The 54921-nt window shown below is 62.5% G+C and carries 59 protein-coding genes, 3 tRNA genes and 1 pseudogene (1 of these 63 only partly in view); 36 read left to right on the top strand and 27 right to left on the bottom strand.

Annotation, left to right across the window (positions count from 1 at the left end; translation table 11 throughout):
• From ACESNB_RS09540 to ACESNB_RS09530, 3 genes are all read left to right on the top strand, one after another.
• Window positions 1–777, top strand: the 3' portion of a protein-coding gene (locus ACESNB_RS09540; protein ID WP_373006641.1) for an NAD(P)H-dependent flavin oxidoreductase. Its footprint begins 201 nt before the window's first position; only the last 777 of its 978 coding nucleotides appear in the window; its start codon lies off the left edge, out of view; the stop codon is at window positions 775–777.
• A gap of 15 nt (window positions 778–792) precedes the next feature.
• Window positions 793–1659, top strand: coding sequence for an enoyl-CoA hydratase-related protein (locus ACESNB_RS09535; protein ID WP_373006639.1), 867 nt, complete (start codon window positions 793–795; stop codon window positions 1657–1659).
• Window positions 1660–1739: 80 nt separating this feature from the next.
• Window positions 1740–2630: a dienelactone hydrolase family protein gene (locus ACESNB_RS09530; RefSeq protein WP_373006637.1), complete on the top strand. Its 891-nt coding sequence runs from the start codon at window positions 1740–1742 to the stop codon at window positions 2628–2630.
• 108 nt (window positions 2631–2738) lie between these two features.
• On the opposite strand, the gene ACESNB_RS09525 is transcribed toward ACESNB_RS09530, so the two are convergent.
• Both ACESNB_RS09525 and cpdR read right to left on the bottom strand, forming a co-directional pair.
• Window positions 2739–2813, bottom strand: a tRNA-Val gene (locus ACESNB_RS09525).
• A gap of 54 nt (window positions 2814–2867) precedes the next feature.
• Window positions 2868–3227, bottom strand: a complete 360-nt coding sequence (cpdR, locus tag ACESNB_RS09520; RefSeq protein WP_035617936.1) for a cell cycle two-component system response regulator CpdR — start codon at window positions 3225–3227, stop codon at window positions 2868–2870.
• Window positions 3228–3377: 150 nt separating this feature from the next.
• Here cpdR and ACESNB_RS09515 point away from each other — a divergent pair, with 150 nt between their 5' ends.
• From ACESNB_RS09515 to ACESNB_RS09505, 3 genes are all read left to right on the top strand, one after another.
• On the top strand, window positions 3378–4280 hold the full coding sequence (locus ACESNB_RS09515) for an N-formylglutamate amidohydrolase (RefSeq protein WP_373006634.1): 903 nt from the start codon (window positions 3378–3380) through the stop codon (window positions 4278–4280).
• 266 nt (window positions 4281–4546) lie between these two features.
• A complete protein-coding gene (locus ACESNB_RS09510) occupies window positions 4547–4942 on the top strand; it encodes a helix-turn-helix domain-containing protein (RefSeq protein WP_373006632.1) in 396 nt (131 codons plus the stop codon).
• 44 nt (window positions 4943–4986) lie between these two features.
• The gene (locus ACESNB_RS09505; protein ID WP_373006630.1) at window positions 4987–5850 is read left to right on the top strand and encodes an inositol monophosphatase family protein; all 864 of its coding nucleotides are present in this window, start codon (window positions 4987–4989) and stop codon (window positions 5848–5850) included.
• Between the two features lies 1 nt (window position 5851).
• On the opposite strand, the gene ACESNB_RS09500 is transcribed toward ACESNB_RS09505, so the two are convergent.
• Window positions 5852–6661, bottom strand: a complete 810-nt coding sequence (locus tag ACESNB_RS09500; RefSeq protein WP_373006628.1) for a LytTR family DNA-binding domain-containing protein — start codon at window positions 6659–6661, stop codon at window positions 5852–5854.
• A gap of 331 nt (window positions 6662–6992) precedes the next feature.
• Here ACESNB_RS09500 and ACESNB_RS09495 point away from each other — a divergent pair, with 331 nt between their 5' ends.
• The gene (locus ACESNB_RS09495; RefSeq protein ID WP_373006626.1) at window positions 6993–7964 is read left to right on the top strand and encodes an acyltransferase family protein; all 972 of its coding nucleotides are present in this window, start codon (window positions 6993–6995) and stop codon (window positions 7962–7964) included.
• Here the strand turns inward: ACESNB_RS09495 and ACESNB_RS09490 are convergent.
• On the bottom strand, window positions 7918–8907 hold the full coding sequence (locus tag ACESNB_RS09490) for a TraB/GumN family protein (RefSeq protein WP_373006624.1): 990 nt from the start codon (window positions 8905–8907) through the stop codon (window positions 7918–7920). The genes ACESNB_RS09495 and ACESNB_RS09490 overlap by 47 nt on opposite strands.
• A 122-nt stretch (window positions 8908–9029) precedes the next feature.
• Between ACESNB_RS09490 and ACESNB_RS09485 the strand changes: the two genes are divergently transcribed.
• From ACESNB_RS09485 to ACESNB_RS09475, 3 genes are all read left to right on the top strand, one after another.
• Window positions 9030–9106, top strand: a tRNA-Arg gene (locus ACESNB_RS09485).
• 70 nt (window positions 9107–9176) lie between these two features.
• Complete coding sequence (locus ACESNB_RS09480) at window positions 9177–9827, top strand: hypothetical protein (RefSeq protein WP_373006622.1); 651 nt, start codon at window positions 9177–9179, stop codon at window positions 9825–9827.
• 143 nt (window positions 9828–9970) lie between these two features.
• A complete protein-coding gene (locus tag ACESNB_RS09475) occupies window positions 9971–10492 on the top strand; it encodes a thioesterase family protein (RefSeq protein WP_373006620.1) in 522 nt (173 codons plus the stop codon).
• Here the strand turns inward: ACESNB_RS09475 and cdd are convergent.
• Window positions 10489–10893 (bottom strand): cytidine deaminase, encoded by a 405-nt coding sequence (cdd, locus tag ACESNB_RS09470; protein WP_373006618.1) that lies wholly within the window; start codon window positions 10891–10893, stop codon window positions 10489–10491. The genes ACESNB_RS09475 and cdd overlap by 4 nt on opposite strands.
• A 116-nt stretch (window positions 10894–11009) precedes the next feature.
• Here cdd and ACESNB_RS09465 point away from each other — a divergent pair, with 116 nt between their 5' ends.
• The 3 genes from ACESNB_RS09465 to ACESNB_RS09455 all read left to right on the top strand — a co-directional run bounded on the left by ACESNB_RS09465 (window position 11010) and on the right by ACESNB_RS09455 (window position 13656).
• Window positions 11010–11936, top strand: coding sequence for a nucleoside hydrolase (locus ACESNB_RS09465; protein ID WP_373006616.1), 927 nt, complete (start codon window positions 11010–11012; stop codon window positions 11934–11936).
• Entirely contained in the window at window positions 11933–12784 is an 852-nt protein-coding gene (locus ACESNB_RS09460) for a ribokinase (protein WP_373006614.1), read from the top strand. Before ACESNB_RS09465 ends, ACESNB_RS09460 begins: the two co-directional genes overlap by 4 nt.
• Window positions 12785–12861: 77 nt before the next feature.
• On the top strand, window positions 12862–13656 hold the full coding sequence (locus ACESNB_RS09455) for a S1/P1 nuclease (RefSeq protein WP_373006612.1): 795 nt from the start codon (window positions 12862–12864) through the stop codon (window positions 13654–13656).
• Between the two features lie 5 nt (window positions 13657–13661).
• Here the strand turns inward: ACESNB_RS09455 and rpoN are convergent, their stop codons facing one another.
• The 13 genes from rpoN to ACESNB_RS09390 form a co-directional block, all read right to left on the bottom strand.
• Window positions 13662–15161 carry an RNA polymerase factor sigma-54 gene (gene rpoN, locus ACESNB_RS09450; protein ID WP_373006610.1) on the bottom strand — a complete coding sequence of 500 codons (1500 nt, stop codon included), beginning with the start codon at window positions 15159–15161 and terminating at the stop codon, window positions 13662–13664.
• 22 nt (window positions 15162–15183) lie between these two features.
• Window positions 15184–15918 carry an LPS export ABC transporter ATP-binding protein gene (gene lptB, locus ACESNB_RS09445; protein WP_373006608.1) on the bottom strand — a complete coding sequence of 245 codons (735 nt, stop codon included), beginning with the start codon at window positions 15916–15918 and terminating at the stop codon, window positions 15184–15186.
• Window positions 15919–16015: 97 nt separating this feature from the next.
• Entirely contained in the window at window positions 16016–16534 is a 519-nt protein-coding gene (locus ACESNB_RS09440) for an LptA/OstA family protein (RefSeq protein WP_373006606.1), read from the bottom strand.
• Window positions 16521–17195: a hypothetical protein gene (locus ACESNB_RS09435; protein WP_373006604.1), complete on the bottom strand. Its 675-nt coding sequence runs from the start codon at window positions 17193–17195 to the stop codon at window positions 16521–16523. Before ACESNB_RS09435 ends, ACESNB_RS09440 begins: the two co-directional genes overlap by 14 nt.
• A 90-nt stretch (window positions 17196–17285) precedes the next feature.
• Window positions 17286–17900 (bottom strand): ribonuclease H-like domain-containing protein, encoded by a 615-nt coding sequence (locus ACESNB_RS09430; RefSeq protein WP_340692943.1) that lies wholly within the window; start codon window positions 17898–17900, stop codon window positions 17286–17288.
• A gap of 56 nt (window positions 17901–17956) precedes the next feature.
• Window positions 17957–19222, bottom strand: a complete 1266-nt coding sequence (locus tag ACESNB_RS09425) for an acetyl-CoA hydrolase/transferase family protein (protein ID WP_373006602.1) — start codon at window positions 19220–19222, stop codon at window positions 17957–17959.
• Window positions 19219–20004 carry an enoyl-CoA hydratase-related protein gene (locus ACESNB_RS09420; RefSeq protein WP_373006600.1) on the bottom strand — a complete coding sequence of 262 codons (786 nt, stop codon included), beginning with the start codon at window positions 20002–20004 and terminating at the stop codon, window positions 19219–19221. The genes ACESNB_RS09425 and ACESNB_RS09420 overlap by 4 nt, the downstream gene beginning before the upstream one ends.
• Before the next feature lie 83 nt (window positions 20005–20087).
• On the bottom strand, window positions 20088–20564 hold the full coding sequence (locus tag ACESNB_RS09415; protein WP_373006599.1) for a YaiI/YqxD family protein: 477 nt from the start codon (window positions 20562–20564) through the stop codon (window positions 20088–20090).
• Complete coding sequence (locus ACESNB_RS09410; RefSeq protein WP_373006597.1) at window positions 20561–21637, bottom strand: SO2930 family diheme c-type cytochrome; 1077 nt, start codon at window positions 21635–21637, stop codon at window positions 20561–20563. Before ACESNB_RS09410 ends, ACESNB_RS09415 begins: the two co-directional genes overlap by 4 nt.
• A gap of 12 nt (window positions 21638–21649) precedes the next feature.
• Complete coding sequence (locus tag ACESNB_RS09405) at window positions 21650–22897, bottom strand: parallel beta-helix domain-containing protein (RefSeq protein WP_373006595.1); 1248 nt, start codon at window positions 22895–22897, stop codon at window positions 21650–21652.
• A gap of 80 nt (window positions 22898–22977) precedes the next feature.
• Window positions 22978–23220 carry a DUF1150 family protein gene (locus ACESNB_RS09400; protein ID WP_373006593.1) on the bottom strand — a complete coding sequence of 81 codons (243 nt, stop codon included), beginning with the start codon at window positions 23218–23220 and terminating at the stop codon, window positions 22978–22980.
• Window positions 23221–23553: 333 nt separating this feature from the next.
• A tRNA-Ala gene (locus tag ACESNB_RS09395) sits at window positions 23554–23629 on the bottom strand.
• Between the two features lie 48 nt (window positions 23630–23677).
• Window positions 23678–24190 (bottom strand): FYDLN acid domain-containing protein, encoded by a 513-nt coding sequence (locus ACESNB_RS09390; RefSeq protein ID WP_373006591.1) that lies wholly within the window; start codon window positions 24188–24190, stop codon window positions 23678–23680.
• Window positions 24191–24304: 114 nt separating this feature from the next.
• On the opposite strand from ACESNB_RS09390, the gene aroA reads away from it, so the two are divergent.
• The 6 genes and pseudogenes from aroA to mscL all read left to right on the top strand — a co-directional run bounded on the left by aroA (window position 24305) and on the right by mscL (window position 30570).
• Entirely contained in the window at window positions 24305–25627 is a 1323-nt protein-coding gene (aroA, locus tag ACESNB_RS09385) for a 3-phosphoshikimate 1-carboxyvinyltransferase (protein ID WP_373006589.1), read from the top strand.
• Window positions 25628–25679: 52 nt separating this feature from the next.
• Window positions 25680–26762, top strand: coding sequence for an NADH:flavin oxidoreductase (locus ACESNB_RS09380; RefSeq protein WP_373006587.1), 1083 nt, complete (start codon window positions 25680–25682; stop codon window positions 26760–26762).
• Window positions 26763–26865: 103 nt separating this feature from the next.
• Entirely contained in the window at window positions 26866–27504 is a 639-nt protein-coding gene (cmk, locus tag ACESNB_RS09375) for a (d)CMP kinase (protein ID WP_373006585.1), read from the top strand.
• Between the two features lie 135 nt (window positions 27505–27639).
• Window positions 27640–29319, top strand: a pseudogene (gene rpsA, locus ACESNB_RS09370) (30S ribosomal protein S1); the annotation flags it as partial.
• A 378-nt stretch (window positions 29320–29697) separates the two neighbouring features.
• Window positions 29698–30048 (top strand): integration host factor subunit beta, encoded by a 351-nt coding sequence (locus ACESNB_RS09365; protein WP_373006583.1) that lies wholly within the window; start codon window positions 29698–29700, stop codon window positions 30046–30048.
• 111 nt (window positions 30049–30159) lie between these two features.
• Window positions 30160–30570 (top strand): large conductance mechanosensitive channel protein MscL, encoded by a 411-nt coding sequence (gene mscL, locus ACESNB_RS09360; RefSeq protein ID WP_373006581.1) that lies wholly within the window; start codon window positions 30160–30162, stop codon window positions 30568–30570.
• A gap of 115 nt (window positions 30571–30685) precedes the next feature.
• Here the strand turns inward: mscL and ACESNB_RS09355 are convergent, their stop codons facing one another.
• Genes ACESNB_RS09355 through ACESNB_RS09340 form a run of 4 tightly spaced genes read right to left on the bottom strand, consistent with a single transcriptional unit; the run spans window position 30686 to window position 34014 of the window.
• Window positions 30686–31387: a DUF3299 domain-containing protein gene (locus ACESNB_RS09355; RefSeq protein WP_373006579.1), complete on the bottom strand. Its 702-nt coding sequence runs from the start codon at window positions 31385–31387 to the stop codon at window positions 30686–30688.
• A 59-nt stretch (window positions 31388–31446) separates the two neighbouring features.
• Window positions 31447–32715, bottom strand: coding sequence for an ABC transporter permease (locus ACESNB_RS09350; RefSeq protein ID WP_373006577.1), 1269 nt, complete (start codon window positions 32713–32715; stop codon window positions 31447–31449).
• Window positions 32712–33407, bottom strand: coding sequence for an ABC transporter ATP-binding protein (locus ACESNB_RS09345; protein WP_373006575.1), 696 nt, complete (start codon window positions 33405–33407; stop codon window positions 32712–32714). Before ACESNB_RS09345 ends, ACESNB_RS09350 begins: the two co-directional genes overlap by 4 nt.
• 16 nt (window positions 33408–33423) lie before the next feature.
• Window positions 33424–34014, bottom strand: a complete 591-nt coding sequence (locus tag ACESNB_RS09340) for a DUF2796 domain-containing protein (protein WP_373006573.1) — start codon at window positions 34012–34014, stop codon at window positions 33424–33426.
• Between the two features lie 197 nt (window positions 34015–34211).
• Here ACESNB_RS09340 and ACESNB_RS09335 point away from each other — a divergent pair, with 197 nt between their 5' ends.
• The 3 genes from ACESNB_RS09335 to ACESNB_RS09325 are packed head-to-tail and all read left to right on the top strand — an operon-like array spanning window position 34212 to window position 36726.
• The gene (locus ACESNB_RS09335) at window positions 34212–34994 is read left to right on the top strand and encodes a ZIP family metal transporter (RefSeq protein ID WP_373006571.1); all 783 of its coding nucleotides are present in this window, start codon (window positions 34212–34214) and stop codon (window positions 34992–34994) included.
• Complete coding sequence (locus tag ACESNB_RS09330; protein WP_373006569.1) at window positions 34991–35809, top strand: HupE/UreJ family protein; 819 nt, start codon at window positions 34991–34993, stop codon at window positions 35807–35809. The genes ACESNB_RS09335 and ACESNB_RS09330 overlap by 4 nt, the downstream gene beginning before the upstream one ends.
• A gap of 35 nt (window positions 35810–35844) precedes the next feature.
• Entirely contained in the window at window positions 35845–36726 is an 882-nt protein-coding gene (locus tag ACESNB_RS09325) for a hypothetical protein (protein WP_373006567.1), read from the top strand.
• On the opposite strand, the gene ACESNB_RS09320 is transcribed toward ACESNB_RS09325, so the two are convergent.
• The gene (locus tag ACESNB_RS09320; RefSeq protein WP_373006565.1) at window positions 36723–37184 is read right to left on the bottom strand and encodes an Lrp/AsnC family transcriptional regulator; all 462 of its coding nucleotides are present in this window, start codon (window positions 37182–37184) and stop codon (window positions 36723–36725) included. The genes ACESNB_RS09325 and ACESNB_RS09320 overlap by 4 nt on opposite strands.
• 163 nt (window positions 37185–37347) lie before the next feature.
• On the opposite strand from ACESNB_RS09320, the gene ACESNB_RS09315 reads away from it, so the two are divergent.
• The gene (locus tag ACESNB_RS09315) at window positions 37348–38373 is read left to right on the top strand and encodes a PLP-dependent cysteine synthase family protein (RefSeq protein WP_373006689.1); all 1026 of its coding nucleotides are present in this window, start codon (window positions 37348–37350) and stop codon (window positions 38371–38373) included.
• Here ACESNB_RS09315 and ACESNB_RS09310 read toward each other — a convergent pair.
• Window positions 38370–39665 (bottom strand): polyhydroxyalkanoate depolymerase, encoded by a 1296-nt coding sequence (locus tag ACESNB_RS09310; protein ID WP_373006563.1) that lies wholly within the window; start codon window positions 39663–39665, stop codon window positions 38370–38372. The two genes, ACESNB_RS09315 and ACESNB_RS09310, sit on opposite strands and share 4 nt — an antisense overlap.
• Window positions 39666–39854: 189 nt before the next feature.
• Here ACESNB_RS09310 and ACESNB_RS09305 point away from each other — a divergent pair, with 189 nt between their 5' ends.
• Complete coding sequence (locus ACESNB_RS09305; protein ID WP_373006561.1) at window positions 39855–40238, top strand: hypothetical protein; 384 nt, start codon at window positions 39855–39857, stop codon at window positions 40236–40238.
• Here the strand turns inward: ACESNB_RS09305 and ACESNB_RS09300 are convergent.
• Window positions 40235–40657, bottom strand: coding sequence for a hypothetical protein (locus ACESNB_RS09300; RefSeq protein WP_340694001.1), 423 nt, complete (start codon window positions 40655–40657; stop codon window positions 40235–40237). The two genes, ACESNB_RS09305 and ACESNB_RS09300, sit on opposite strands and share 4 nt — an antisense overlap.
• 78 nt (window positions 40658–40735) lie before the next feature.
• Here ACESNB_RS09300 and nrtS point away from each other — a divergent pair, with 78 nt between their 5' ends.
• Complete coding sequence (gene nrtS / locus ACESNB_RS09295) at window positions 40736–40918, top strand: nitrate/nitrite transporter NrtS (RefSeq protein WP_373006559.1); 183 nt, start codon at window positions 40736–40738, stop codon at window positions 40916–40918.
• Window positions 40919–40922: 4 nt separating this feature from the next.
• On the opposite strand, the gene ACESNB_RS09290 is transcribed toward nrtS, so the two are convergent.
• Window positions 40923–41594 (bottom strand): DNA-3-methyladenine glycosylase I, encoded by a 672-nt coding sequence (locus tag ACESNB_RS09290; protein WP_373006557.1) that lies wholly within the window; start codon window positions 41592–41594, stop codon window positions 40923–40925.
• An 11-nt stretch (window positions 41595–41605) separates the two neighbouring features.
• Window positions 41606–42739 (bottom strand): iron-containing alcohol dehydrogenase, encoded by a 1134-nt coding sequence (locus ACESNB_RS09285; RefSeq protein ID WP_373006555.1) that lies wholly within the window; start codon window positions 42737–42739, stop codon window positions 41606–41608.
• 15 nt (window positions 42740–42754) lie between these two features.
• On the opposite strand from ACESNB_RS09285, the gene ACESNB_RS09280 reads away from it, so the two are divergent.
• The 11 genes from ACESNB_RS09280 (at window position 42755) to ACESNB_RS09230 (ending at window position 54785) form a co-directional block, all read left to right on the top strand.
• The gene (locus ACESNB_RS09280) at window positions 42755–42925 is read left to right on the top strand and encodes a hypothetical protein (protein ID WP_373006553.1); all 171 of its coding nucleotides are present in this window, start codon (window positions 42755–42757) and stop codon (window positions 42923–42925) included.
• A gap of 113 nt (window positions 42926–43038) precedes the next feature.
• Window positions 43039–43719: an OmpW family protein gene (locus ACESNB_RS09275; RefSeq protein ID WP_373006551.1), complete on the top strand. Its 681-nt coding sequence runs from the start codon at window positions 43039–43041 to the stop codon at window positions 43717–43719.
• 128 nt (window positions 43720–43847) lie between these two features.
• Window positions 43848–45683 carry a dipeptide ABC transporter ATP-binding protein gene (locus ACESNB_RS09270; protein ID WP_373006549.1) on the top strand — a complete coding sequence of 612 codons (1836 nt, stop codon included), beginning with the start codon at window positions 43848–43850 and terminating at the stop codon, window positions 45681–45683.
• A 146-nt stretch (window positions 45684–45829) separates the two neighbouring features.
• Complete coding sequence (locus ACESNB_RS09265) at window positions 45830–46855, top strand: sensor histidine kinase (protein ID WP_373006547.1); 1026 nt, start codon at window positions 45830–45832, stop codon at window positions 46853–46855.
• On the top strand, window positions 46852–47220 hold the full coding sequence (locus ACESNB_RS09260) for a response regulator (RefSeq protein WP_373006545.1): 369 nt from the start codon (window positions 46852–46854) through the stop codon (window positions 47218–47220). Before ACESNB_RS09265 ends, ACESNB_RS09260 begins: the two co-directional genes overlap by 4 nt.
• Before the next feature lie 168 nt (window positions 47221–47388).
• Window positions 47389–48591, top strand: a complete 1203-nt coding sequence (locus ACESNB_RS09255) for a threonine ammonia-lyase (RefSeq protein ID WP_373006687.1) — start codon at window positions 47389–47391, stop codon at window positions 48589–48591.
• Window positions 48592–48663: 72 nt separating this feature from the next.
• Window positions 48664–49548, top strand: a complete 885-nt coding sequence (locus ACESNB_RS09250) for an FKBP-type peptidyl-prolyl cis-trans isomerase (protein ID WP_373006543.1) — start codon at window positions 48664–48666, stop codon at window positions 49546–49548.
• A gap of 24 nt (window positions 49549–49572) precedes the next feature.
• Window positions 49573–50361, top strand: coding sequence for a 3'(2'),5'-bisphosphate nucleotidase CysQ (gene cysQ, locus ACESNB_RS09245; protein WP_373006541.1), 789 nt, complete (start codon window positions 49573–49575; stop codon window positions 50359–50361).
• A 59-nt stretch (window positions 50362–50420) separates the two neighbouring features.
• Entirely contained in the window at window positions 50421–51761 is a 1341-nt protein-coding gene (gene glmM, locus ACESNB_RS09240) for a phosphoglucosamine mutase (RefSeq protein WP_373006539.1), read from the top strand.
• 195 nt (window positions 51762–51956) lie between these two features.
• Complete coding sequence (locus tag ACESNB_RS09235; RefSeq protein WP_373006537.1) at window positions 51957–53816, top strand: AMP-binding protein; 1860 nt, start codon at window positions 51957–51959, stop codon at window positions 53814–53816.
• A gap of 69 nt (window positions 53817–53885) precedes the next feature.
• Window positions 53886–54785, top strand: coding sequence for a hypothetical protein (locus tag ACESNB_RS09230; RefSeq protein ID WP_373006535.1), 900 nt, complete (start codon window positions 53886–53888; stop codon window positions 54783–54785).
• The last annotated feature ends 136 nt before the right edge of the window (window positions 54786–54921 follow it).

Below are 54921 nucleotides of genomic sequence, written 5' to 3'. Positions count from 1 at the left end.
CCGTTCGGCGTGAACCTCACCATCCTGCCGGCCATCACGCCGCCGCCATATGCCGAATACCGTCAGGCCATCATCGAAGGCGGCATCAAGATTGTCGAAACGGCCGGGTACAAACCGCAGGAGCATATCGACCATTTCAAGCAGCACGGCATCAAGGTGATCCACAAGTGCACGGCTGTGCGCCACGCTCTCTCGGCCGAGCGGATGGGCGCCGATGCCATCTCCATCGACGGCTTCGAGTGTGCCGGCCATCCGGGTGAGGACGACATTCCGGGCCTGATCCTGATCCCGGCCGCCGCCAACAAAGTGAAGATCCCGATGCTGGCCTCGGGCGGATTCGCGGACGGACGCGGCTTGGCGGCCGCGCTGGCGCTCGGTGCGGACGGCGTCAATATGGGCACGCGCTTCTGTGTCACCAAGGAAGCGCCGATCCATGAGAGCTTCAAGCGCCAGATGGTCGAGAATGACGAGCGCATGACTAATCTCATCTTCCGTACGCTGCACAACACGGCGCGGGTGATGAAGAATGCCGTGAGTGACGAGGTCGTCGAGATCGAACGCAAAGGCGGTGCCAAGTTCGAGGATGTCGTCCACCTTGTCGCGGGCGCGCGTGGGCGCAAAGCCATGGCCGAGGGCGATGCGGATGGCGGCATCTGGTCGGCCGGCATGGTGCAGGGCCTGATCGACGACATCCCCACCGTCAAGGAACTGGTCGACCGGATTATCGCCGAAGCCAGCGAAATCATCGATTCCCGCCTGGCCGCCATGACCCGCTGAGGGACGACACTGACCATGAACTATGAGCAGATAAGGTTCGAGCGGGACGGCCCGGCGGCGATCATCACGCTGGACCGTCCGGACAGTTACAATGCCTATACCGCTCAGATGGGCCAGGAACTGGCTGCTGCAATCCGGCGCTGCGACGGTGATGACAGTGTCCGGGCCGTCATTCTTACTGGCGCAGGCCGGCACTTCTGTGTCGGCGCCGACATGTCGGCCGGTGCCGCCAGCTTCGATACGTCTGAGGGCGGCGCCGGCGCCAAGAATTTCGGCGGCACCAACGGCGGCAAACGCGATGGGGCGGGCTTCGTCGGCGCGCTCTACAATTCCCTAAAACCGACAATCGCCGCCTTCAACGGCGCCGCCGTCGGCGTCGGGATAACATTGGCCCTGCCGACCGACATCAAGATCGCGGCTTCGACGGCTAAGTTCGGCTTCGTGTTCACGCAGCGCGGCCTGCCACCTGAAGCAGGCAGCGCGTGGTTCCTGCCCCAGATCGTGGGGCTGCCGCAGGCGCTCAAATGGTGCCTGACGGGGCGCGTGTTCGACGCGGCCGAAGCGCTGGAAGGCGGCCTTGTCAGCGAAGTTGTTGCGCCGGATGAGGTACTACCCGCGGCCCTGAAACTCGCCCACGAGATTGCCCGCAACACCGCACCTGTTTCCGTCGCCCTGACCCGCCAACTGCTCTGGCGGTATGGCCCCGACAGCGCTCCGTTCGATCTTCTGACAAAAGACGGCGCTTTTGCCCTCGCATTGGGGGCGTCCGATGACGTGAAGGAAGGCGTCGGCGCCTTTCTCGAAAAGCGCGCACCGGCTTTCCCGGGAAAAGTATCCCGTGACATGCCGAAAGGCTTCCCCTGGTGGGATGGCGATAGCTGAAACACAATTTCCGGCGCGGGGTTTCCCGGCCACGCATGCAGCCTATCATTGCCGGAGACGCCGACGACAGGAAAAGCCCCATGATCCGACTGCCGAACGACCCGCCCCTGCCGCAAGGCGTACACGACCTATATGATGCCTATTGCCATGGTGCGATGTCGCGGCGTGACTTCTTCGCGGGCCTCGGCAAATATACCGTCGGCGGCATGAGTGTCGCCATGCTCGCAGCCTGCGTCATGCCCGACTACGAGACCAATCTGCAGACACGTCCTGACGATCCGAGCCTCAACATCGAAACCCTGCTCTACGAGTCACCCGATGGCGCAGGCGAGATGGCGGGCGATCTTGTCCGGCTGAAAAAGGGGCCGGCCAAACGCCCCGGCGTGATTGTCGTGCACGAGAACCGGGGCCTCAATCCGTATATCAAGGACGTTGCCCGCCGCACGGGGCTGGCAGGCTATATCGCGCTGGCGCCTGACACGCTTTATCCTTTGGGCGGATATCCCGGTAACGACGATGATGGCCGCGCCCTGCAGGCGCAGCGTGAACGTGATGACATGCTGCAGGATTTTATGGCCGCTGCCGAGACCCTCCGCGATCATCCGGACTGCAATGGCAAGGTCGCCTGCGTTGGTTTCTGCTTTGGCGGCAGCATCACCAACCTGATGGCCGTGAACCAGCCCTGGCTGTCGGGTGCCGTGCCGTTCTATGGCGGCTGGCCGACGGAACAGGACGCCGCGACGCTGGAAGTGCCGCTGCAGATCCATCTGGCCGGGCTCGATACCCGCGTGAACGCGGGCTGGCCCGCCTATGAAGCGGCCCTCAAGGCCAATGGCGCCGACTATGAGGCCTTCATCTATGAAGGCGTGAACCACGGCTTCCACAACGACACGACCCCGCGCTTCGACGCGGCCGCCGCACAGTTGGCTTGGGGCCGGACGCTGGACTTCTTCGCGGCGAAGCTAGATTGAAAAGACTGTGTTTTAAGTGATGCACTGCCCGCACTTGCGCTGGCGGGCATCCATGTCCTTAAATCGATCCTCGACCGATTTCTGGCGCTTTGCGCCATCGGTCATGGATGGTGGGCGGTACAAGGTTCGAACTTGTGACCCCTACGATGTCAACGTAGTGCTCTACCACTGAGCTAACCGCCCGATCCATCGGGAAGCGGCGGTAATGGCCAATCCAGCCCGCCGCGTCAAGATGGTTTAGGCCGCCATCACCTTGTCGACTTCGTCAACGATCTCGCGCAGGTGGAATGGCTTGGACAGGACTTTGGCGCCCGCAGGCGTCGGCGCGCCGGACGAGAGCGCCACGGCGGCAAAACCTGTAATGAAAACAATCTTCATCGCCGGGTCGAGTTCGGCGCCGCGACGGGCCAGTTCGATCCCGTCGAGCCCTGGCATGACAATGTCGGTCAGGAGAAGGTCGAACACTTCGCGCTCAAGCGCATGAAGGGCCGTTTCGCCGTCCGCATAGTCCTGGATCTCATGGCCAGCCCGGCGCAGCGCGGCAGCCAGGAACGTGCGCATTGAGTCGTCGTCTTCTGCGAGAAGGATCTTGGTCATGCTCGCCCCCTTGGATGCCAGTGTTTGATTTAAGACATAAACAACGGAGCGGGTAAATCATGCGTGAATGGCGAAGAGATTCCCCGTGTCTTTTTTGCTTCAGCCCTGAAAAAGCTTGACCTTCAGGCGAACTGGCAAACCATGGGCCCGATGAGCGGCCTACTTCCCCTGACAAAATCTGCCGCGACGGAGCCTGCAGCGCCCGTCGCGTATGATACGCCCTACACGCTGGACGGGCCTGCCGGCCCCGCCGCGCCGGTCCTGTTTGCCTCGCCGCATTCCGGCAATGAATACCCGGAACACATGCAATCGGCGCTTTGCGTGCCGCTGATCGACCTGCGCCGCACCGAAGATGCCTTCGTCGAAGAACTGTTTGCCGACGCCCCGGCCTTGGGCGCCACACTGATGGCGGCCCGTTATGGACGGTCGGTCGCAGACCTCAACCGCGACCCGCGTGAACTTGATGCCTCCATGTTCAGCGATGGCCTACCCCGCGTGAGCGGCCTGCCCACAGCCCGCGTCGAGGCCGGCCTGGGTGCCCTGCCCCGTGTCGCAGCCCGCGGCGAGGCGATTTATGCGCGAAGGCTGACGCGCGCCGAAGGCGAAGAACGCCTCCGTCTGGTGCATGACGCCTATCATGACCGGCTCGGCCTCGAACTGGGCGCGCTGCGCGACACGCATGGCGCAGTGCTGTTGATTGACTGCCATTCGATGCCGTCGGTCCAGCCGGGGCGACGCCAACTGGCCGATATCGTGCTGGGCGACCGGTTCGGATCGAGTTGCGATCCGCGGTTGACCGGCCGGGTGGAACGCGCCTTCCGCGCTCAGGGCCTCAGCGTTGCCCGCAATGCGCCCTATGCGGGCGGCTACACGACCCGCCGCTACGGACGGCCCAAGCGCAATGTCCACGCCCTTCAGATCGAGATCAATCGCGGACTTTACATGGACGAGCATGCGATCACTCGCTCGGACCGATTTGCTGAAATTAGAGCTGTCATTGCAGATGTGACGGCGCAAATTCTCGATATTGCGCGGCTCGTCAGCGGATCCTGACCCCTTTTCCAAAAAAAAGGGCCGCACCCGTAGGTGCGGCCAAAGTCAAAGGGAGGAAACGCCAGAGGCGTCTGCACCGAAGTGCAAGAACAGGATTATGCTGCGGTGCACAAATAGGCAAGCGCAGGAATGTCGCACCTGTGCAATTAACCTACTCTGCCCGCATTTTAGGCACAGAAATGCCCTCCGGCACACCATTTGCGTAGGACTTGCTCGAATTTCCTGTTTTGGGACTGGAACCGTCCCGTCGTAGTTTGGAGTAAGAAATGGCTGACGATACAGATCTGCACGTGGGCAAACGCCTTCGCCGCCGCCGCCGGCTGCTCGGCATGACCCAGCAGGACCTGGCTGGCCAGGTCGGCGTCCGGTTCCAGCAAATCCAGAAATATGAATGTGGCGCAAACCGCATCACATCCTCGCGTCTGTATGAGCTGTCGCGGGCACTGACCGTATCGGTCCAGTATTTCTTCGACGGTATCCCCGCCGCAGATGCGCCTGACGCCGCCAATGACGCCGGGCACATGGAAGGCGACATCCTCTCGCAGAAAGAGACACTGGAGCTTGTTCGCGCCTATTACCGGCTTGGCGAGCGTCCGCGCAAACGCCTGCTGGAACTGGCCAAGGCCCTCGAAGGCGACCAGTCGAGCCACGGCGCCGCTTGACGCCCGGCCCAAGGCAGGGCTAGCCCTGCCGGATGCCAGACCGAATGTCCCTCGAAGATGAACTCGCCCTCGCCGGGCGGCTCGCAGATGCCGCCTGGATAGCGATCCGGCCGCATTTTCGTGCCCTGAAAGACGTGGACAACAAGGCGGCAACCCCGTCTTCGAACCCGTCCCCAGCCCGTCCGGCACCCACCGCGAGACCGGCCATTCCCGCACGGGCCGAATTCGATCCCGTAACCGAGGGCGACCGCGCCGCCGAACGGGCGATCCGCGCCATTCTGGCCGCCGAACGCCCGCACCATGGCGTGACGGGCGAAGAGTATCCTGAAACCCCATCGTCCAGCGGTTATCGCTGGCTGATCGATCCGATCGACGGCACCCGCGCCTTCGTCGCCGGCCTGCCGGTCTGGACGACGCTGATTTCGCTGGTTGGCCCGGACGACGTGCCCCTGATCGGAATCATCGACCAGCCGGTGCTTGGCGAACGCTATGTCGGCTGGCCGGGCGGCGCAGAATTGCAACGCGGCGGCACGCGCACGCCGATCCGTGTCTCCGACTGCCACGACCTGCGCCGGGCAACCATCGCCACAACCGATCCCTTCATCCTGAATCCAGCTGAACAGGGCGCCTGGGCGCACTTGCGCGCGACGGCTCGGATCAGCCGCTATGGCCTGGATGCCTATGCCTATGCGCGCCTGGCCGCCGGCACGATCGATCTTGTCGCTGAAACCGACCTCAAAGCCTGGGACGTTGCCGCCCTGATTCCGGTTGTGCGCGGTGCCGGCGGTCTCGCCACTGACTGGCGCGGCAACGCGCCCAAACTCGGCGGCCAGATCGTCTGCGCCTCAAGCGAGGGCGTGATGGATCAGGCCCTGCTCGCATTAAAGCGTTCGGCCACGCTGGCCTGATTCAGGTCGAGGGCTTAGGCACAGACCCCAATGCGTCCCGATAACGACGACTGCCAATAACGACCCGCCCGTCATCCAGCGTGATTTCGACGTCGCCTGATGCTTTTGGCTTGAAGGCGCCGATACGCGCCCGGTTGACGAGGCGTGAGCGGTGTACCCGGGCAAAGCCATGGGATTTCAGCCGCATCGCCCAGGTGGCCAGCGTGCCAAGCACCATATGGACCCGGTCCTTCGTGTGGAACTGGACGTAATTGCCAGCCGCCTCGACCGCGAGAATGTCGCCCGGCGGCAGGAAGATTGCCGTTGCGCCCTCCCGGATCTCGATCCGGTCTCCCACAGGTTTAGCCCGCCGCGCCATGATCAACGGATACAGCCAGTATGTCGCCGCAAGCACGCCGTAGCTGATCACGTCCTTGCGCCACTCATAGACCAGAGGCAGCAATATCCCGTCGCCAAAAAAGCGATATTCTCCCCCGAGCAACGTGAAACAGATCACCCGGATGATCACCATGCCTGCAACATGGACCAGCGACACCGGCACGGTCGGGGCCAGGTGGCCGAGAATGGACCGGGGCAAATTGCCGGAATTCGGCAGCAGCCGCTGGACCGCCAGTCCGATGAACGGCGCCAAGGCCAGCCAGAGCAGATAGCTCGACCCTTCCAGGATCAGTGGCTCGACGAAGGATACCGGATCCCCGTCACGCTTTGCCTCCAATATGATCGACGTGATGTTCACCAGTCCGTTGATCAGGCCGAGGATGGCGATGGTTACCCAGGGACCAGTCAAAAACCGCGCGCCACCGCTCGTCACCACACCGTCTCCACTCGTCCCGGCCTGTCGCCGCTCGTGTCGCAACGATAGCGCGCTGCGAGGGTTCGCGAACAGAAGGGCTGAAAACAAGGAGACGGCCCACCATGACCCAACGCCGCTAGGATCTCGACTGGCTCCGCATCGGCGCCTTTGCCCTGCTCATCCTCTGCCATGTCGGCATGTATTACGTGACATGGGACTGGCACGTGAAATCGAGCCATGCCAGCGCGTTGATCGAGCCACTCATGTTTCTGTCGAACCCGTGGCGGTTGACGCTCCTGTTCCTGATATCGGGGGCTGCAACCCGGTTCATGGCCGACAAGATGAGCACATGGCAGCTCAGCAAGGCGCGTATGGGCCGCCCCTCCTGCTCGCCATGTTCGTGATCGTGCCGCCACAGAGCTATTACGAGATCCTCGAAGTCATTCAGTCTTACGGCGTTTCCCCGAGCCCCTGGCTCGACAATTTCTACATGAAATACGTCACAGCCTCCAGCAACTGGTGCGATACCGACGGATACCTCTCAACACCCACGCACAATCACATGTGGTTCGTCGCCTTCCTGATTATCTATTCGATCGCGCTGTTGCCGCTGCTGCCGCTATTGCGCCGCGCGCCGAAAGCCCTGTCCGTGTTGATCAAGGGTCCCGGCCTGTTCCTCACGCCCTGGTTTTTCCTGTTCATCACGCGGGTAACCCTCTTCCCGGTTTTTGGGGAAAACCACGATTTCCGCTACGACGGCGATCTCCACACGCTCTATTTCGGGACCTTCCTGTTCGGTTTCGCTATCGCCAAGCATCGGCCCTTCTTCGACGCCTGTGTACGCTGGCGCTGGGTGGCGCTCGGCGCGATGTTCGTCGCCTGGGGCGCCCTGATGACCTATTACAATGCCTGGTCAGACGGCGGCACGCCGCCGGAATCGATGCGCAACACGTTCCGCGGCGTGCGCGAGTTGCAGGCGTGGGCAGCCATCGTCGCCCTGATCGGGTTCGCCCACCGCAATCTGCGCCTGAGCGACGGGCCCGTTCGGCGGGTGCTGACCGAGGCGATCTTCCCGGTTTACCTGATACATCAGACAATTATCGTGGTCGCCGCGCACTATCTCGGTCAGGCGGGCCAGCCGGTCGCCCTCGAGGCCACGCTGCTCATCGCCATCACGGTCTCAGGCTGCTGGCTGTTCTACGATATCGGGCGCCGGATACCATTCCTGCGGATATGGATCGGCCTGCCATCGCGCTCGAAAGTACCGGCCCGGCCTACGGACCCGTCACCTCGAAGCCATCAGCCCGAAGCATCGCTATGACACTGTCATCGCCGGCCAGGTGGCCCGCGCCAACGGCGATGAGACGCGTCCCGGGCGTCTCGAGCATGGCAGCAATTTTCGGCGCCCAGGTTTCGTTGCGCTCTTTCAGGAGGGCATCATAGACCTCGTCGGAGCCCATCATGTCGGGGTTTGCGAGCAACAGGCCGAGCCCTGTGACGTCGCCATCGGCCCATTCATCGACGAGCGCGTCCAGCATCGCCGCGCCCTCGTCGATGGATTCCGCCGAACTGATCAGGAAATCGACCTGGACATCATTCGGCAGGCCCGCGAGCCGGCCAAGCTGGTCGTCCACGGTTTCCAGATAGGCAAATGATTTCCCGGCCAATGCCCCTTCGGCGATGAGCACCTGCTCGACACCCGAATTCGGGTCAAACCCGTCTTTCGTCATCTGCATGACGGACAGGTTCACGGCTGCAAACCAGGGCCGCATGTTCTGCACGGCGCCAAGCGGCAGGCCGACATAGTCGAGCGCGGCCTGAAGCTCGATCGTCTCGGCATCGCTGAGCAGGTTGGTCAGCTGGCCGCCGTTCTGGAACAGGCCTTTCTCGCGGACGAATTTCATCATCTCGGCGCCTGCCTCGGAACTGGAGACGTCTGCTTCGAACACGAGTGTATCAGCCGCATTCATGGCCGCATCGATCTCGTCGCTGCGCCAATCGAGTTCCGGGCGCAATAAGTGGACCGTGCCCATGATGTAAAGCGTGGTATCTGAATCGCTGAGCACCCAGACGGCTGGCTCGCCCAAGCCGCGTGATGCCTTGGCCGCCGCCAGTGCCGCCTCGGCTGCGGCGTCCTGTTCAGCCTTGGCCGCCTTTGCCTGCGCCGCAATCGCGGCCGGATCGGGTGCCTGTTCCCTGCAGGCCACGGGGCCGGCCAGTGCAAACGCGAAAATCAGGGAAACAGCCAGGCCGCGTGTGCGCATCGGGAACATCCTTTTGTCGTGAGGGACCTAGCTAGCGCAAATTCCCGCAGGCGCAAGCAACACAGGACGGCTTTGACCCGTTGCGCCCCTGCCCGGCTTGGCTTAAAGACGGCTCCTCTTGCGCACCCATAGCTCAGCTGGATAGAGCGCTGCCCTCCGAAGGCAGAGGTCACAGGTTCAAATCCTGTTGGGTGCACCATTGTATTTCCCGCGATGAGTTGCACAGCAGCGTCGCATTGGCTCTAGTGTCTGAAAAGGATGACTCAGCCATGATCAAGTCCATCTCCCTTTCCATTCTGGCCATCGGCCTGACGACAGCCGTTTCCGCGCAAGGCGCTTCCAGCATCGACGACAGCAAGCTGGTCTACAGCGTGACGCTTGGCGACATGCAGGCCATCGTGGCCTCGCTGGACCATACGGTCAGGACAAGCGACGCTGATGGCGTTGTCCTCTTTGCTCGGGATGAAGACGGCCAGTCATATGTCATGGCTGGGACAGCATGCAGCGATGCTGGCGCATGCCAGGGTATAAACATGTTCATGTCGTATGACATGACTGACACGATCAACCTCGAATCCCTGAATACGGCTAGTCTCTCCTATGCGGCCGTGAGTGTCTGGCAAAGCGGCCAATCCGTTGGCGTATCCCGGTATGTCATTCTCGATGGCGGCATGACGATCGCGAACATCAAGGTGAATATCGACACGCTCACGGCGCTTGGCGGAAAGGTCATCATGATGGCCGATAAGTCGCATGACGATTTTGGCGACGATAGCGGCGAATACGCCAATGATGGCACGTGCGACGATGTCCGCTTCACCGGCGAAGGCCGCTCGATCCTGTTGACCGACAGCCACATCCGCAAGGATGCGAGCGATTGCAGCGCCGCCTACGAGGCCGGAACGATCACCGTCAAATAGACCCGCGTCGCACCTGCCGACCGCCTGCCCCCTCATAGGCGCGCAAGCGGCTCAACATGTTTTATTAGTCTGTGGCTGGCACGCTGGAATACGGCCCGGACTTTGCAATTGGCCGACAGGAGCAGCAGGACGAACAATTAATCATGAACCTCTTTTTCCGGTTCCTCAGGATTTTCCTTCCGGCTTACTTTTCGGGTGAGCGCACGGCGCCGCTTGACGTTCATGTCATCAAATCGGCTGTCTGGATCGGCGATCATGACCCGATGGGGCACATGACCAATTCCCGCTACGCCTCGTTCACAGACCTTGGCATGCTGAACTACATTGCCCGTACCGGTTTCCTGAAAGTCTTCCGCAAGCATGGCTGGACGCCGATCATCCAGAGCGAGGCGATCAGCTTCCACCGCATGATGCGCTTCCCCCAGAAGTTCGAACTGCACACACGGCCCGTCGGCTGGGAGGGCAGCTATATCCTGTTCGAACACACATTCCTGTCGAAAGGCCGCACCGTGGCCGAGAGCCGGATGGTGGCCCGCCTTGTCGGCCGCAAGAAAGAACGCGTGACCATCGACATGGTGTTCGAAGGTTATGGCCTGCACATGGACAGCCCGGAAATTTCCCCGGCTTTCCGCGCCCTGCTGGACGATTTGAAAACGCGCCCCTAGAGGCGGAAACTGTTGGGTAACAGCTCTTCCACACGCATGTTTTCAATCGTGTCGCCCGTATCGGAAGCGCAATAGACAATTGTGTCCGGGCCCGCGAGCTCGGCGATGCGCTGTCGGCACCCCCCGCACGGCGTGATCAGGCGCTCACCGCCGGCCACAATCACGATCGTACGGGCTTTCTTGCCACCGGACGCCACCATGGCGCCTAGCGCCACGGCCTCGGCGCAGGTGCCAAGCGGATAGGCCGCATTCTCCATGTTGCACCCAACCGAGACGGTGCCGCGTTCATCCAGAACGGCGGCCCCGACCTGAAATTTCGAATACGGCGCGTGTGCGTTCAGACGGGCCTTTCGGGCCACCGCGACAAGGGCCGGGACATTGATTTCTGGCACGTCAGTCATAAAAATCCCCACGCTCTCCGAGCGTTGAACGCAGCTCGCCGCCTGATCTCACTTGCCCGGGCGGGCCTGATGGTTAGCATGCACCGCAATACACCGACAAGGGATGCCAGCGCCGCATGACGACAACGCCGATCATCATAGACTGCGATCCGGGCGTTGATGACGCCGTCATGCTGATGATGGCACTGGCAAGCCCGGCGCTGGACGTACGCGCCATCACCACCGTGGCCGGCAATGTGCCCCTGCACCTGACCAGCCGCAACGCGCGCATGATGTGCCAGATCATGGACCGGGCGGACGTGCCTGTCTTTGCCGGGTGTCCGCGTCCAGTCCTGCGCGAACCGGTGACGGCCGAGCATTTCCACGGTGACAGCGGCATTGCCGGGCTCGACCCGTTCGAGCCGGACGTGCCGCTCGCGGCCGGTCATGCCGTCACACACCTGATCGACACGCTGGTATCGGCCAGTCCCGCTGAATACACGGTCGTCGTCACCGGGCCGCTGACCAATATCGCGGCGGCCATTGTCATGGCGCCTGACATTGCCCGCGGCATTGACCGGCTGGTGATCATGGGCGGCGCTGACCGAGAGGGCGGCAACATTACCCCGTTTGCCGAGTTCAACATCTTCGCCGATCCGCATGCCGGCGCTGTCGTGTTCGATAGCGGCATTCCGGCCACCATTCTCAATCTCGACGTGACCCACCAGGTACGCGCCGAGCCCGAACGCCTGGCCTCCCTGCGTGCCCTGCCCGGCCCGCGTGCCGCAATCATGGTGCAACTGCTGGAGGCGGCCAATGTGCTGGAAGCGCGCTGGAAGGAAGGGCGCATGACACCGATGCATGATCCCGCCACCATCGCTTACCTGCTGGCGCCGCACCTGTTCGAAGCCCGCAAGGCGACCGTCAGCGTCGACACCGAGGCCGGTACGCACTTTGGCCAGACCCGTCTATCCGCCCTCGAAGACGGCCCGCACACATGGGTCAAAAAGGCCGATCCGGATGGCTTCTTCGCGCTGATCGAAGACTTGGTGGGCAGCATATGATTACCGTCACCGGCTCCATCAATCTCGACATTGTCGCCACCGGCCCCGCCCTACCCCGACCCGGCGAAACCGTTACCAATGCGCGCCTCGCCCGCCACCCGGGCGGCAAGGGCGCCAACCAGGCGCTGGCGGCGCGCCGCCTCGGAGCCGACGTCCGCCTGATCGGCGCCGTCGGAGCGGACGACATGGCCGAAGAGGCGCTGAAACTGCTGCAGGCTGGCGGCGTCGACCTGTCTGGCGTGCAGCATATCAATGGCGAGACGACCGGTGTTGCCCTGATTGCCGTCTCCGCCGATGGCGAGAACCAGATCGTGGTGTGCCCGGGCGCCAATGCGGCCCTTCGTCCGGCAGACGTTGCAGGCCATACGATCACCCACATGATGGGCGTGCTGGAAGTCAGCGCCGACACGCTGCTCGCCGCCGCAGACGCCGCCACCGGCTTTGTCAGCCTGAACCTTGCCCCGGCCATGGCCGTGCCGGGCGCCCTCCTGGCGCGCGCCACCCTGCTCAGCGTCAACGAGACCGAGGCGGCCTTCTATGGCGACAAGCTGCACGCAACGGGCGCACTGGTTGCCATCTCGCTCGGCGAAACCGGCGCTGCGCTCTATCGCAATGGCGAGGAAATTGCGCGCGAAGCCCCGCCAAAGGTCCAGGTCGTGGACACCGTCGGCGCTGGCGACACATTTACCGCCGCGCTGACCGTCGCCCTGATCGAGGGCATGTCCGAACGGGATGCGCTCCGCTTCGCGGTCACCGCAGGCGCGCTCGCCTGCACCCGGCCCGGCGCCCAGCCCAGCCTGACGCAGCGCGCAGACGTCGACAGGCTGATGCGCGCAACCTGGCCATAAACCCAGCCCGCAGCATTGACCGCATGATGCCGATGGCTTTGATATAGGCCAGTCCTTCCCATCCTGGAGATTGCCCTATGAACCGCCTGATTGCGTCCCTGATCCTTGCAATTGCCGTCGCTTCTCCCGCCCATGCTTGGGGCAAGACCGGCCACCGCGTGGTCGGCGCCGTGGCGCAGACCTATCTCAGCCAGACAGCAGACAGCGCCGTGAAGGATATACTCGGACCGGAAGGCATCGCCGAAGCATCCGATTGGCCCGACCACATGCGCTCCAACCCGGATAACTTCTGGCGCTCGCAAGCCAATCCTTGGCATTATGTGACGATTCCGAAGGACACGCCCTATTCGCAGGTGACCCCGCCACCGGAAGGCGATGCGATCACGGCGCTGGCAAAATTCCGCGCCATCGCGATCGATCCATCAGCGCCTCTGGAGGATCGCCAGATCGCCCTGCGCTTCATCGTCCATCTCGTCGGCGACCTGCACCAGCCGCTGCATGCCGGCAATGGCACCGACCGGGGCGGTAACCAGTTCATCTGCACCTTCTTCGAAGACATGACGAACCTGCACGAGGTCTGGGACGAGTTGCTGATCAACTACCAGGAATTGTCCTATACGGAATGGACCGAATGGTTGGTGCAGAAGATCACGCCCGACCAGCTCGCCGAATGGGCCAAGGCCCGACCCGCAGACTGGGCCGATGAGAGCGCCGCCATCCGCGACACGATCTATCCGGACACGCAGATCCTGTCTTGGGATTATGCCTACCAGACGCGGCCCATCCTGCGGCAGCGCCTGTCACAGGGTGGCGTGCGCCTTGCGGCCTATCTCAACGAAATGTTCGAAACGGCAGCACCCGCCGCCGAATGAGCCGGTCAGGCGCTGGCGCGGTTGATCCGGCGGCGCTGGACGCTGGACGGGATATTCAGGCTCTCGCGATATTTCGCCACCGTGCGACGGGCGATCTCGATGCCATAGCCGGTCAGAATCTCGACGATTTGGTCGTCGGAGAGCACATCGTCCTCGGTCTCGCCGTCGATCAGCACCTTGATCCGGTGACGCACGGCTTCGGCTGAATGGGCCTCGCCGCCGCCGGTTGCCGGGATCGACGCTGAGAAGAAGTATTTCAGTTCGAACAGGCCGCGCGGCGTCGACATGTACTTGTTCGAGGTCACGCGGCTGACCGTGGATTCATGCATCTCGATGGCATCGGCCACCTGTTTCAGGTTAAGGGGCCGCAGATGCGCGACACCATGCGCGAAGAACGCGTCCTGCTGGCGCACGATTTCGCTGCCAACTTTCAGGATCGTGCGGGCGCGCTGGTCCAGCGACTTGATCAGCCATGTTGCGTTCGAAGCACACTCGGAGATGAATTCCTTCTCCTTGTCGCGCATCGGCAGCGCCGTGACTTCGGCATAATAGGCCTTGTCCATCAGGACGCGCGGCAGCGTCTCGGAATTCAGCTCGACCGCAAACATGCCGTTCGGCAGCTCACGCACGAAGACATCCGGCGTCACCGCGATCGTCGTATCGCTCGAAAACCCACTGCCCGGCTTGGGCGACAACTGGCGCAGTTCGCCGAGCATCTCCTGCAGGTCGGCCTTGTCGACACCGCACACATCGGCGAGCGCCTTCAGGTCATGCTTGGCGACCATGTCGAGATTGGCCAGCATGGCTTCTATGGCAGGGTCGAAGCGCCCGCGCTCCTTCAGCTGCAGCGTCAGGCATTCGGGAATCGAGCGGGCCATCACGCCGGTCGGCTCGAAGCCCTGGCAGACTTCCAGCACGGCGGCGACATTGGCGACGTCCGCGCCCAGCGCCTTGGCGACGTCCTCGAGCGGTGCACGCAGGTAGCCGGCCTCGTCGGTCTCGTCGATCAACCGGGCGCCGATCAGGCGGTCGGCCGCTGACAGGCCGGCAATATTCAACTGATTGTGCAGGTGTTCCTGCAGGGTGGCATCCGTCGAAAGGTTCGCGGCAAAATCGTATTCTTCACTGTTGAAGCTGCCGCCCGAAGTGGCGCTCGACCAGTCGGTCTGCGCCGACGGGCCCGAGCCGCCAGCTGGCAGCGCCGCGTCCGACCCCGTGCCGGGTTCAAACACGTCTTCGCCCGGAGCATCAAGCTGGTCGCGTGCGGTGCCCATGCCGGAATTGTCATCGAGCGAAAGCTGCTCGCGTCGCGTCGGCGCTTCGCCCTGTTCGTTGGCGTCGCCGGCATTGTCGTCAGCCTTGTTGAGCAGCGGATTGCGCTCGATCTCGGCCTCCACGAACTCTGCGAGTTCCTGGTTCGAGAGCTGCAACAGCTTGATCGCCTGCTGCAACTGCGGCGTCATTACCAGGGACTGGCCCTGGCGCATGTCGAGTGACTGTTTCATTCCTAAGCCCGCGCCCTTCAGATCAAGCGGCGAACTGTTCACCCAGATAGACCCTGCGCACATCTTCGTTCTTCAGCACATCTTCCGGTGTGCCGTCAAAGAGGACGTCGCCATCATACATGACATAGGCCCGGTCCACGATCTGTAGCGTCTCTCGCACCTGGTGGTCCGTAATCAGGACGCCCAGGCCACGTTGCTTCAGGTAGCGGACAAGTTCGGAAATGTCGGAAATGGCGAGCGGGTCGATACCGGTGAACGGTTCGTCCAGTAGCATGAAGCTCGGACGTGATGCGAGTGCGCGTGCAATCTCCACCCGGCGACGTTCACCTCCCGAAAGGGACGTGGCCGCCTGGCCGCGAAGATGTTCCACATGCAGTTCGCTCAACAGGCTGTCGACCTGTGCCATGCGGGCAGACCGGTCTTTTTCGACCAGTTCTGCCACCGCCATGACATTTTCTTCCACTGTCATCCCTCGGAAAATAGAGGCTTCCTGGGGAAGGTAGCCCACGCCTAGGCGTGCGCGCTGGTACATGGGCAGGCGGGTCACATCTTCCCCATCGATCGAAATCGATCCGGAATCGACGCCGATCAGGCCCATGATCATGTAAAAGCAGGTCGTCTTGCCGGCCCCGTTGGGTCCAAGCAGGCCAACAACTTCTCCGCGTTGCAGAGACAGAGAAACGTCGCGCACCACCTGTCGTTTGCCAAAAGATTTGGCAATATTCTTAACGACAAGGCCTTCGGCCACTTCGGTCATCTCGTGAATTCGTCCCTGATCACGGGCAGTTTCGTCGCCCCGTTCTTGGCATAGCCTGACATACTTAAGATCGGCTTCACGCCATTGCTTGAATTTTTCAGTTTCCGGCCGTGTCCTTGTCGGACTCGATCACCATGCGTGTCCGTCCGGTACCGCCATCCAGCGTCGTCCGGCGCTTGCCGACTTCCAGTTTCAATATCTGGCCTTCAGCCACGTCACGCTCGCGCATCAGCGCCACATTGCCCGTCATTGTGATCGTATCGACGGCGGCGTCATAAACGCCCCGGTCGCCCTTGGCCTTCATTTCCGGCGTGACGTAGAAGACATTGCCTTCGGCAATCATTGTCTGAATCTGGCCAAAACCAGAGCCGACCCCAGCCGTCCCCTCTCCCGTCTTGCCACTGAAAATAATCGTCACCGTGTCCGCGCGCAACCGGGCCGTGCCCTGCTGGATGTCGACATTGCCGATCAGCAACACCTTGCGCTCGCGCTCGAGACTCTCGGTCCGCTCGGAATCGATGTAGATTGGCCCGCCTTCGGACGAGATCTGCGCCATCGCCGGAGCCGCGATGGCCGAGACCGCCAGGGCCGCGCCAAGAAACTTAAGGATTGCCATCTGCATCACCTTCATCGGTTGCCGGCACATCAGGCTCGGCCGGATAAATCACTGTTTTTACATTACCCTGAAAGACGACGCGGTTGCCACCTTCAAGAATCTCATAGGAGTCCGAGCGAATATCGCCAAGCGGTCCCTTGCCTTCGAGCGGCGAAAGCCCCTCGACCCAGTCCTGCCCGACATGCACGCGCGCCGCTGTCGTCTTGAACGAATAGCCCGACGCATCCGTGATTTCGACATCGTCATACAGCTCCAGGATACCCGCATCACGGTCATACATGCCTGACGGTGCGCGCACTTCGGTTCCCGCAGCATCCCGCAGAATCGGCCCGACCAGGTCGACGGCATTGGCGGTCAGTTCCTTGCGGCGGGCCGCATCCGCCGTGATCGTGAAGCTCTGGCCGGTGGAATCGCGTCCGGCAAAGCGCGGGTTGAGCATGGTGACGACTTCATCGCCTGAAATCTGCATCGGTACGGCGTCCCGGGAGAACGCGCTCTTGATGATGTATCCGAAGAACAGGCCGATCGAGACGGCAGCGCAGGCCATGAACAGGACGCGAAGTCCCCGCACCAGGCTCGACCGCCGGCGCGCCTCTTCTAGCGTCAGTTGCCGCCGTGGCGCCCAGAGCGACGCCGGGTCGTGATGCTTGACTGCGTCCATGAAAGCGCCTGAGGCCGGTTACAACGTATTCTGGGCCGTGTTTACCGTTGATAAAGGGGAAACAAAAGCGTCCAGAACATGACGGTTGCGTCAGGAATGTGCGAAAATATCCTGTTCGCCCCAGCCCGCGAGGTCGAGTGCGGCACGGGTCGGCAGGAAGTTGAAGCAGGCCTGCGCCATTTCGAGCCGTCCCTCACGGATCAGCATGGCTTCGAGGCCGGCCTTGATGACATGCAGGTGGAACACGTCGGACGCGGCGTATTGCAATTGCGCATCGCTCAAGTCCTTCGCGCCCCAATCGGAACTCTGCTGCGCCTTGGAGAGGTCGACCCCTGCGATTTCCCGGGCAACATCCTTCAGGCCATGCCTGTCGGTATAGGTTCGCGCCAGTTTGGACGCGATCTTGGTGCACCAGATCGGCGCGCAATCCACGCCCAGCCAGCGCTTGATCATGGCCACATCGAACCGGGCAAAATGGAACAGCTTGATGACCTTGGGATCGGTCAGCAGCGCCTTCAGGTTCGGACAATTGAAATCGCGGCCAAGCTGGACGAGATGCGCCGTGCCGTCACCGGACGACAATTGCACCAGAGTCAGGTGGTCGCGTAGCGGGTTCAGGCCCATGGCCTCGGTATCGATGGCCACGATCGGGCCGAAATCGATGTTCTTGGGCAGGTCGCCCTTATGCAATGTGATTCCGTTCATGCGCCGGACTTAGCATGAGAGGCGTAAACGGCAAATGATCCGTTCAGGCGCGCCCTCTAGACCGCGCGGCGCATCTCTGCCCACGCAGCCATCAGGGCATTCCGGTGCGCCGGGTCGGCAATCGAGATCAGGTATTCGGCACGCCTGTCGATATGGGCGCCGCGCAGGTCGATCGCGCCATGCTCCGTCACCACCCAGGAAATATCCGAACGCGGCAGGCTCACCGCCTCCGGGCCAAGACGTGGCACGATGCGGCTGACCGTTCCCTTCGCCGCTGTCGACGGCAGCGCAATAATCGGCATCCCGCCCTTCGAGGCAGCTGCCCCGCGCAGGAAATTCGCAAGGCCGCCAGTGCCGGACACCTGCCGCCCCTTCATGAATTCCGCATTGGCCTGCCCGAACAGGTCCACTTCCAGCACCGAATTGATTGCCACAAAGCGCTTGATCCCGGCCAGCACATCGATGCCATGGGTCACGTCGACAGCGCGAAAGCGAAAGCGATGGTCGCGCGCCACCCGTTCGTACAGCGCCTGCGTGCCCATCGCCACGCCGGTCAGGATCGCACCGGCCTCATCCACCACACGTCCGGCATCAATCAGGCCCAGTACCGGATCTGTCACCAGCCCCGAATGGATCCGCAGGTTTGCCGGACCGCCCGCCTCGGACAGCGCCTTCAGCGCCGCTTGTTGCACATTGCCGATGCCGAATTGCAGGCAGGCCGCGTCCGTGCCCACCAGCCCGGCAATCGTCTCGCCGATCTGCGCGAAGGTCGGTGGCAGCGCCGATTCCGTCAGTTCCACCAGCGGCGTGTCATCTTCGGCAACGACCGCAAACCGCGATAGCGGCACACGCGGCGTATCCGCCGGGGCCGGCATGTTGCGGTTGACGATGGCCATGGCGGGAATGTCCGTCCGGGCCAGCACCGCACCGGAGAAATCCGCCGATACGCCAAGGCTCACCCGGCCATCCGCTTCCGCGGGCGAAACCATGACCACCGCCAGGTCGATCTGCCTGCTGACCATGTCGCGATAGCTGTCGCTATAGTGCATCGGGCGCAGACGTATCTTCCCGGCATCGAACGCCGCGCGCATGTCGCCATACAGGAACGGCATCTCGGCGCGGGCGGTTTCATGCAGGCTGGTCCAGTCGGTCCGGTTCAGCCCCGGCACCGGTACGCCGACAAAGGTCAGGTCGCGGGCAAGTTCCGGTTCAGCGCGCAACGCGTCGGCCAGCGCTACAGGCTCGCCGCTGCAGCCCGCGATATAGATCCGGGCCGGACCGGGCTTCAGCGCCCGCAATTGCGCGAAAGCCTTCGCGATCATTTGAACGTGAATTTTGCGGGGCGTTTTTCCAGGAAGGACGAATAGCCCTCGACGAAATCCTCGCTGGAGAAGCCCGCGATGAACAGGGCTGCCGCTTCGGGTGAAGTCTCCTCCCACCCGGCTTCCACCCCGGCCACCATCTGCTTGATCGCCCGCACCGACCATTGCGAATTCGCCGCCACCGCTTCGCCAAGCTCACGCGCGCCGGCGAGCGCCGCGCCTGCCGCAACAACGCGGTTGAGCAAGCCGAGGGCGTTTGCTTCCGCCACGTCAAAGATGCGCGCGGTGAACAGGATGTCTTTCGCCCGAGACGCGCCGATGGCCGTCACCAACCGCCGCGTATCGCCCGCCGGATAAACTATGCCTAGCCTGGCCGGCGTGATGCCGAAGCGCGCGCCCTCGCCTGCCACGCGCAGGTCGGCGGCCATGGCGAGGCTCATGCCTCCGCCGACGCAGGCACCATCAATCGCCGCGATCACCGGCTTTGGGCAATGCTCGATCGCATTCAGCGCCGCTGCAATGATTTCGCCGGATTGCGCCGCTGTTTCCGGTGTCGAATAGATGGTCGAGAATTCCGAAATGTCGGCGCCCGCCGCGAAAGCTCCGGCATCGCCGCCATGCAGGATCACCACTTTCACGGCATCTGCCGCAACAACCTGCTGGATCAGCTCCGGTATGGCCGCCCACATATCGACCGACAGCGCATTGCGCTTGCCCGGCTTGTTGAGAATGATCTCGCTGAACGGCGCATTGATCTCAAGACGTATGGACGACTGGCTCAATTGGGTTCCCCGGCATGGGCGCCAAGGCGGCGCGGGCTGGCCTTCTCATGGCAAGAACACTCCGACGGCGCAAGGGATAGAGCCTAGGCGGCCTTCTTCAAGGCAACCAGTGCCTCGTCCAGCGCCGACAGGAAGCGCGACCGATCCGCCTTGGTGAACGGCGCCGGGCCACCGGCGCGCGGGGCCCCGGCCTCGCTGATGCCGACACGCAGGTCCGCCAGGATGGCGCGCGTCGCCACAGCCGCCCCGATGGAATCATCGGTAAACGGCTTGCCCGTCGGGCCGATCACGCGCGCGCCTGCCTTGAGGCAGCGGTCCGCCAGCAGGATGTCCGCTGTGATCACGACGCTCTTGGCGTGCGCCCGCTCTGCAATCCAGTCATCGGCAGCGTCGAACCCGTCCGTCACGATCTGGCGCGAAATCATCGCATGTTCGGGGATGCGGATATAGGAGTTCGATACAAGCACCGCCGGCACGCCGTGCCTCACAGTCACGCGATAAATCTCGTCCTTCACCGGACAGGCATCGCCATCGATGAATATCTGTAGCTCTTCGCTCATGGTTGCTCTTTAGCAGGCGCAGGTAAGGCGTCCATGCCCGCAATCCATGTGCGCACCAGCGCGACGCCGTCATCATCGATCACGCTACGCCCAAGCTCCGGCATCGCCACGCCAGCTTCGGACGACTCCATCCGGTGGGCCAGGATCGAACGGTCGGGGTCACCGGGGGCAATCACATAGATAATGCCGCCAGACCCGCGCCCCGCCGCCGTCGGATGTTTGCCGAGACCGAGCTTGACGGCAGATGTCTCCCCTGCCCCGAGCCAGAGACCGGAATTCGACGCAGACCCGGTCGCCTTGTGGCAATGGGCACAATTGATGTCGAGATAGGCCCGCGCACGGGCTGCAACCGGCAGGCTGATATCGAATATGGCGGTCGCCGCCGGCACGTCGTCCGGCACGCCTTCAAGCACACCCCGCGCCTGCCAGTCGGTGATCTGGTTCACGCCAGCAGGGCCGTCATGGTTCAGGTTGCGCGCCTTCGGCCCGATCGGCAGCACGGTATCGCCATCCTGATGGCAGGTCTTGCACTGGTTCTTGTTCGGAATGGCATAGTCGATCGAAAGCGGCGCGCCCAATGGCCCCACGACCGATATCGCCTGCCGACCACCCGCAGGCGCATAGACAGCCTCCGTGCCTTGCGCATTCCAGGCATAGGGAAACGCCGCCCAGCCATCGGCCTTGTGGATCAGCAACCGCGTCTCGACCTTGTATTCACGCACGCCCGGCGCCCGCAGGTCCGGCGCAAACGCAAATGTCTTGATCAGCGCGCTGCCGACCGGGAAGTCCATCACGCTATCAGCCGAATACGCCGCCGACTTGCCCTTCGGCACGTAGACGAAGCGGTGCTTGATCGCATGGTCCGAGAACAGCGGATTGATCAGGTCATAGGGCACGACGCCCGCTGCCGGACTATCCGCTGCCGCATCGCTGAAGAACCCATAGTCCGCCAGGTACGGTGCCGGCGCGTCAGCCAGTAGCAGGGCCGCGTCCGGCCCACCGGCCTCACCGCTCCGCGCGCTGCAACCCGCCAGCAGGAGAAGGGCTGAAACAAGGCCGGCCAGTCGCATCATCGCGTCAGCGTCCTATTCAGCATCCTGCGGCAGGATCACAGCCGCCGGCTCAGTCACGGGGGTGCCCTGCGGACGGTCGATGCTGGGCGCAAGCGTCTCTGGATTGATCGGATACGCGCCGATGCCGAGATTGACGAAACCGATCTCGGGCGCCTCATCGATAACGAGATTCACCGCCTGCGAATCGGCGCCCGGCCAGCGCGTCACACCATCTGCCACAATCGCCGGCAGCGTGCCGCCAAGCGCCTCTGCCAGGGGCGCCAACATGCCTTGCGGATCGGTGCCACCGCCCGACCAGCGATTGTTCCGCACCACGATATCGCGCGGCAACGGATTGTACCGCTCGTCCGTGAACGGCTCGGTATAGGCCGTCAGCAGGACGTGCGCCGAACGATTGTCGGCAAAATCATTGTCGAACACGTGCACATCGCGATTGGCCAGGATGATCACGCCCGTACCCGACGGCACGCCCGCCACGATATTGCCCGCCGGCGCGAAGTTGCGCGTGTTATTGTGGACGATCTGATTGTTGAATATCCGCGTCGAATGCCCGCCAATGACCGGCAGGTCAGGCAGGTCGAACACGAGGATACCGCCCGTATTGTCGCGGGCAATATTGCCGTAGACATCCGCATTGTTCGAGTTCTCGATCTCGATGCCTGCCACATTGAACTCGGCCAGCGAATTGCGCACGATAATGTTTTCCGACTGGCCGACATAGATGCCGGCATCCGACGCCCCGCGTACGGTCACGTTCTCGACCAGCACGTCGCGCGATTCCACGGGATAGACGCCATAGGCGCCATTGCCTTCGTCAGGCTCGCCCGACCAGTCTACCGTGATATCGCGATAGATGATGCCATCAGCACCCTTGGACTTGATCCCGTCGCCCTTGGTGTCGCGAATGCCGAAAGCCATCAGGGTCACATTGTCCGACGTCACCAGCAGGCCTTCGCCCGCGCCGGTCTGCCCGGCAAAATCGAGAATGGTCTTGTCCTGCCCGGCGCCCAGAAGTGTCACGCCGTCGACATCGAGCGACAGGCCCGTGGTCAGGTTGAACACGCCTTCGGGCAGGCGGATCGTATCGCCCGGCTGGGCGTCGATGAGCGCTGTCTGGAGATTGGTGGCAAAGTCGCCTTCCGCAGACACGACGGCAGGCAGCGCGGGCGCTTCGGCCTTGGTCTCGGGCGCGGGTTTCGGGCTACACGCGGCCAGCGCCAGCAAGGCAACCGCCGCGGTCCAGGTTCCCTGATATTTCATTGCCGCGTCCTCCCCGGTTTATTCGGTGACACAAGTGTCAACTTCAAACCGGGGAAAAGCAAGGGGTGGTTAAGCCGGTGTCAGTGTACGCTGAGCGGCTTCAGGTCATTTGCAAGCGCAGCAGCAAAGGCGGCTTCGCGGCCTTCGACAACCGCGAGGCGAACGCCGTCGGCTGACAGGACCACAAACAGCTCATCCGGATCATTGATCTGGTTGGTTTCACTTGCGGGCAGAAGGGTCTGCAATTCGTCCGCATCCAGGTGGCGGATGTAGACAAAGGCGTCGCTTTCAAACGGGTTCGTTTTCAGTTCAGTCGTCATCATTCCAATCCTTTCCGTCACAAGACAGATACCGAACGCCAAGAGCCGGTGACTATGCCTTCAAGGGGCGGACCCTTCGTTCAGGTTCAAGATGGGGGAGCAATATGGCCGCTTCAAGCGCCGGGATGTGGCGGAAGTGAGATAATGTTCACAAATAAGTGACGGCCCGCCAACGCATTGCGCCGTTAACACGCCGATCGTTCGATTGCAGAAACAGCCCGGAGACCGGGCCATGTGAGGTGCTAATCGCAGATACAAAACCTGCGAAAGCAGCCCTGAGCCCCGTTCATGTGAGGCGCAAAGCGCCGATACGGAAAGCGTTATACAAGAGAAGAATGGTGGAGCCAGACGGAATCGAACCGACGACCTCTTGCATGCCATGCAAGCGCTCTCCCAACTGAGCTATGGCCCCATTCTGCGAAGGGCGAGAAGTAGACGCGCCGGGCGCGCCTTTCAAGCCCTAATCTTCATCCTCGTCGAGCACGAGCGGATCATCGTCATCATCGTCGTCATCGACGCTGAAGGCATCGTCATCATCATCGGCGAGAACGGCATCATCGTCGTCGTCGTCATCGTCGACGCCTTCCTCGGTGAAGCCGGCCGGCACCTTGGAGCCGGTCGTCTCTTCCTCGTCGTCCTCGGACGCGCCTTCGAGGATCACTTCGGCTTCTTCGCCGCCGAGTTCCTTGGCATCTTCTTCGTCGTCGACCTCGTCTTCGTCGTCGTCATCGCCGCCCTTGCCCTTTACGGCAATGTCCTCGTCCTCGTCGTCATCGTCGTCATCGTCGTCAGACTTGATGGCCGCACGGGCAGCTTTTGCCTTCACCTTCGTGATCGTGGTCTTGATGACCTCGTCTTCAGGATCGAATTCGTTACCGCATTTGGGGCAAACAGCGGGGCGTTTGTGGAGGTCGTAAAAGCGGGCTTCGCAGTCTGGGCAGACTTGCTTGGTTCCGAGTTTGTCTTTCGACACGGGGCGGCTCCCTCCGAAGTTTCAATGATTTTGGTCTGGGCGGGCGCTTGCCATGAACGCCGCGCGCTGTCAAAGCCCGAATTCATGTAAGAACAGTGCAATCGGAATCTTCCCATGGTCTGGACCAGCCGCCCCGTCAGCCGCCTGCAAGGCATTATCCGCGCCCCGGGAGACAAATCCTGCAGCCACCGCGCCCTCATCATGGGCGGGATCGCCAGCGGCACCAGCCATTTCTCGGGCCTGCTGGAAGGTGACGATGTCCTGCGCACCGGCGCCGCGATGGCGGCGCTCGGCGCAGAAGTCACGCAGACCGGGCCCGGCCTCTGGCAGGTCACCGGCACCGGGGAGCGCGGGCTCACCTCACCCGCCGCCCCGCTCGACTTCGGCAATTCCGGCACCGGATCGCGCCTGATGATGGGCCTGATGGCCGGTTATGAACTCAGCGCCGAGCTCTGCGGCGACGCCAGCCTCAGCGCCCGGCCGATGAACCGCATCCTCGCCCCGCTGCGCCTGATGGGCCTGACCGATACCGCCAAGCCCGACGGCCGCCTCCCCTTCCGCCTGACCAGCACGCGCGCCCTCAAGGCCATCACCTATGCGCCGCCGCAGGCCTCCGCGCAGGTCAAGTCCGCCATCCTGCTGGCCGGCCTCAACGCCCAGGGCACGACCATTATCGAAGAGGCCAAGCCGACGCGCGACCATACCGAACGCATGCTGCGCGGTTTCGGCGTCGAAATTGGCGTCACGCGTGGCGCCGGGCAGGCCCGCACCATTTCGCTGGTCGGCGGGCAGCGCCTGTCGGCCATCGAGGCTGCCATTCCGGGCGACCCGTCTTCCGCCGCCTTCCTGATCGCGGCTGGCCTGATCTCACCGGACGGCAATGTCATGGTCGAAGGCGTGATGTCCAACCCGACCCGGTCCGGCTTCTTCGACTTGGCTGAACTGATGGGCGCGCGCCTCGGCGCAGAAGACACCGACGACGCTGCTGGCGAACGCCTCATCGACATCCAGTCCGGCAGCGCCGCCCTGATCGGGCGGTCTGTACCCGAACGGCTGGTGCCAGCCATGATCGACGAATTCCCGATCCTCGCCGTGCTTGCCGCCTTCGCCACCGGAACGACAATCGTCACCGGCGCCGAGGAACTGCGCGTCAAGGAAACCGACCGGGTGAAGGCCGTGGTCGACATGCTGCGCGCCAACGGTGTTGAGGCCGAAGAGCGCGAGGACGGATTCGCGGTTCAGGGCTACGGCGGCCCGCCCCCCGGCGGCGGACTGGTCGAAACCCGCCACGATCACCGCATCGCCATGAGCGCCCTCGTCATGGGCACCGCCTCGCAAAAGCCCGTCAGCGTCGATGACGTGTCCATGATCGCGACAAGCTATCCGGATTTCCTCGGGCACATGGCCGCGCTTGGCGCGGATATTTCGGACAGCTGAGCTTCCCTTGCGGCAAACTTGACGGCGACAGTGGCGACGCGATTGTCGGGGAATGACATCGCTTCATTCTCCTCTCCCGCTCGCCCATGGCCCGGCCATGAAAAACCGCTTCATGCTGGCGCCGCTCACGAATTTGCAGAGCCACGCGGACGGCACGCTCAGTGACGACGAATTCCGATGGCTCACAATGCGGGCCGAAGGCGGCTTCGGCCTGACCATGACCTGCGCAGCCCATGTCCAGGCTGTCGGCCAGGGCTTCCCTGGCCAACTCGGAATCTTCGATGACAAGCACTTGCCCGGGATTGCCCGCCTCGCCGAGGCGATCAACAAGACCGGCAGCCATTCCGTCGTCCAGCTACACCATGCCGGCATGCGCTCGCCGAAAGAGCTGATTGGCGAAACGCCACATTGCCCTTCCGACAACACGGAATTCGGCGCGCGCGCAATGTCCGGCGACGAAGTCAGGCGCGCGTTCGATGCCTTCGTCGCTGGCGCGAAGCGCGCCGAGACGGCAGGCTTCCATGGCGTAGAGCTGCATGGAGCGCATGGCTACCTGATCGGCCAGTTCCTCAGCGCGGAAGTGAACCAGCGTGACGACGAATATGGCGGGCCTTATGAGAACCGCGTGAAACTCCTGAAGGAGATAATCGACGCGGTGCGCGCCGAATGCGGCAAGGACTTCTCGCTCGGCGTGCGACTTTCACCGGAGCGGTTCGGGATGGACCTGATGGAGATCCGCCGTCTCGCCGGAGAACTCATGGTGTCCGGCAAGCTCGACTATCTCGACATGTCACTGTGGGACGCGTTCAAATTGCCGATGGACGAAGCTCACCAGTCGCGCAGCCTGCTCGGCTGGTTCATCGACCTGCCGCGCGGGGACTGCCGCCTCGGTGCAGCAGGCAAGCTGACGACAGGCCCCGCCTGCCAGAAAGCGCTGGACGATGGGCTGGACTTTGTGGTCATCGGCCGCAGCGCAATCCTCCATCATGATTTCCCTGAAAAACTCGAAGCCGATCCGAATTTCATGCCCAGCGCCCTGCCCGTGCCAGAGGCACATCTTCGTCAGGAAGGGCTTGGCGATGCCTTCGTCAGTTACATGAAGACGTGGAAGGGCTTCGTGCAGGAATCAGCCTGAGCCGGACCACCACCCCCGAATACCTATCCCCCACCCTCCAAGGGCCCCACCCGGCGTCGCACCTGCTTGACAATATGGGGGCCTTCGCTCACTTCCCGCGTCCATGATCATCGCCATCGACGGAACAACGGCCTCAGGTAAAGGCACGATCGCGAAACGCCTCGCGGCGCGCTACGGTCTGTCGCATTTGGACACCGGGCGCCTCTACCGGGCCACGGCCGTTGCCGCGATCAAACAGGGTGTCGCGCTCGATGATGCCGCCAGCCTCGTCCGCATCGCCGCCGGCCTCGAACTGGCCAGCTTCAGTGAAGCGGACTTGCGCACAGGCGAAGCCGGCAAGGCGGCCAGCAAGGTCGCCGTCATCCCCGAAGTCCGCCAGGCCCTGTTCGACCTGCAACGCGCCTTTGCCATCCAGCCCCGGGGCGCCCTGCTCGACGGGCGCGATATCGGAACGGTGATCGCGCCGGACGCCGATGTGAAACTCTGGGTCGACGCGAATGTCGAACAGCGCGGCTACCGGCGCTGGAGGGAATATCTCGGCTACGGTCAGGACATTACGCTTAAAGAGGTCGTCAAACAGCTGCGCATCCGCGATGAACGCGACCAGTCGCGCAAGGATGCCCCGGCCATAATCGCAACAGATGCGGTCTTGATAGATACGACTGATCTGACTATAGACGTCGCAGTGGAGAAGGCGATTGCAGCCGTTGAGGCCGTTCTTGCTCGTGGAAAGACCGTCTGAAGGGCCCCAAAAGGGCTCAAATCCAAACAGATGGTGCCGCTCTGAAGATGACAGACCACTCTAACGGGTCGTTCCGACGCGGGCTGCAATGGTGCACGCCCGCCTTGAACCGTTCGCCCCGTACCCGGAGACACAATGACTGAAAAAATGAACCCATCAACCGACGATTTCGCGGCAATGTTCGAGTCGTCCGCTGCCGCGGGCGCAATGCAGGAAGGCCAGGTTATCCCGGCCACCGTCATTCGCATCGAGAATGAAAACGTTCTCGTCGATATCGGCCTCAAGACCGAAGGCCGTATCCCGACAAAAGAATTCGCACTCGAAGATGAGCAGCCCAAGCCCGGCGACATCATCGACGTGTATCTCGACCGGATCGAGAACGCCCTCGGCGACGCCGTCCTCTCGCGCGACAAGGCTCGCCGCGAAGAGCGCTGGATCAAGCTCGAGCGCAGCTTTGCCAAGGAAGAGCCCGTCAAAGGCGCTATTTCCGGACGCGTCAAAGGCGGCTTCACGGTCGACCTCGGCGGCGTCAACGCCTTCCTTCCCGGCAGCCAGGTGGACATCCGCCCGGTCCGCGACGTGGGTCCGCTCATGGGCGAGATCCAGCCGTTCGCCATCCTCAAGCTCGACCGCACCCGTGGCAACATTGTTGTCTCGCGCCGCGCCATCCTTGAAGAGAGTCGCGCCGAACAGCGTGCCGAGATCGTCTCGGACATGAAAGAAGGCGACGTCCGCAAAGGTATCGTCAAGAACATCACCGATTACGGTGCGTTCGTGGACCTCGGCGGCATCGATGGCTTGCTGCACGTCACCGACATGAGCTGGAAGCGTATCAACCACCCGTCGCAGGTTGTTGAAGTCGGCCAGGAAGTCGAAGTGCAGATCGTCAAGATCAACCCGGACACCCAGCGTATCTCGCTCGGCATGAAGCAACTCGGTTCCGACCCATGGGACGGCATCGACTCGCGTTATCCGGTCGGCGCACGCCTCAAGGGCCAGGTCACCAACATCACAGACTACGGCGCGTTCGTGGAACTGGAAGATGGTGTCGAAGGCCTGATCCACGTCTCCGAAATGAGCTGGACCAAGAAGAACGTCCATCCCGGCAAGATCCTGTCCACGACACAGGAAGTTGACGTGGAAGTTCTGGATGTCGACAGCGACAAGCGTCGCATCTCGCTCGGCCTCAAGCAGACCATGGACAATCCATGGAACGCATTCGTCGCCGACCACCCGGTCGGTTCCGAAATCGAGGGCGAAGTCCGTGGCATCACCGAGTTCGGCCTTTTCGTGGGCCTCGGCCCCGACCTCGACGGCATGGTGCACATCAATGACATCGCTTGGGACAAGTCCGGCGAGCAGGCCATTGAAGGCTTCAACAAGGGCGACATGGTCAAGGCCAGAGTGCTCGACGTCGATATCGACAAAGAGCGTATCTCGCTCGGCATCAAGCAGCTCAGCGGCGACCCGATTTCTGCCCCTGCAGACGGCGGTACCGGCGTGAAGCGTGGCTCGATCGTCACCTGCACCGTCACCGAGATCACCTCGGGCGGTATCGAGGTCGAGTTCGGCTCCCCGGCGATGAAATCCTTCATCCGCCGCTCCGACCTCAGCCGCGACCGGGCCGACCAGCGCCCCGAACGGTTTGCTGTTGGCGACAAGGTCGACGCCAAGATCCTCACCATCGATCGCGGCTCGCGCCGTGTGACACTGTCGATCAAGGCGCTCGAGATTGCCGAAGAAGCAGATGCCGTCGCACAATACGGTTCGGCTGATGCCGGCGCCTCGCTCGGCGACATCCTCGGTGCAGCCCTCGCCTCCTCGACGGCCGGCAAGGCTGAATCCAGGGCCGATCCAAAGGCAGAGCCCAAGGCGAAGAAAGCGGCGTCTGCTCCGGCAGGCGACGCAGCATCGCTCGACGAGCGTGGCCGTCTGGCCGCGCCACAGGGCGAGGCCGATGACCTGAAGCAGATCAAGGGTGTCGGTCCGGCATTCGAGAAAAAGCTTCACGAAGCCGGTATCTTCCACTTCTGGCAGGTTGCCGCTCTTAATGAGGCTCAGATCACTGAGCTTGAAGAAGAGCTCAGCTTCCAGGGCCGGATGGAACGTGACGACTGGAAGGGCCAGGCCGAAGCGTTCATGAACGAGGCCTGATCCGGAGCGGGCAACCGCTTCCTAAATTCGACGAAATGTTTGCGGCGGGGGCCTAGCGTTCCCGCCGCAAATGCGTTTAATAACAACCACATGCTAAAGTCCGAACTCATTGCGAAACTCGCTTCGGAATACAGTCACCTCCGCCAGGAGGACCTCGAGCGTGTGGTCAATGTGATTCTCGACGAGATCGGCGATGCCCTCGCACGCGGCGACCGGGTCGAACTGCGCGGCTTCGGCGCCTTCTCCGTTCGTAAGCGTGACGCCCGCAAGGGCCGCAATCCGCGGACCGGCGAACCGGTCAAGGTGCCGGCAAAGGCCGTCCCCTTCTTCAAGGCCGGCAAGGAATTGCGCGCCCGCGTCAATGGCGGCGAAGATCCCGAAGCCCGATAGGCTGACCTCCGGCAGGCTCCCCCGCCCGTTGAACCAGCTTGACCCTCTATTCGAATAGTAGGAATTATTTCCACTGGCGAGTGGGATAACCAACCTTAGGAGGGGTATACAATGTTCAAGGAATTCAAAGAATTTGCCATGAAGGGCAATCTCATCGACATGGCCGTCGCCTTTGTCATGGGCGGCGCTTTCGCAACTGTCGTAAGCGCGTTCATTGAGGGCGTTTTCCTGCCGATCCTCGCGCCGATCATGGGCGGCATCGATCTGGCAGCACTGACCTACACGATTTCACCTGAAGTCCTCGACGCCGCTGGCGAAGTCGTTCAGCCCGCTGCGATCGTCGATATCGGCGCATTCCTCAGCGCGCTGATCTCGTTCATCATCGTCGCGTTGGTGATGCTCATGATCATCAAGGGCATGAATTCGATGAGGAAAAAGGAAGAGGCAGCACCGGCAGAGCCGCCGCGCCAGGAAGTCCTCCTCGAGGAAATCCGCAACCTGCTTGCAAAGGGCGCCAAATAGGCCGCCGCAACGAGGTTCGTAAAGCGTTAGGACTTTTTCCTTAAAGCTTAAGATCAGTAGAGTACCAAGTAGAGTATGAGAGGGGCAGCCGATTGGCTGCCCTTCTTTTTTTGCCTCAATACTCGTACTTCGTAATGTTGGTCATTTCGATCGTATAGGCCGCGTCGGCGAGATCCGAATTCTGCGTCTGCGTTAGCATCGTGCCTTCGATCCAGACGGCCTGGGCCAGGTCCTTCAGCTTGATCGGCGTGTCGGTCCTGACGAATATCGTCTGGTTTGGCGGCGGTGGGGGCGAGTGGATACAGGCCCCGAAATACGGCACCAGCAGGAATTGCGTGATCTCGGCTTTCGATCCGTATTCGAACGGCACCGTATAGCCGGGGATGCGCACCTTCACGCCGTTCAGTGCGTCGACTGTATTGAACGTGCCGATCTGGACCGACGTGTCGGCGGCCGAGCCCTCGGCAATCGCCGCGCCGGAATAGAGCGTCGCCATTTGCGATTGGTACATCTGGGCGAGGCGTTCTTCCTCGCCCTCCGGCATAAGGTCTTCCCACCCGACGCTGCGAATGCCGCGCGCCTCAAGCTCAGCCTTGGTCCGTGCCGCCTCAGCCGCCTTGGCGACGATTTCGGCATCTTTCTCGGCTTTCCGGGCCGCCTTCTCGGCATCGCCCTCGCCGATCTTGTCGCCGAATTTCGGCCCGGCATTGGCCGTCGCAGCAGCAGGGGCTGAGGCCGTTTCCGGCACAGCGGTCTCACCACAGGCCACAACAAGCGCGAGCAGTATGGCGAAGGTCAGGATCAGGGGTTTTTTCATGGCTCTCTAAATAGGCTCCGAGGGCTGGTTCCACCAGCCGGTTTCAACGGTACAAATCATCACAGTTTCACAGACAGGCCATCGGCCAGTGATCGGCGGAACGCCGCCCAAGCCGGCACCATGCCGATCACCAGCGCGGCCAGCGTCACGGCCAGCAGCGTGTAGAGATCGGTCAGCCCTGGCCCTGTTCCCGCCAGCGACACGCCATAGCGCGCCTCCACCATCGGACCCGCCACCAGCAGGATCGCATGGATAAGGCCAATCCCCGCCAGTGCGCCGAGGAATCCGACAAGACCAGCCTCCAGCACTAGCAGGCTGAAAATATGTCCCGGCCGCGCGCCCACGGCCCGCAGGATCGACATCTCGCGCCGGCGCTCGTTCAGGCTCGTCAGGATCGAGGTGAGGATCGATACCAGCCCCACCGCGATGACAAATACAGACACTGCCATCAGTGCCCGCTCGGCAAAGGCCGTGACGCTCCACAGCTCGGCCAGCGCCGCGCCGGGAATGATCGCCATCAGCGGCTCGCCCTTGTTGGTATTGATCGTCCGGCGCGTTGTCAGGATCGTGCCCTTTTGGGTCAGGCCGACAAAGATCGCGGTCACGCTTTTCGGCGTCAGGTCGAAGCTGCGGATCATCGTTTCATCGATCGAGTCCGACAGCGGGTTCTTCGCGCCCGTCTCCCAGCCGACATGGATGGCGGTGATCGCTTCCAGCGAGACATGCACCGTGCGGTCCACCGGCGTGCCGGTCGGGGCCAGGATGCCGACGACCCGGAAGGGCCGGTTCTCATGTCCGCCATCGAGGTTGGCTGCGCCCAGCCCGTGGCTCAGCACCAGCGGCGAGCCAATCTCATAGCCAAGTTCTCGCGCCACATCGGCGCCGATCACGGTATCAAACACATCTGTGAACCGCTCGCCCTTGGCCAATACCACCGCCTGCCCCCGGCCATATTTGTAATGATCAAAATACGCGTCTGTCGTGCCAAGCACGCGAAAGCCCCGGTGACTGTCGCCGAGCGAGATCGGCACTGCCCACGCGATATCCGGACGCGCCGCAATCTTCTCATAGGTCGGCCACGACACTTCCGCGGTCGCATTGCCCATCCGGAACACTGAATAAAGCAGCAGGTTCACCGTCCCCGTCGGCGCCCCCACGATCAGGTCTGTGCCCGAAATCGTATTGCCAAAGCCCTCACGCGCACCAGTCCGCGCCTTCTCGACGCCGAGGAACAGGGCCACTGAAAGTGCCACGGCCACCAGTGTCAGGATGACCGAGCCCTTGCGGTTCATCAGGCTTTTCCAGGCGAGAGACAGGATCGCCTTCATGCGCTCAACCTCGCCCGGTTGATCTCGGCAAGGTCCACCGCCCGGTCGAACAGCCGCGCCAGCGAGGCGTCATGGCTGACAAACAGCAACGCCGCGCCGGTGCGGGCGGCCTCTTCGGACAGGAGTTCAATGAACCGGTCGCGGGCATCGGAATCGAGCGCCGACGTCGGCTCGTCCGCAATCACGATTTCCGGCCCGCCGATCAGCGCCCGCGCCGCGGCCACGCGCTGCTGCTGGCCAACCGAGAGGTCAGATACACGTCGCGCCAGAAGCGCTTCATCGGTGAGGCCCAGCCGACCCAGAAGGCGCCGGGCCTCTGCATCGGCATCCCCGCCAACGACCCTGCGGCGACGGCCCGAGAATTTCAGCGGCAGGGTCACGTTCCCCACCACCGAGAGATAAGGCACGAGATTGAACATCTGGAAGATCACGCCGAGATGGTCGGCCCGCATCCGATCGCGCGCCGCGCTGGACAGGCTGCCAAGCTCCTGGCCCAGCACGTTCACCCGTCCGGCATCCGCCACCAGAACGCCGGCGATCACCCCGAGCAGGGTCGACTTGCCCGAGCCTGACGGCCCCCGCAGGAACAGGCGCTCGCCGCGCGCCAGCGTGAAGGCGGGCACATCTAGCACCGGCTCTGCGCCCTTCCAGGCAAAGCGCAGGCCGTCGATCTGTATGGCAGGATCAGTCATTCAGCCGTTTCAGGTTCTAGCGTGTGGACAGTTCAGGATTGCCGGCTGTCAGCACACTGGCAACTTGCGCGTCAGGACCGATGAAAATGGCGTTGACCGTCTCAAATCCGGGGAACTCGCTGAACGCGTTCAGGCGGATGCCTTCAAGCTTCTCGATATCCGTGCAGGTAAAAGACAATGTCAGCGTCAGTCCGCTATGGTCGCCCGCCGTTCGTGTCTCGATATGGCGGTCGCCGGGCTGGCAATCGGCACCGCCTTCAAACCGCACGAGCCCGTCGCCGATGCCGGTGCTGACTTTCAGCGTGTCCGCGTCGCCTTCGCCGAGGCCGAAATTCGCCAGCGGCGCGTCCAGCGTCACCGTCAGAACATCGCCATCGACCGCCACGGCAAACTCGCCAGCGCCATGCACATGCGCTTCGCCGCCTGCAGAGTGATCCTCCATGTCGGGCATTTCAGGAACCACCGGCGCAACCACCTCGGGCACAGGCACGTCGTCAGACACCGCCTCAGGCGGCGCAGCAGGCTCGGGATCGCGCCCGCAACCTGCAAGAGCCAGCATCGGAACGCCGATCATCAGGCACAAGAATACACGCGGTGAAGTAAACATCGTCGAAGGGCCTCCTGGCGCCACACTGCGGGAAAACACGCGAACCGCAAATTTGTTCTCGCGATTTGGATAATGAGACTATATAACATTCTAGCACAAGGGCACATCAACGCATTTCGCCGCAGCTTTGTCCTGTAATTCCTTTCCCGGCCCTGCGCCGCCCCCTTGAGACCGCTTTTCCACCTATGCTCCAGTCCATGCAGGCCCCTTTATTCTTCGGCTTGATCGCTGCCTTTGTGACAACGATCGCCCTGATCGCGGTTGCCGCGCGTGGCGACTGGAGCGCGCGCCATTCCGGCCTCTTCGCACTGGCGGCCGGCGGCATGCTCGTGACGCTCAGCCTGCTTCACATCACGCCGGAAGCCTTCGCCCTCAGCCGCCATGCGCCTGCCCTCATCCTCACCGGCTTTCTCGGCGGGCTGTTGCTCAGCTTCCTAGTCCGCGTTCTGTTCCCGGAAGGCGGTGAAGAGGGGCACGCTGCGGCGGCCACGCCGGTCATGGCGATCGCCCTTCATTCGTTCATCGACGGCGTGATTTACTCGGTAACGTTCGCCGCCAGCTTTTCATCCGGCGTTTATGCGGCTGCATCCCTGCTGCTCCACAAGTTTCCCGAAGGCGTGATCGCCTTTGCGATCCTGCGCCGCCATGGCTTCGGCAATCGCCGGTCGTTCCTCTTCGCGTTCCTCGCTGCGGCGGTCACGACCCCGCTGGGTGTTGTCGCGTCGGTGCCATTCATGTACGGGCTCGGGGCCGAAGCCGTAGGCAACCTGTTCGCCATTTCCGCCGGCCTGCTGCTCTATGTGGCAACCGGCCCGCTAATGGAGCCATTGAAGGAAGAGCCGCCCCTGCGCAGCTTCCTGTCGCTTGGCGGAGGCGTCCTGATCGCGGTCCTGATTGCCGTCCTGCCCGTGCATGGCCCCGACCATTCACACCATGACGGCGGTTTGGGCACGCACGACCTGCTGGACATGCGCCCATGAGGGCACTGGTTGCTCACCTGCTCGCCGCGCTGGCCTGCGTCATGGTTATCAGCACGGCCGTCCCGCTTCAGGCCCACGCCCATCCCGAAGACGAGCTTTGCACGCCAAACGGCGGCATGGACCCGGCGCTCTGCCGCGAACTGGCGAAACTCGACCAGAAAAATGCGACGCCTGAAAAGCCCGTTTCAGATACAGCGTCTGAGCCAGATGAGATGAACCTTGACCGGTCGGGCCTTGCCACGTTCGGCTTCTATATTCACATCGGATTCCAGCACATCCTGCCCGGAGGCATGGACCATATCCTGTTCGTCCTGGCCCTGTTCCTCTCCAGCCTGCGCGTCAAATCCCTGCTCTTCCAGATCTCGGCGTTCACCATTGCCCATACCGCCACGCTTGGGCTGGCAGCCTCCGGCGCGATCACGCCGCTACCGGGAATCGTCGAGCCGCTGATCGCGCTGACCATTGCCTGGGCCGCGTTCGAGAACATCCTTTTCAAGGACACGATGGCCTGGCGGCCCCTGCTCGCTTTCGGCTTCGGCCTCATCCACGGCATGGGCTTTGCCGGCGCCTTCGGAGACCTCGGCCTGCCGGACACTGTCTTCCTGCCCGCCCTGCTCGGCTTCAATGTCGGCGTGGAATTCGGCCAGCTCGCGGTGATCGGCATGGCCTTTGCAGCATCGCTCTACTTCAAGGGCGTTCTCCGCCGTGCAGGTCAGATGCAACTCTACCGGCCGGTCCTGGCCTGGCCCGTCTCAGCCGCCATCGGGGCAACCGGGCTCTGGTGGGCGATTGAACGGGCTTTCCTACAGGGTTGAGAATTCCCCTTGTCGGTATAGCAAGGACGGTTCCAATGACTCAGCCCCGCTTCGCCCTCAAACTCGCTTCGGCAGTCATCGCTTCAGGTGTCAGCACCCTGATCGCCTTCGCGCAATACGCCCACGGCGAAAGCGCCTGCGGATTGTCCGAAGCCGGACGTTTCCATGAAGCGATCACGGCCCCGACCGAAGAAGGCAGCCCCGCCTATTTCCTGCGCACGTCTGAAGCCTTCATCGACACCTGCCCTGACCGGCTGGAGATCCGTGAGGCGCATGTCATTGCCGCGCGCGCTGCCGTCGACCTGGGAAATGCCGAACGCGCCGCAGCCCACTATGACGCAGCAATCCAGGCCGGCGCGCGGCTCAAACCCTCTGCGCGCATGGACCAGTCGGTTGCCCTCATGGTCAGCGGCAATTCATCCCGCGCCCGCGAAGCCCGCAATATCGCAGTCTCCGACTGGCTCGCCGGACTCGACGCCACAGATGCCGCAAGCCTCTCGGCCCACAAGTATTCTGGCGGAACGATCTATTCGGTCCGCTACACGACCCCCAAGGCGCGTTCCAGCGTGTGCGCGCTCTGGCTGGCCGTGCCTGCAGGCGATGGCTTGCCTGCTGCCATCCTGATCCGCAGCGCGCCGCAGCAGGCGGCCTGGCGCGCCATCCGCACGGGCGAGATGCCTGCGCCCCTCATCGTTGCCGAACAGCTGACCTGCCGGAAATCGACCCTTCTGGGCGACGTTACCGAAGACATGACCTTGGACGCGCTGGAGCGCGGCGCGACGGGCGATCTGATCGCCTATCTCAAAAAGCCCGACAGCGCCGCAAAGACGCCGGAGGGCGAACCCCTCGCCGCCTGCCTCGGCCTTAGCCGCATGCTGCACGTCCCCGGCTTCGCTGAAACCGCCATGCTCCGCTAGACCGGCAGCTCAGTCGTGTTCTTCAGGCATTCCATTGCGAAGGTCGCGCTGACATCGGCAATATCGACGCGCGCGAGCAGCGCCTTGTAGACCCGGTCATAGTCCTGGACGCTGCGGGCCTGCACTTTCAGCAAATAGTCGACATCACCCGCCATCCGGTAGAATTCCACCACTTCCGGAATCGTCCGCACGGCGTCGGCAAACCGTTTCAGCCAACCCGCCGAATGGTCTCGTGTGCGGATCGCCACGAAGATCGTCTGGTTCAGCCCCAGCTTTTCCGGATCGATCAGCGCCACCCGGCGCGCAATCACGCCGCTTTCCTCCAGCCGTTTGACCCTGCGCCAGCATGTATTCGTCGAAATGTCCGCGCGACCTGCCAGTGATTCGAGCGACTGCGTGCCGTCGGCCTGCAAGGCGCGCAGGAGAATCCGGTCTACATCATCTAAATTTTCTTCCATTTGCTATAATTACCGAATATTGTACCTATATTCTAGCGAATAAGTCGTAAAATGACGATGCATTTTGACGGCCCCCATGTGAATCTCTCCATTCTTCCAGATGGAGCTGATCACCATGCCGCCTATTGCCCTTGCCGCGATCGACAGCGTTTCCCGCGCCCGCATGGTGCCAGCCATCGCCCATCCGCGCCTGCGCGCCCTCGCCAGCCTCATCGGCCGTACGCCGCTCCTCTCGATCCACCTGCGCTATCGCGGCGTCGAGCGGGTCATCCATGCCAAGGCGGAGCATTACAATCTCACCGGCTCGATCAAAGACCGCATGGCCCTTTCGATCCTCAGCCGCGCCATCTGTTCCGGCGCGCTGCGCCCGGGCGACACGATTGCCGAGGCGACCAGCGGCAATGCCGGTATCGCCCTGACTTCGCTCGGCCGGGCGCTTGGCCACGAGGTCGATATCTACATGCCCGACTGGATGAGCGACGAACGCAAGGCCCTGTTGCGCAGCCTCGGCGCCGATCTCCACCTCGTCACCCGCGAGGAAGGCGGCTTCATCGGCGCCATAGCCGCAACCGAGCAACTGGCCCGGCGTCAGGAGGGCGTCTTCCTGCCCTGCCAGTTTTCCAATTGCGACAATGCCATCGGCCATTGCGACACGACCGGTCCGGAACTGCTAAAGCAGATGGCCCTGCTCGGCCTCACGCCGGATGCGTTCGTGGCCGGCGTCGGCACGGGCGGTACGGTCATGGGCGTTGGCCGCGCCCTGCGCGCGGCTGTCCCAGGCGTGAGAATCCACCCGCTGGAGCCGAAGGAATCCCCCACCCTGTCGACTGGTCACAAGATCGGCAGTCACCGCATCCAAGGCATTTCGGATGATTTCATCCCGGCCATCATCAATTTCGCCGAGCTGGATGACGTGATCGCGGTCTCGGATGGCGACGCGATCCTGATGGCGCAGGCGCTGGCGCGTGAACTGGGCCTGGGCGTCGGCATTTCCTCAGGCGCCAACCTGATCGGTGCACTGATGGCGGCCGAGCGCCTTGGCCCGAACGCCGCGGTCGCGACCGTCTTCTGTGACGACAACAAGAAATACCTCTCGACCGCACTGGCGTGTACCGAACCGGTGAAAGAAGGCTATCTCAGCCCGGGGATCGAGCTGCTCGGATTTGAAGCCACCCGCTGTCCGGCCTAGGCCGACGTCGCCGCATCCTTCGCGGCCGCTTCAGCCTTCACATCGATGAAACGGCGCGTGAATTGCGTCACCCGCGGCACGATTTCCGTGCGGAAGCGGGCGCCGTTGAACACACCGTAATGGCCGACACCCGGCTGGACATAGTCCGCCTGCATGTCCTCTGGGATATTCGTGCAAAGGTCATGCGCGGCCTGCGTCTGGCCGATGCCGGAAATGTCGTCCAGCTCGCCCTCGACCGTCATCAGCGCGATGTCGCGGATCGCCTGGGGCTTTACGAGGCGTGTTCCGCGATACTTGTAGATGCCGCGCGCAAGGTGATGTTCCTGGAACACGCGCTGGATGGTCTGCAGGTAGAATTCCTCGGTCAGGTCGAGCACCGACAGGTACTCGTCATAGAATTCGCGGTGCTTGCCGGAATTGTCGCCATCACCTTCGACAAGGTGATTGAAGAATTTCCACTGCGCGTCGACATGGCGACCCCAGTTCATGTGCATGAACGAAGCAAGCTGGACAAAGCCCGGATAGACGCGGCGCATCACGCCCGGATACGGCCCCGGCACGGTATGGATCATGTTCTCTTCGAACCAGCCAAACGAGCGCTGCTCGGCCAGTTCGTTCGGCACGGTCGGGCTGCGGCGGGCGTCAATGGGCGAGCCCATGAACGTCATCGACGCCGGACGGGCCGGATCGTCATCCTCGGCCATCATTGAAAGGGCCGCCAGTACCGGCGGTCCCGGCTGGCAGACGCCGAGCACATGCGCGCCGCCACCGATCTGGGTCAGCATCTTGCGGATATGGTCGATATAATCGTCAAGATCGAACCGGCCCTGCCAGACAGGCGCCATGCGCGCGTCCGACCAGTCGGTGATGTAGACATCATGATGCGGCAGGAAGGCTTCAACCGTACCGCGCAGCAAGGAGGCGTAATGGCCCGACAGAGGCGCCACGATCAACATGCGCGGCAACGGCGGCGATCCGGGCTTGCGCACGGCCGCCAGCTGGTCCGGATCCTTCTTGAAATGCAACAGCGTACACCAGGGCGAGCGCCACGCGACCGTCGGGGTCACGTCAATCGGGGCGCTGTTGACCCGAACCGTGTCGATCCGCCATTCCGGCTTGCCGTAATAGCGGGTGGAGCTCTCGAAAACGTCTGCAAAGGCGGCGAGCGACTTGCCGTACTCTGTCTTGCCGAGCGGATTCAGCGGGGAGAGGAGCGCGGCCCGGCCCGCCTTGGCGGCCAGTCGCATCGGTGCCATCGCCACGCGGTTCATTTCGACAAGTGAGTAAAGCATTGCGTTACAAACCTTTCATGCTGCAATGCAACATAAGTGCAACAATCCCCAGTGGCAAACGGATTCACCAGACGGGCGTTCAAGTAATTGCACGCCTGAATGATTGAATTTGTGTGAAATTTTCGAGCCCTGATCGCCGGACGATTAACGAGCGGCTGTTTTAATCAAGCCTTAAGGGAGGACCACCGCATGTTTCTCAAGTGCGCAGCTAACCCGCATCGTGCCGGCCGCATGACGCGCGCCCTGTTCATGGAACACGTTCCGGGACAGCGCTTCGCCATCGACGCCGAAGAATTGCACAAGCGTCCCGAACTCCTCAACGCGTTCGGACGAAACATGTATGTCCGTTTCCGCGTGCTCGACGCATTGGCCTACCTGATCTGTCTGCTCGGTGTTCTGGCCACGTTTGCCGTGGTCTGGTGGGCCTTTATGCCGGGTCTCGCCATCTGCGTGCTGATGCTGGGCGCCAATCGCAAATCCGCCGGCGAAATCGCCCGCAAGGCCGCAACCCACTCTGTCGACGATTTTCGGGCCCTTCACGAGATGGGCTGTCTCTGGCTGGTCTACGCCTAGATCCCGATCAGGCCGAGAATGCCCGCGATCACGGCAATCAGCATGAACATCAGTGAGAGGCTGACGGAAACGGCCCGCTGATCCTTCCGGCGCGTTTTCACGCCCTTCGGATTCTTGCCTTCCTTAGGTGCCAGCATCAGGCGCGTGGAGAAAAAGCCGAACGCCGCCAGCGCAGCCGTCACCGCTGCCGCCCAGCTTGTTGCCAGCATGAACAGCGCGGCCGCCGCCAGCATGATTGCGGCAATCGGCGTGGCCGTCTGGTGCAGCAATTCGCGCACATGCCGGTCGGCCCGGCTGCCATCCAGCTTGTCAAAGCTGCAATTGGGCGAGGCAATGGTGACGACCCAGCCGGCACCAATAGCCATGGCGCTGGCGGCAACGCCCAATCCCCCTGCATAATGCTGTATTTCTGCGATCATGTGCTGATAATGGTCGGATTCGCACGAGCACGGAAAGCGATTTCAGCGCCGCCGGGTGCCAATGAGACTGGAGAGACCATGCGCCCCATCCTTATCCGCGGCATCGTGGTGGCAATTCTGGTCGGCACAATCCTGACCCTGATCAACCAGTTCGAGCGCGTCATCGCCCTCGACGCGCTGAACTGGTGGAAAATGGGCCTCAGCTATCTTGTGCCCTTCTGCGTGTCGGTCTTCAGCGCGCTGGCCGTGAAACCGAAATAAAGTCTCACCCCACGCTCAGCGCCAGGATCCGACTGATTGCCGCGCGCGGCAGGCCGCTGCCTGAATGCCAGTGATTGATCGCCGCCTGCACCTTGCCGAGGTCGCGCTTGCTGGTCACCGCCGGCTTGTCCAGCACACCTTCGCGTACCAGCGCCGTGCATACGTCGCGCGACGTGATCCATGCGTCCCAGCCACAGAAGCGCAAGAAATACTGCCCCGTCGCCCCGCCCAGCCGCGATCCGCGCGTACTGAGCGCATTCATCAAGCCGACCTGGTCACCTGCGGGCCACGTCGCGAGAAACGTGCCGAATCCGCCTTCCAACTGCTCGATCTCCGCCACCATCCTGGCATTCTCGATCGCGGCCTTGATCTTCTGGCCATTGCGAACGATCCGCGTGTCCGACACGAGATCGTCCATCATCTCCTCGCCGAAAAAGGCCAGTTTGGCCGGATCGAAGGCCTCGAACGCCGCCTCGAACCCGTCCCACTTGGCGTCAATGACCTTCCAGTTGAACCCGGCATTGAACACGCAGCGCGTCATCACCGACAACAACCGGTCAGCCGGGACCTTGGACAGGTCGGCCTGCGCATGCCCGTTCACCGCCTGCTTCAATACGGCCGCCTGCCCGCCATGATGCCCGGCGGCCAGATGCAGGATGGGAAGAAGCGGACGCACGAGCCGTCCTCCTAGCCAAGGGCGATTTCGTAGACCTTGGCATAATCATCGGCTGTCATCGTGCGCGGATTGCCAAAATGCGCGAGGTCTTTCAGGGCGTATTCGACAATGCCGGGACCGTCAGCCGCCGTCAGGCCAATATCAGACAGGGTTTTCGGAATGCCGATGGCATCGTTCAGGTCCTGGATCGCATCGCCTAGATCAGCCTTCGGTTTCAGGCCCATGGCCAGGCGCAGGCGAACGTATTTCTCATCCGCAGATCCGTCGTGGAAGCGCAGGATATGCGGCAGGAAGATCGCGTTCAGCGTGCCATGGTGCAGTTTCTTCTCGTGCAGGCGTCCGGCCGCATGGCTGAGCGCATGCACACCGCCCAGGCCTTTGACGAAGGCCAGCGCGCCTTCATAGCTCGCCATCATCATGTGCCAGCGCGCTTCCGGATCGCTGCCATCCTTGACCGCCTTGACGAGCCAGCCGCCGCCCAATGCGCGTGTCGCGCCGTCATAGCCAATGCCCTCGGCGGGCGGGTTCACTGTCGGCGTCAGCACCGCCTCGATACAATGGGTGACTGCGTCCATGCCGGTTGCAGCCGTCAAGAATGTCGGCAGGCCGAGTGTCAGGTCCGGGTCGCAGATGGCTGTCGACGGGATCAGGAACGGTGAGGCGAACGTCTCCTTGCGGCCATTCTCCATCGTCGTGATCATGCCGATCGAGACTTCTGAGCCCGTACCCGCCGTGGTCGGGATGGCGATCAGTGGCGGGATCTTGTGGATCTTTTTCGCCCCGCCGATGATGGCCGCATAGTTTTCGAGCGGTTCGTCATGCGACGCCATCAGGCCAATGGCCTTGGCATGGTCCATCGACGAGCCACCGCCGAGCGCGATGATGCCGTCTGCACCGCTATCCTTATAGGCCTGCGTCGCAATCTTCGCCTGCTTTTCCGTCGGATTGGCGACCGTCTCGGCGAAGATGCCCGCAGGCGTGCTGCCCAGCGCCGCAATCACCTTGTCGAGAATGCCCGCAGCCTTGATGCCAGGATCGGTCACAATAAAGGCCCGCGTGATGCCGAGCTTCTTTGCCGTGACCTCCAGTTGCTTCAGCGCGCCGGAGTCAAAGATGCAGGGCGTAAGGAAATTGATAACGGGCATGAACGATATCCTGTGATGGCCGTTTCCGGCATGGGTCTGGCGGGCATGTTCATCGCTCGCGCCGACAAGTTCAAGCCTGCCGCTAGGGGAAAGGCCCTGTCATCACGCCGCACCGGCCAATGGTTCAGGCGCAATTCGCCACTGTCCGGCCAACCCGCATCCGGCACAATCGGGACTTTTACCTAGAAGCGCGCACATGCCGCGCGGCGTGCAACCGCGCGTCAAAACGGGCAATTACCCCCGTAAAATCCGGGGTCTACATCACCCGCATTGGATCACACATTGCGGGGAACAGACCAATGAGAAAACTATTCATCACCGCTCTCATGGCGAGCGCAGCATGGACCGGCGTCAGCGCCACAGCCCATGCGGAAGACAGTCCGTGGATGCTGCGGGCGCGCGTGCTCGGCGTGCTGCCGGACGAAGCCGGTACACTGAAGGCCGGCGGCGCCACGTTGCCCGGCGACGTCGATATATCCGACCAATACGTGCCGGAATTCGACATTACCTATTTCTTCAACGAGCATATCGCGGCGGAACTCATCCTCGCCGTCACGCCGCATGACGTGAAGGCCGTCAACGTCACCGTGCCCGGCGCGCTGACCGACGCGACGGTAGACCTTGGCGACGTCTGGCTGCTGCCACCCACCTTGACGGTGCAATATCACTTCACCGAAATGGGCCAGTTCAAGCCCTATGTTGGCGCAGGCGTGAACGCGACCTTCTTCTTCAACGAGGACGAAGGCTCGGTTGCCGACGGTATCTCCTACGATTCCAGCTTCGGACCAGCCCTGCAGGCCGGCTTCGACTATGACCTTGATGGCGAGCCCGGTGGCTGGGCTTTCAACGCCGACATCAAGAAAATCTGGATCAACACAGACGTCAAAGTCAACTTCACCACGGCGCTCGGCACCCATGTGAAGGCTGACGTCGATATCGACCCGATCGTTGTTGGGGTCGGCCTCGGCTACAGGTTCTGACAGCCCGGCGACCGGCCTGCCTCCCGATGGGCCGGACCCGCCAACTCAAACCGCGCCTTACACCGGCGCGGTTTTTTTGTGCGTTGAAAACATTGCACACCTTCCCCGTGCCTGTAGAGATTGCCGCCATGAGCATTCTTTCCGTGAAGGACCTGAGGGTTGATTTCGAAACGCCCGACGGCATCGTGAACGCCGTGCGCGGCATCAGTTTTGACGTCGCTGAAGGCGAATGCCTCGGCATTGTCGGCGAAAGCGGCTCCGGAAAGAGCCAGACAGCGCTTGCGGCCCTCGGCCTGCTCGCCGGAAATGGCACGGCCACGGGCCATATCGACTTTGACGGCACCAACATGCTGGACGCGCCCATCGGGACCCTGCGCAAGATCCGCGGCGCGAAAATGTCGATGATCTTCCAGGACCCGCTCACCAGCCTGACGCCGCACATGACGGTCGGCGCGCAGATGCGCGAAGTGCTGACCCTCCATAAGGGCCTCAAGGGTGAGGACGCCAACAAGAGGTGCGTTGAATGGCTCGAAAACGTCCGCATTCCGGAAGCGGCTCGCCGCATGGACCAGTTCCCGCATGAATTGTCCGGCGGTATGCGCCAGCGCGTCATGATCGCCATCGCCATGCTGTGCGGTCCGCGCCTGCTGCTGGCGGATGAACCAACCACGGCGCTGGACGTGACCGTGCAGGCGCAGGTTCTCGACCTGATGAACGACCTGAAACGCGACACCGGCACCGGCATTGCCCTGATCACACATGATATGGGCGTGGTGGCTCGCATGTGCGACCGCGTTATCGTCATGCGCCATGGCGAGATTGTCGAACGCGGCAGCGTCGACGACATCTTCTACAAGCCCCAGCATCCCTACACGAAAATGCTGCTCGAAGCCGTGCCCCGGATTGACCAGCCTGACCGCCGGGGCCGGCCAACCCTCGGCCCTGCCCCCGATCCCGCCGTGAAGCCTGTGCTCGAAGTGGACGACATGAAAATCCACTTCCCGATCCGCGTCAAAGGCGGCCTGTTCGGAAAGGTGAAGCCGCTCAAAGCGGTCAATGGTGTCTCCTTCGACCTGCGCCCTGGCGAAACGCTCGGCGTCGTCGGCGAGTCCGGCTGCGGCAAGTCCACGCTCGCGCGCGGCGTGCTGCGCCTCATCCCGCCGACCAATGGCACCATCGCCTGGCTCGGCAAGGACATCACGAAGGCGGGCAAGTCCGAAATGGACGCCCTGCGCGACGATCTCCAGATCGTCTTCCAGGACCCGCTCGCCAGCCTCGACCCCCGCATGACCATCGGCGCCTCGATTGCAGAGCCGCTGCAGGTCCACGCGCCGCGCCTCTCCCGCGCCGAACGCGACCAGCGCGTCCAGGCCATCATGCCTCGCGTCGGTCTCGATCCGGCCCTCATCAACCGCTACCCGCACGAACTGTCCGGCGGGCAGAACCAGCGTGTTGGCATTGCGCGCGCGATGATCCTTAAACCGAAGCTCGTGATCTGTGACGAGGCCGTTTCAGCCCTCGACGTCTCGGTCCAGGCCCAGGTCGTCGATCTCCTGATCGAACTCCAGAAGGAATTCGGCCTCGCCATGATCTTCATCAGCCACGACCTCTCGGTCGTGCGCGAGATCAGCCACCGGGTCATGGTGCTCTATCTCGGCCGTGTGGTCGAACTGGCTGGACGCACCGCCATCTACGAAGACGCCCGCCACCCCTATACCAAGGCCCTGATCGCCGCCGTGCCGGCTGCCGACCCGAAGCTCGAGCGCACCCGTGAGCGCATCAAGCTGACCGGCGACCTGCCAAGCCCGCTCGACAGCCGTGCGCCCCTGCGCTTCCTGAAATCGAAACGCATCGATGACCCGGACGCCGAGCAATACCAGCCCCAGCTGGTCGAAATCACGCCTGGTCATCTCGTCGCCGAGCATGATGCTGTCCTCGGCAGCGAAGGGCTCCATATAGGATAGGCGTTCGCGCCAAGGCTGCATGCAACTGAAAATACACCTAGTCCGCGTTCGAAAAGTTGGACTAGAATGTCCTGAGGCACGTTCACCTGCTGCAAATACACCGTAGGGCCCGCTCACGCGGACTATATGTGAATGAGGTTCGACCCATGGACGACACCACGAGCCGCCGCTTGGATCGCGCGCCCTTGGGCGAAATCGACTTCCTGCAGGTCTTTGCCGCAACCCCGACGCCTTTGATGATGCTCAATCAGGACCTCGTCATCGTGTTTGCCAACGAAGCCTATCTTGAAACCACGGGCTGCATGATGTCCGAGATCCAGGGCCGTTACGTATTCGAGGCCTTTCCGGAAACCGAGGAACGCATGGCGCTCTTCGAAGCAGCTTTCCGCAAGGCTCTCGCCGGAACGCTCAACAAGTTGACCACAGAGCCATTTGCCATTCCCGTAGACGGCGGCGGCACGCGCGAGATTGTATGGACCTGTACACACGAACCGATCCGGGATGCGCGTGGCGACGTCGCGTTCGTCCTCCAGAACGCCGTCGACATCACCGAAAAGCACAGCAGTGAAAAGGCAAACCAGGTCCTGATGCGCGAACTCGATCACCGCGTGAAGAATTCACTGGCCACCATGCAGGCTGTCGCGCGCATGTCGCTGGTCGACTCCAAGACAATGCAGGGTGCCCGCGATGACCTGCTCGCCCGCATGCACGCCATGTCTGAGGTCCAGAACCTGCTGGTGGAGAAGAACTGGAAAGGATCGCACGTCGAAGCCGTCCTCGCCAATGCCATGAACCCGTTTGGCTATGATGGCGACGCTGTCGGCAGGATCACCCTCGACGGGCCGCACGTGACCGTCACGGCCAAACAGGCGCAGGCCCTGTCCATGGCGCTGCATGAACTCGCCACGAACGCATCGAAATACGGTGCCCTGTCGAATGACGAGGGAACCATTCACATTGGCTGGACGTACGATCAGGCAGGAAAAGGGCATTTCGATCTCACCTGGCGCGAGTCAGGCGGGCCGGAAGTGCACAAACCCAGCCGCAAGGGCTTCGGGACCACGATGCTTACCCGTATCCTTGCGCAGGAAATCAATGGCTATATCTCGCTTGAGTACAATGCTGACGGCTTGGTTTGCACGATGGAGGGTTGGCTGGAGAACAGGACATGACAAAGAATTCAAAACGCATATTCATTGTCGAAGATGAAGCCATCCTGCTCTGTGACCTGGAAGACATTGTTCTCGAGCTCGGCTTTGATCATGCCGGTAGCGCGACCAGCGTCGACCAGGCCATGGATTTCCTGGCCTCGGGCCCGGACATCGACCTCGGCCTCCTCGACCTCAATCTCAACGGACAACCAAGCGACCCGATCGCCGATCATCTCCTCGCTGCGGGCATCCCCGTCCTCTTCGTGTCAGGCTATGGACGCCGCGGCCTCGCCGACCGCTTCGCTGACTGCCATGTCCTCCAAAAGCCCTATGACGAACAGAAGCTGGCCGCAGCTCTTGAACTGATGCTCAACACGCGCGCCTGAACCAGCGCACGGTTCCGCTGCCCCAACCCGCCGCCTTTACGCCAGACGCCCTCCCCACACCCTTGCTGCGCCCCAGCCACACCCGCCTTGCCCTCGCAGGATTGCGCGAATAGGGTGCGCCCGACCTGATCCGGGACCACCTGAATGCCTGATACAATGATCACCGCCCTGCCCGTCACGCTGTCTGATATCGAAGCCGCTGCCCGCGTCCTCGAAGGCCAGATCGTGCGTACGCCGATGCATCATTCGCGGACGCTGTCGGCCATTACCGGTGCAGACGTCTGGGTGAAGTTCGAGAACCACCAGTTCACGGCGGCTTTCAAGGAACGCGGCGCGCTCAACCGCTTGTCCCACCTGACAGAGGCCCAGCGCGAAGCAGGCGTCATCGCTGCCTCGGCCGGGAATCATTCCCAGGGTGTCGCCTACCATGCCCGCCGTCTCGGCATCCCCGCCACCATCGTCATGCCCCGCACCACGCCGTTCAGCAAAGTCGAGCAGACCCGCAGCCATGGTGCCAAGATCGTGCTCCATGGTCTCAGTTTCGACGAAGCCAAGACCGAGGCCTACAACATCTGCCAGCGCGAAGGCCTGACCTTCATCCACCCGTTTGACGATCCCCATGTCATGGCCGGGCAGGGCACGATTGCCCTTGAAATGCTTGCAGAAAAGCCGGATCTCGAAACCCTTGTCGTGCCAATCGGCGGCGGTGGCCTGATCGCCGGAATGGCCATCGCGGCCAAGGGCACCAACCCGAACATCCGCATCGTCGGCGTCGAAACCTCGATGTACCCGGCCATGCTCGCCGAACTCGAAGGCCGGGAGGTCAACGCCGGTGGCGCCACAATCGCCGAAGGCATCGCCGTTCGCGAGGTCGGCCGCCTCCCCCTGAAAGTCGCCCGCGAGCTCGTCGATGAAATCCTACTCGTCGAAGAAGAGCACCTGGAACAGGCGATCACCCTGTTCGGGAATGTCGAGAAAACCATCGCTGAAGGCGCCGGCGCCGCGGGCCTTGCCGCCCTGCTGGCCCATCCGGACAAATTCCGAGGCCAGAAGGTCGGCCTCGTCCTTTGCGGCGGCAATATCGATACGCGCCTACTCGCCTCGGTCCTCACCCGTGCGCTGGTGCGGGAAAAGCGCCTCGCCTCGATCCGCATCATCGGCGACGACCGGCCAGGCCTTCTCGCCCTTGTCTCCAAGATCATCGGCGACAATGGCGCCAATATCATGGAAGTCGCGCACAACCGGCTCGCACTCGACGTGCCGGCCAAAGGCGCCGAATTCGACATCCTGATCGAAACCCGTGATGCCCAGCACACGCAGGACGTCATCGACGCCCTGACCGCCGAGGGCTACCCGCCACGGCCTCTGTAGCGGTAAGGTGACTTGCCCGGAAAAGCGCCCTAAACCCACGCCAGACCTGAACCAGACGGAGCCTGACCCAAGATGATCCGCACACTCGTTGCAGCCTGCGCTGCATTCTTCATGATTGCTGCCTGCAGCCAGACCAAGGACCTTACCGACGTGAATGCCCCATTTGAACAATACCTGCCCTGGGATCCCGCCGGCAAAGACGTGAAGTCTGCCGAAGGCGGCCTGCAATATATAGTCCTCACGAAAGGCCCGAAAAACGGCAAGTCGCCCGTGCCGACCGACATGGTCAGCGTCAATTATGATGGCCGTATCGCCACCGGCGAGAAGTTCGACAGTTCATTCGAGCGCGGCACGCCTGCGCAATTCCGCCTGAACCAGGTGATCCCGGGCTGGACGCAAGGCCTCCAGCTGATGAGCGAAGGCGACGACTATCTCTTCTTCATCCCGAATGCGCTCGGCTATGGCAATTCGGCGCGTGGCAAGGTCATCAAGGCGGGTGACGACCTCGTCTTCCGCGTCCAGTTGCTTGAAGTGATGGTGCCGAAAGTGTCCGACACCGCCGCCTGGAAAAAATACATGCCCTGGAATTCCGCGCTGCCGGAAGTCAAGAAAACAGGATCCGGCCTCGAATATGTCATCCTCACCAGCGGTGACCCGTCCGGCCCATCGCCCGAGAATGGCGAGATGGTCGCCGTCCATTATGAAGGCCGCCTCGCCGAGACCGGCGAGCTGTTCGACAGTTCCTTTGAGCGCGGTTCGCCGGAAACCTTCCCGTCGAACCAGTTGATCGAAGGCTGGGTTGAAGCGCTTGAAATGATGCGCCCCGGCGATCGCTGGATGCTTTATATCCCGTCAGACCTCGGCTATGGCGAAATGGGCACCCCCGGCGGCTCGATCCCGCCAAATGCCCCGCTGATCTTCGAAGTCGAAATGATGGACGTGATGAAGCGCGGCTAGGCGCTGGACCAGGCGGAACACGATATGACCATAAGTGCGGACACACTTGCCCGGATCGCCCTCGATGCCGGCAAGCTGATCATGGAGATCTATGAGAGCGACTTTGCCGTCGAGCAGAAGGGCGATGCCTCGCCTGTCACGGCGGCAGACCAGAAGGCCGAGACTCTGATCCTCGCGGCGCTGGCCGCGGCCGATCCGACCCTCATGGTCATCGCGGAAGAAGAAGCCAGCGAAGGACGCGTTCCCGAACATGGCCACCGCTTCGCCCTCGTCGACCCACTCGACGGCACCCGCGAATTCGTCAGCCGGAATGGCGAATTCACGGTCAACATCGCCATCATCGAACACGGCCGCCCGGTAATGGGCGTCGTGTATGCGCCCGCCAAAAACCGCCTGTTCGTGGCCGAAAGCCACAATTCCGGCTGGCAGGCCGAGGCCGCGCCCGGCGCAGATGTGCCGACAGAGCGCCAGCCGCTCAGGATTCGTGCCTGCCCGGAGGCCGGCGTCACGGCGATTGCGTCAAAGTCCCATCGCACACCGGAAACCGATCTCTGGCTGGAAAAGCACAAGGTCAACGAGACGCTGGGTGCCGGATCATCGCTCAAGTTCTGCCTCATCGCAGCGGGTGAAGCTGACCTTTACCCGCGCATGGGCCGCACGATGGAGTGGGACACCGCTGCCGGCCAGGCCGTTGTCGAAGCCGCTGGCGGACGCGTCCTCACCGAGGAAGGCACACCACTCCTCTATGGCAAGCGCGGACGCGGCTACGACAATCCGCACTTCATCGTCTATGGCGACGTGACACCCTGTTGAGTGCCCCTCTCGATTAACAGACGCAAATCTGCCAAGGAACGAGCAGGGAGATGCAGCGCATGGCACGGCAATATTTCGGAACCGACGGCATTCGCGGCCGCGTGAACCAGCAGCCGATGACGGCGGAAACTGCGCTCCGGCTCGCCATCGCTGCCGCACGCACCTTCGCGCCGGACGGTAAAGGCGCTGTCGTGATCGGGCGCGACACGCGCAATTCCGGCGAGATGATCGAGGCCGCCCTCGTTGCTGGCCTCGCCAGCATGGGCCTTACCCCCCTGCTGGCCGGTATCGTGCCCACCCCTGCCGTCGCCATGACCACACGCACGACAAGCGCCTGTTTCGGTCTGATGGTCTCAGCCTCGCACAACAAGTACGAAGACAATGGCATCAAACTGTTCAGCCCCGAGGGCTTGAAATTCGACGACCCGACCGAAGAAGCGCTCGAAGCGGCCATGGCTGCCGCATTCGATGACAGTTTTGCGCCGCCTGAGACGATTGCCACGCCGCAGCGCATGGTCGGCGTCGGTGACGACTATGTCCGCAGCTGCCTCGCGACGGTCAGTTCGGGCAGCAAGATCAAGGGCATGAAGGTCGTGCTCGATTGCGCCCATGGGGCCGGCTTTGAAACCGCCCCGGAAGCCCTTCTGCATTGTGGCGCTGACCTGACAGTGATCGGCGCAGGTCCCGACGGGATGAACATCAATGCCGGGTACGGATCGACCGATACCGGCGCGCTGAAAGCCGCCGTGCTGAATTGCGGCGCAGATATTGGCCTTGCTCTCGACGGCGATGCTGACCGGGTCATCGTGGTGGATGAAACGGGCGCCGAAATCGACGGCGATCAGGTCATGGCGCTGATCGCCAGGGAGCTGCATGCAACCGGTCGCCTCAAGGGTGGCGGTATCGTGTCCACGGTCATGTCGAACATGGGCCTCGACCAGTATCTCCAATCAGTCGGCCTGACGCTGGCGCGCACGCGCGTCGGCGACCGCTATGTTGGCGAACATATGCGTGCTCATGGTTTCAATTTCGGAGGCGAGCCGTCAGGCCACATCATTCTGTCCGATGTTTCTACCACCGGCGACGGCCTGCTCGCCGGCCTGCACGTGCTCTCCGTGCTCGCAGCGAGCGGCCAGAAGATGTCGGCGCTTGCCCGTGTGTTCGAACCGGCGCCCCAGGAACTCGTCAACATCCGTTATTCCGGCCCCAATCCAATGGACAGCGCCCGCGTGAAAGCCGCGCTGGCCGAAGCAGAAATCCTGATGGGCGCACGCGGCCGTATGGTCGCGCGAAAATCCGGAACCGAGCCCCTGATCCGCGTCATGGCCGAAGCGCTTGAAGCCGACCTGATGAAACAGGCCCTCCAGCTTGTTGTCGATGCGGTGAAAGCCGAAGCCTGAGACAGCTGCTTCGCGCTATGCTCCCTATCAGGATTGATAGGTATTTCCGTTGCGGCGATAAGGCAACCCGGCCCGCCTGCCTCAACGTCAAGGCGTCGTTCGGGCGCCTGATTTCACGTTCATGTATGGCAAAGAACGGCATTTCGAATACACTGGAGAAAACCGGATAATCAGAACCCAAGGGAGTAAGCAGCCATGGCCGAAGGGCAAAGCCTGCCGCAATTTCGCCTGTTGCCGATGAAGGCGCCGGACATTCACATGACCCGCTCGGATGACGGCGCGATCTACCTGACCCCGCGCCAGGCTCCGGGCGCCCGCCCGACAACCATCCCGCATTGCCTGGACGAGCGCGCCGCCCAACATCCCGACCGGCCCTTTCTCAGGGAGCGCGACACCCAGACCGATGAATGGAATACGCTGACATACGGCGAGGCCAAGGCAATCACGGACAGCCTCGCGCAGGCCTTCCTTGAGCTTGGCGCCGGGCCGGACGCGCCGGTCATGATCCTGTCCGGCAATACCACCCGCTCTGCCATGGTCATCCTCGCCGCCCAGAAGGTCGGTGCACCGGCTGCGCCAATCTCGGTGCCCTATTCCCTAATGTCGACCGACTATGAAAAGCTGAAGCATTGCTTCGGCGCGGTGAAGCCTGCCATCATTTTCGCTGAGCAATACAAGCCATTCCGCAAGGCAATTGCTGCGCTCGGCGCCGATGACTGCCGGATATTCTCGGCGGACCCCGGCGGCGAGAATACCGTGCGCCACTATGATGAGCTCGCCACAACCGCCCCGACATCGGCTGTTGCAGACGCGATGGCCAGGCTGAGCGACTCCTCCATCGGCAAGTATCTCTTCACTTCCGGCTCGACCGGCCTGCCGAAACCCGTTCCGACCACGCAGGGTGCAATGTGCTCCATGATTGGCGGCCAGGAAGGCTTGCGCGACGATGCCCGCGATCCCGAGCATGATCCTGACCAGGTCCACAACGTGCTCGACTGGCTGCCCTGGAACCATATCTCCGGTTCCAATGTAAACTTCAACGGCGCGATCTGGAACGGCGCCACGTTCTGGATCGACGGCGGCAAGCCCACCCCCGCCCTCTTTCCACAGACGATCGAGAACATCCGGGACTGCTCGCCATCCTCCTTTGGCACCGCGCCCATCGCACTCGCGATGCTGGCAGATGCCATGGAAGCAGACGACACGCTGCTGCACGCCTTCTACCGCAATATGCGCTCGATCGGCTATGGCGGCGCAACGCTGTCCGACGACCTTTACGATCGCCTGCAGGCCCTTGCCATCAAGGCGACCGGGCGCCGCATCCCGATCATCACCATGTACGGTGCCACCGAAACGCAAGGTGTCACCGTCGTCCATTGGGAAGCCGAACGCGTCGGCCTGATTGGCCTACCCCTTCCGGGCATGACCCTGAAGCTGGTCCCGAACGGGGTCAAACTGGAAGTGCGCGTCAAAGGGCCTTCCGTCATGCAAGGCTATCTCGACAGCCCGAAGACGAATGCAGAAGTCTTCGACGAAGAAGGCTTTTACTGCCTCGGCGATGCCGTGACCTTTGTCGATGCGGAACGCCCGGAAAAGGGTCTCGTCTTCGATGGCCGGGTTGGCGAAGATTTCAAACTCTCGTCCGGCACATGGGTCAGCGTCGGCACCTTGCGTCCGGACTTTGTGGCCGCCTGCTCTCCGCTTATTTTCGACGCGGTCATCGCCGGCCAGGACAAGGATTTCGCGTCCGCGATGGTCTGGCCGTCGCAGGCGATCATGGAGCAGTACGTGAAGGCGGCGGACAATGATCCGGACAAGGCCCTTCAGGCCTTCACGAACGAAGTGGCAAAAAAGGCAAAGGCCTTCAATGCCGGTGAACCAGGGTCATCGCGCCGGATCAAGCGCCTCCTGGTGCTGACAGAGGCACCTTCGATTGACGCTGGCGAGATCACCGACAAGGGCTATGTCAACCAGCGTCTCGTGATCGACCGGCGCGCCGACCTTGTGAAGGGCATATACGCCAGTCCGCCAGCGGATGGTGTCGTCCAGCTTTGATCCACAGGATGCTTAAAGCCTTGTCAGGGTTTTCCAGCTAGGGTTCCCTACACTCGGGAGGGTTGCCTCATGACGTTTGACGCCCGCGGAGGCAAGCCTCCGGTACGCCGCAGCAATGCCGTATTCGCTGTCACGACCATTGCAGTGGTGAGCGGGGCGTTTTTCCTTGCCCTGAACTTCCCCGGCACGCCCAAGACCGACGCGGCAGGACAGAAAGCGGAGATAATTGTCGCGGCTGCAGACGCACGTCCTGCTCGCAGCCCAGCGGGCCTCACATCCAAGGTGGCCAAGACCTATTTCGAAACGCTCGCCCGCGTCGATCCCGGCGCGTCAGCCAATCTCGGGAAACGCCTCGCCAAGGCCAACAGGCGTCCGCAGGCTGAGCAGGCCGGAATCGTCTTCGATCACGCTGCCGACCTGCTCAAGGAGCACGCGGCAGATCTTGCCCGGGCGGATACGCGCCACCTCGACACGATTCTCGCCATGACCCGCAACCGCCTGAAGTCTGCGTCCCATGCCGGCAATGCCTGGTGCCAGGGCAGCAGGTACGCCGGCCTCGATCCGTCCATCCTTGGCGACAAGTCCGCGCTCAACCACGAACTCAAAATGCTGGAAGAGCCGCTGCGCGATTACGGATTCGAACTCGTGACGCACCTCCTCGTCGCGATCGAGGATTCCGGGATCCATCCGGTCGCCCGTGGCGCCCTCACCAACACCGACAAGGCCGCGATGCAGGGCGTCGTCATGTCCATGGTGTCTGATCCGCAGGTCATGCCCCTTCTTATGGCCGCCCAGACCGGCACCGATTCACGCGATCTCGTCAGTTCGCTCAATGTCTGCGATCTCGGCGCAACGGCTGTTTCGGCGCTCAAGACCCTGCCCCAGGACACCAAGGGCCGCGCCTTCGCCGACCTCGTGCACCAGATGGAACTTGGCGGCGTTGACCTCGCCGGCCTCTCCCGGTTCTAGAGCGTTTCAGTTTTCGGCGGAAGCATAACCCGCTCCTGTGATATAGTTTTGGCATTCGGATGAGCTGATGGTCTTCACGATTTTTCCGGTTTCATGGATGACGTCTTCGATTGTGTGTTTCTGGGCCGTGCGCATG

The sequence above is a fragment of the Hyphomonas sp. genome (genome assembly GCF_041689225.1).
GTDB lineage: Bacteria > Pseudomonadota > Alphaproteobacteria > Caulobacterales > Hyphomonadaceae > Hyphomonas.
This window is presented reverse-complemented; position numbering and strand designations above follow the sequence as displayed.

Coding starts and splice junctions, on each gene's coding strand:
- ACESNB_RS09320 (WP_373006565.1), bottom strand. CDS start 37,184: ATGGAAGAAAATTTAGATGATGTAGACCGGATTCTCCTGCGCGCCTTG.
- ACESNB_RS09490 (WP_373006624.1), bottom strand. CDS start 8,907: ATGCGCACACGCGGCCTGGCTGTTTCCCTGATTTTCGCGTTTGCACTG.
- ACESNB_RS09510 (WP_373006632.1), top strand. CDS start 4,547: ATGGCTGACGATACAGATCTGCACGTGGGCAAACGCCTTCGCCGCCGC.
- ACESNB_RS09410 (WP_373006597.1), bottom strand. CDS start 21,637: ATGATGCGACTGGCCGGCCTTGTTTCAGCCCTTCTCCTGCTGGCGGGT.
- nrtS (WP_373006559.1), top strand. CDS start 40,736: ATGCGCCCCATCCTTATCCGCGGCATCGTGGTGGCAATTCTGGTCGGC.
- ACESNB_RS09305 (WP_373006561.1), top strand. CDS start 39,855: ATGTTTCTCAAGTGCGCAGCTAACCCGCATCGTGCCGGCCGCATGACG.
- ACESNB_RS09260 (WP_373006545.1), top strand. CDS start 46,852: ATGACAAAGAATTCAAAACGCATATTCATTGTCGAAGATGAAGCCATC.
- ACESNB_RS09325 (WP_373006567.1), top strand. CDS start 35,845: ATGACTCAGCCCCGCTTCGCCCTCAAACTCGCTTCGGCAGTCATCGCT.
- ACESNB_RS09270 (WP_373006549.1), top strand. CDS start 43,848: ATGAGCATTCTTTCCGTGAAGGACCTGAGGGTTGATTTCGAAACGCCC.
- ACESNB_RS09460 (WP_373006614.1), top strand. CDS start 11,933: ATGATTACCGTCACCGGCTCCATCAATCTCGACATTGTCGCCACCGGC.
- ACESNB_RS09405 (WP_373006595.1), bottom strand. CDS start 22,897: ATGAAATATCAGGGAACCTGGACCGCGGCGGTTGCCTTGCTGGCGCTG.
- cmk (WP_373006585.1), top strand. CDS start 26,866: ATGATCATCGCCATCGACGGAACAACGGCCTCAGGTAAAGGCACGATC.
- ACESNB_RS09350 (WP_373006577.1), bottom strand. CDS start 32,715: ATGAAGGCGATCCTGTCTCTCGCCTGGAAAAGCCTGATGAACCGCAAG.
- ACESNB_RS09400 (WP_373006593.1), bottom strand. CDS start 23,220: ATGATGACGACTGAACTGAAAACGAACCCGTTTGAAAGCGACGCCTTT.
- ACESNB_RS09235 (WP_373006537.1), top strand. CDS start 51,957: ATGGCCGAAGGGCAAAGCCTGCCGCAATTTCGCCTGTTGCCGATGAAG.
- ACESNB_RS09480 (WP_373006622.1), top strand. CDS start 9,177: ATGATCAAGTCCATCTCCCTTTCCATTCTGGCCATCGGCCTGACGACA.
- ACESNB_RS09280 (WP_373006553.1), top strand. CDS start 42,755: ATGGCCGTTTCCGGCATGGGTCTGGCGGGCATGTTCATCGCTCGCGCC.
- lptB (WP_373006608.1), bottom strand. CDS start 15,918: ATGACCGAAGTGGCCGAAGGCCTTGTCGTTAAGAATATTGCCAAATCT.
- ACESNB_RS09300 (WP_340694001.1), bottom strand. CDS start 40,657: ATGATCGCAGAAATACAGCATTATGCAGGGGGATTGGGCGTTGCCGCC.
- mscL (WP_373006581.1), top strand. CDS start 30,160: ATGTTCAAGGAATTCAAAGAATTTGCCATGAAGGGCAATCTCATCGAC.
- ACESNB_RS09425 (WP_373006602.1), bottom strand. CDS start 19,222: ATGATCGCGAAGGCTTTCGCGCAATTGCGGGCGCTGAAGCCCGGTCCG.
- cdd (WP_373006618.1), bottom strand. CDS start 10,893: ATGACTGACGTGCCAGAAATCAATGTCCCGGCCCTTGTCGCGGTGGCC.
- ACESNB_RS09455 (WP_373006612.1), top strand. CDS start 12,862: ATGAACCGCCTGATTGCGTCCCTGATCCTTGCAATTGCCGTCGCTTCT.
- ACESNB_RS09250 (WP_373006543.1), top strand. CDS start 48,664: ATGATCCGCACACTCGTTGCAGCCTGCGCTGCATTCTTCATGATTGCT.
- ACESNB_RS09310 (WP_373006563.1), bottom strand. CDS start 39,665: ATGCTTTACTCACTTGTCGAAATGAACCGCGTGGCGATGGCACCGATG.
- ACESNB_RS09315 (WP_373006689.1), top strand. CDS start 37,348: ATGGTGCCAGCCATCGCCCATCCGCGCCTGCGCGCCCTCGCCAGCCTC.
- ACESNB_RS09275 (WP_373006551.1), top strand. CDS start 43,039: ATGAGAAAACTATTCATCACCGCTCTCATGGCGAGCGCAGCATGGACC.
- glmM (WP_373006539.1), top strand. CDS start 50,421: ATGGCACGGCAATATTTCGGAACCGACGGCATTCGCGGCCGCGTGAAC.
- ACESNB_RS09515 (WP_373006634.1), top strand. CDS start 3,378: ATGAGCGGCCTACTTCCCCTGACAAAATCTGCCGCGACGGAGCCTGCA.
- rpoN (WP_373006610.1), bottom strand. CDS start 15,161: ATGAAACAGTCACTCGACATGCGCCAGGGCCAGTCCCTGGTAATGACG.
- cpdR (WP_035617936.1), bottom strand. CDS start 3,227: ATGACCAAGATCCTTCTCGCAGAAGACGACGACTCAATGCGCACGTTC.
- ACESNB_RS09495 (WP_373006626.1), top strand. CDS start 6,993: ATGGCAGCTCAGCAAGGCGCGTATGGGCCGCCCCTCCTGCTCGCCATG.
- ACESNB_RS09330 (WP_373006569.1), top strand. CDS start 34,991: ATGAGGGCACTGGTTGCTCACCTGCTCGCCGCGCTGGCCTGCGTCATG.
- ACESNB_RS09285 (WP_373006555.1), bottom strand. CDS start 42,739: ATGCCCGTTATCAATTTCCTTACGCCCTGCATCTTTGACTCCGGCGCG.
- ACESNB_RS09230 (WP_373006535.1), top strand. CDS start 53,886: ATGACGTTTGACGCCCGCGGAGGCAAGCCTCCGGTACGCCGCAGCAAT.
- ACESNB_RS09265 (WP_373006547.1), top strand. CDS start 45,830: ATGGACGACACCACGAGCCGCCGCTTGGATCGCGCGCCCTTGGGCGAA.
- ACESNB_RS09355 (WP_373006579.1), bottom strand. CDS start 31,387: ATGAAAAAACCCCTGATCCTGACCTTCGCCATACTGCTCGCGCTTGTT.
- ACESNB_RS09440 (WP_373006606.1), bottom strand. CDS start 16,534: ATGGCAATCCTTAAGTTTCTTGGCGCGGCCCTGGCGGTCTCGGCCATC.
- ACESNB_RS09535 (WP_373006639.1), top strand. CDS start 793: ATGAACTATGAGCAGATAAGGTTCGAGCGGGACGGCCCGGCGGCGATC.
- ACESNB_RS09530 (WP_373006637.1), top strand. CDS start 1,740: ATGATCCGACTGCCGAACGACCCGCCCCTGCCGCAAGGCGTACACGAC.
- aroA (WP_373006589.1), top strand. CDS start 24,305: ATGGTCTGGACCAGCCGCCCCGTCAGCCGCCTGCAAGGCATTATCCGC.
- ACESNB_RS09415 (WP_373006599.1), bottom strand. CDS start 20,564: ATGAGCGAAGAGCTACAGATATTCATCGATGGCGATGCCTGTCCGGTG.
- ACESNB_RS09475 (WP_373006620.1), top strand. CDS start 9,971: ATGAACCTCTTTTTCCGGTTCCTCAGGATTTTCCTTCCGGCTTACTTT.
- ACESNB_RS09430 (WP_340692943.1), bottom strand. CDS start 17,900: ATGAACGGAATCACATTGCATAAGGGCGACCTGCCCAAGAACATCGAT.
- ACESNB_RS09335 (WP_373006571.1), top strand. CDS start 34,212: ATGCAGGCCCCTTTATTCTTCGGCTTGATCGCTGCCTTTGTGACAACG.
- ACESNB_RS09380 (WP_373006587.1), top strand. CDS start 25,680: ATGACATCGCTTCATTCTCCTCTCCCGCTCGCCCATGGCCCGGCCATG.
- ACESNB_RS09505 (WP_373006630.1), top strand. CDS start 4,987: ATGTCCCTCGAAGATGAACTCGCCCTCGCCGGGCGGCTCGCAGATGCC.
- cysQ (WP_373006541.1), top strand. CDS start 49,573: ATGACCATAAGTGCGGACACACTTGCCCGGATCGCCCTCGATGCCGGC.
- ACESNB_RS09340 (WP_373006573.1), bottom strand. CDS start 34,014: ATGTTTACTTCACCGCGTGTATTCTTGTGCCTGATGATCGGCGTTCCG.
- ACESNB_RS09435 (WP_373006604.1), bottom strand. CDS start 17,195: ATGGACGCAGTCAAGCATCACGACCCGGCGTCGCTCTGGGCGCCACGG.
- ACESNB_RS09465 (WP_373006616.1), top strand. CDS start 11,010: ATGACGACAACGCCGATCATCATAGACTGCGATCCGGGCGTTGATGAC.
- ACESNB_RS09345 (WP_373006575.1), bottom strand. CDS start 33,407: ATGACTGATCCTGCCATACAGATCGACGGCCTGCGCTTTGCCTGGAAG.